Origin of the sequence: Pseudomonas extremorientalis (genome assembly GCF_001870465.1) — a bacterium.
Classification (GTDB): Bacteria; Pseudomonadota; Gammaproteobacteria; order Pseudomonadales; family Pseudomonadaceae; genus Aquipseudomonas; species Aquipseudomonas extremorientalis.
The window spans coordinates 1-57,671 of the sequence record NZ_MDGK01000015.1; the positions used below are offsets into that span (position 1 = coordinate 1).

Sequence of the window (57,671 nt, forward strand, 5' to 3'; positions counted from 1 at the left end):
CCCTCCCACATTTGATCTATATCACCTGGGAGAGATCAGTTCGCCAGGCGCGCACCGCTGAGGCTGCCACTCAGTTCATACGCCACCAGTTCCGCCTGGTGCGCCGCCAGAATCTCCGGCAGCGAGCCGCGCAGGTATTCCACCCAGGTCTTGATTTTCGCATCCAGGTATTGGCGCGAAGGATAGATGGCGTACAGGTTCAACTCCTGGGAACGGTAGTTGGGCATGACCCGCACCAGGGTGCCGTTGCGCAGGCCCTCGATGGCCGCGTACACCGGCAACAGACCAATGCCCATGCCGCTAGTGATCGCGGTTTTCATCGCGTCGGCCGAGTTCACCAGGAACGGCGAGGTATTGATTGCCACGCTTTCCTGGCCTTCGGGGCCGTTGAAGGTCCACTTGTCGAGCTGGATCACCGGGCTGACCAGGCGCAGGCAGGCATGGTTGAGCAGGTCATTGGGGCGATGGGCGCAGCCCTTGGCCTTGACGTAATCCGGCGAGGCACAGGCGATGCTGTAGGTGATACCCAGGCGCTGGGACACGAAGCCCGAGTCCGGCAGTTCGCTGGCCAGCACGATGGACACGTCATAGCCTTCGTCGAGCAGGTCCGGCACACGGTTGGCCAGGGTCAGGTCGAAGGTCACGTCCGGATGGGTGCGGCGATAGCGAGCGATGGCGTCGATGACGAAATGCTGGCCGATGCCGGTCATGGTGTGCACTTTCAATTGCCCGGCGGGGCGCGCATGGGCGTCACTGGCCTCGGCTTCGGCTTCTTCGACATAGGCCAGGATCTGTTCGCAGCGCAACAGGTAACGTTTACCCGCCTCGGTCAGTGCAATGCGCCGAGTGGTGCGGTTCAACAAGCGGGTTTGCAGATGGGCCTCAAGGTTGGAGACCGCGCGCGACACATTGGCAGTGGTGGTATCCAGTTGCACGGCGGCGGCGGTGAAGCTGCCGGCTTCGGCCACGCAACTGAAGGCGCGCATGTTTTGCAAAGTGTCCATGGAGTGTTCTCAAGGGAGATGCCAAATTGTGACATGAAGTTGCGCGCAGGTGTGTATCCGCTGGGCGCTGTCCCCTCCCGACATGGGTGGCGAAGAGTCAGGACAACGTCCAGGCCTCACTGACTTTCGCCCTATAGTGCGGCATGTATTCCTGTAGCAAGTGATTGAATGCCGCCTGTGCGCGGGCGCGGTTTTCACCGGTAGGCACGTCGAGGGCGGCGTGGGCGCGCTGTATCAGGGTTTCGGCGGCCCGGGCGAGTACCGGGCTGATGCGTTTGAGTGCGTCAATCTCCGCGGTCAGCGACGTACCGTGGGCCTGCCGGCCCAGGGTGTCGAGCAATGCATGAAAGTCATCGGCGTGCCGCTCTACGTAATCGTCCCAGCCCGGCTGCTCATCGGGGTTTTCCAGGTAGCGGAGGGCGATTGGCAGCAGATGATCCAGTGAGTCGCTGCCTAACCGGTCTTTGTGCAAGGTTTGCCGGGTGCGCAACGACTGCGCCTCGATGCCGCTGAACTGTTCAACCTGTTGCGGCAGTACCAGATTGCGGTCTTTGTCCTCCGTATGACGGGTATAGAGCACCACCGGTTGGCCGTGCTTTATCTTTACCAGCACTTGGGTGGACCACGGTCTGGCGGGATCAGGCAGCGATTCGCTGATCGAGCGGACCAGGTGTCCCCAGCCGAATGTCTGCTCGCCAATGGTATCAAGTGCTTGGTCCAGCATTTCCTTGACGACTTGCCGGGATTCTGAAGGGGCAATATCGATTGTCAGGTAATCACCGCTCAGGTGCGGGTCATCGAGCTTGCGTTGGCTGACTTCAATGGTCACGCCTTTGCCCGCCCCGCCCTGTGACGAGGCCGCTACCCCGGCAGAGAAACTCTGTATCTGGGCGATGGCGGTCAGCTTGTAGACTTTCAGCGCATCGGGGCGCAGCTGAGCAGGGTGACACTGGATCAGCGTGTACATTTCATTCTCCAGCGGCCTATCGATGCGCGACTGTGCCTTGAGCAGCACATAGCGCTCCAGCAATGATTGGGCCTGTTTGTTGCTGGCGTGGCGGGTGGCGTTCAGCTCGGACGCTGGCACGGGTGTGCAGACCTGCCGGGTGAATTGTTTGCTGGTGGCGTCTATGTGGTTTTTCATGTCGGCCAACAGTGCCAGAGGGTCGTCGTTGTAGTGCTTGTGCGAGGCCAGGCGACGATGCGCCAACTCCGGCGCTGTTTCATACAGGCTCAGGATATCCAGGGTGATGTGTCGGTGAGTGCGTTGCAGGGTTGGCTTTATCGTGGTTTTCACCTGCAGAGCACTGAAGACATTCACCGTCGACTTGTTATGGGCCGTCAACGCGAAGCCGCGTTCGGTGATCACCGGTTGGGACGTGTTTCTCACGCTGGGCAGCTCAACATCGGTCAGGCCTGCGTCGGCCAATGCCGCCCTGACATAGGGTTGGCTCAGCGCTGAGTAGGCCAGGTGTTTCTGCAGGTTGTAGCTATCACGCAACAAGCTGGGCAGGTTCTTCGCAGTGCGACGGATACTCTCGCTTAGCGAGGTGCGAACGGAATGGCTGCGCGCATCGGCGTACTGTTCCAGGTTTTCGTATTCGCGAGCCGAAACATAGCCGATACCGAGTTGGCTGTGGGTCTGGAACTGCTTCTCGATCGATGACTTCAACTGTGCCTGCAGGCTGATGGTGCGCGTGCTTCTGATGCGCTGGTCGGCACAGACCTTCAGGCGGGAGTCGGCTGCCAGCTGCGGCCCGGCACGCGTCTGTTGCGTTGGTTCCAATGCAACGTTGTAGCCGATATGACGGTGGTTGCTGCGTTCGCCGCCATTGCGGACATAGGCGAGTGCCGGTAATAACTTTTGCGTCAGGCGCAGATGTTTGCCAGCACTGACGGCTGCCCGGAACTGCCATTTGAGGGCACGACACAGTGCATAGTCGGCCTCGATGTCCGGGTCCCTGGAGGTGCGGTGTCGGCGAAGCAGGTGTTCGGCCTTTTTGAAAAACGCGTAAAAGTCCGGTAATGCCTCTACCGACACCTCAAGGCTCGGCTCTCGGCTGGGCAGCTTGTGGTGAAGCGCCTCTATTGACGCTCGATCGCGATGATAGTCTGCGAGCGGGACCAGCTTTTCCAGGACTCTGTCCGCAATCCAGCACACATCACGCTCCAGGGGGCGCATACCGGGTTGCAGTGGTGCTGGCGAGAGGTGTAGCTGCCTGCGCAGAACGTCAGCGGTCTGTTGTGCAGGGGCGGATATGGCTGCTTCGAAAGGGCGTGCGTTGAGGACTGAAAACATTCGGGCACTCCAGAGGGTGGAATGCTCGTTAGTGTGCTTGCTGGCAGCGCACCGCGCTGTAGGGAGAATGTCCCTGTGCCGGTATAAATAGCCCTACATCCTTGGCGCCAGCTCGGATTATCGCCTGAACGGTAACAAAGATTCACAGGAATGCCAGCTTATCGTCCGCCAAGCCGCCGCCTAGAATTGCGCCACCTCTCCCCGCAACACCCTCTCAGGAATTCACAGCAGTGCCGCGTCGCATCAGCAGAGAGCTCAAGACTCTCAGTGTTTGGGCTTTATCGTTCGCAATCAGCGGCTGCATCGGAACCGGAGGAGTAGCCCCTCAAGGCCAGTCCCTCAACGCCAATAACCTGGCTACCGACGACGCCATCCAGAGCGCCGCTCAAGACGCCCACTGGCCCACCGCACACTGGTGGCAAGCCTACGGCGATCCCCAACTGAACCGCTGGGTCGCCCTCGCTACCGAAAACAGCCCAAGCATGGCCATGGCCGCTGCACGGGTGCGTGAAGCACGGGCGATGGCCGGGGTTGCCGAGTCGGCCGAGTCGTTGCAGATCAATAGCGACACGACCCTCAAGCGTCACAACTGGCCGAAGGATCAGTTCTATGGTCCCGGTGAGCTGAGCGGTGCCAACACCTGGGACAACAATGCGTCCCTGGGCCTGAGCTACGCCCTCGACCTGTGGGGCCGTGAAAGCAATGCCAGCGAACGTGCCGTCGACTTGGCCCACATGAGCGCCGCCGAGGCGCGCCAGGCTCAGCTCGAATTGCAGAACAACGTGGTGCGCGCCTATATCCAGCTGTCGTTGCAGTACGCCAACCGCGATATCGTCGCGGCCACGCTGGCACAACAGCAGCAGATTCTCGACCTGGCCAACAAACGCCTGGACGCGGGGATCGGCACCCACTTCGACGTCAGCCAGGCCGAAACCCCGCTTCCTGAAACCCATCGTCAACTGGATGCCCTGGACGAAGACATCGCCCTGAGCCGCAACCAGCTGGCGGCTCTGGCAGGCAAAGGTCCAGGGGCGGGTGCGCAACTGCAGCGCCCGAGCCTGTCCCTCGCCGCACCCTTGAAGTTGCCATCGAGCCTGCCGGCGCAGTTGCTCGGCCAGCGTCCGGATGTGGTCGCCAGTCGTTGGCAGGTCGCGGCCCAGGCCCGTGGCATCGACGTGGCCCACGCCGGTTTTTATCCCAACGTGGACCTGGTCGGCAGCCTCGGCTACATGGCCACCGGTGGCGGCATGCTGGAGTTCCTGGCGGGCAAGAAATTCAACTACAACGTCGGTCCGGCGATCACCTTGCCAATCTTCGACGGCGGGCGCCTGCGTGCGCAATTGGGTGAAGCCAGCGCCGGTTATGACATCGCGGTCGCCAAGTACAACCAGACGCTGGTCAACGCGCTCAAAGGCATCAGCGACCAGTTGATCCGTCGCGAGTCCATGGACAAACAAGCGTCCTTCGCCGCGCAGTCGGTGGCCTCGGCGCAGAAAACCTACGACATCGCGATGATCGCCTACCAGCGCGGCCTCACCGACTACCTCAATGTGCTGAATGCGCAGACGTTGCTGTTCCGCCAGCAACAGGTGCAGCAACAGGTGCAGGCCGCCCGCCTGAGTGCCCACGCCGAACTGGTCACCGCCCTGGGCGGCGGCCTCGGTGCTGGCAGCGACGTACCGCAAGACGCCAAGACCCTCCCGAGCAAGACCCCGACGGCACTGGCCGTGTTCGATCACTGAGTAGGATTTGATGACTCCCTTGCCTGCACCGCTGCGCTGGCTGCATGCCCTTGAGTGGCGCCGTGGTTTTTTCGACTGGGTACGCAGCGACGGCGTGACCTGGGTGTATATCTTCAAGGTGCTGGCCGCCGCGTTCCTCACGCTGTGGTTGGCCATGCGCCTGGAGTTGCCGCAACCGCGCACGGCGATGATCACCGTGTTTATCGTGATGCAACCGCAAAGCGGCCAGGTGTTCGCCAAGAGCTTCTATCGCTTCCTCGGCACTCTGGCGGGGTCGGCGGTGATGGTGCTGCTGATCGCCTTGTTTGCGCAGAACACCGAGTTGTTCCTTGGTGCCTTGGCGATCTGGGTGGGCATGTGCACCGCTGGTGCCACGCGCAATCGTAACTTTCGCGCCTATGGTTTCGTACTGGCCGGCTACACGGCGGCGATGGTCGGCCTGCCTGCGCTGGCGCATCCGGACGGTGCTTTCATGGCAGCGGTGTGGCGGGTGCTGGAAATCTCCCTGGGGATTCTGTGCGCCACGCTGGTCAGCGCCGCGATCCTGCCGCAAACCTCCAGCGCCGCCATGCGCAATGCCTTGTACCAGCGCTTTGGGGTGTTCGCGCTGTTCGTCACCGATGGCCTGCGCGGGCGCAGCCAGCGTGAAGGGTTCGAGGCCAGCAACGTGCGCTTCATCGCCGAAGCCGTGGGCCTGGAAGGGCTGCGCAGTGTCACGGTGTTTGAAGACCCGCACATGCGCCGGCGCAATGGTCGGCTCAGTCGCCTCAACGGCGAGTTCATGAGCCTTACCACGCGCTTCAATGCCTTGCACCAGTTGCTCGAGCGCCTGCGCAGCGATGCCGCCGACCATGTTGTCGCGGCCATCAAACCCGGCCTGCAAGACCTGGCCGAAGTGCTCGATGGTTTTTCTGGCCGTGCGCTCACCAGCCCCGACGCGTCGCGCCTGGTCAATCAACTGAGCGCCTACAAGGACGGCTTGCCCGCCAAGGTCCGTAGCCTGCGCACCGCCTTCCAGAAAGGCGACCCCGCCGAAGCCGAACAATTGGATTTCCACACCGCCTACGAGCTGCTCTACCGCTTCGTCGACGACCTGCACAACTACGCGCAAACCCACGCGTCCCTGGCCGATCACAGCCATGCGCGCGAGCAGTGGGACGAAACCTTTATCCCGAAGACCAACTGGTTGGCTTGCGCCGCCTCGGGGATTCGCGCGTCGTTTATCTTGGTTGTACTCGGCAGTTACTGGGTCGCCACCGCCTGGCCCAGCGGTGCGACCATGACCCTGATTGCCGCCGCCACCGTGGGCCTGTCCGCCGCCACGCCGAACCCGAAGCGCATGGCGTTCCAGATGGCCTGCGGCACGTTGCTCGGTGCGGTGGTGGGCTTTGTCGAAATGTTCTTCGTGTTCCCCTGGATCGACGGTTTCCCGCTGCTGTGCGTGATGCTTGCGCCGGTGATCATCTTCGGCGCGTTTCTCGCTTCACGTCCGCAATACGCGGGTGTCGGGGTAGGCCTGTTGATCTTCTTCAGCACCGGTTCGGTGCCGGATAACCTCACGGTCTACAACCCCTACACCTTTATCAACGACTACATCGCCATGGTCATCGGCATGCTGGTGTGCGCGGCGGCGGGGGCGATCATCCTGCCGCCCAACAGCCGCTGGTTGTGGCGCCGCCTGGAGCAGGACCTGCGCGAACAGGTGGTGTATGCGATCAGCGGCAAGCTCAAGGGCCTGGCCTCGAGTTTTGAAAGCCGCACCCGCGACCTGCTGCACCAGGCCTACGGCCTCGCCGTCGGCCAGCCGCAAGTGCAGCGCGACCTGCTGCGCTGGATGTTCGTGGTGCTGGAAGTCGGTCACGCGATCATTGAGCTGCGCAAGGAACAGGCGATTCTGCCGGTGCACCCGGCATACGCCGAGTCCCAGCCGTGGCGCCAGGCGATCCGCGTGATGGGCCGCTCGCTGGTGCGGCTGTTCCTGCAACCCAGCGCGAGCAACCTGGAGCGCGGCCTCATCGCCGTCGACCATGCGATCAGCCGCGTACAGGCTACCGACGAACCCTTCGCCCCGCACTTCGACACGTCGGCCCTGCGCCGGGTGAAAAGCTACCTGCACTTTATCCGCACTTCATTGCTCGACCCGCAATCGCCACTCGCTGCCTTTAAAGGAACTGCGCATGCCCCGTGAAATCGCCTTCCACGGCATCTATATGCCGACCATGACCCTGATGTTCCTGATCGCGGCGGGGCTGGCCTGGGGTGTGGATCGCTTCCTGGCCGGGTTCGACCTGTACCGTTTTTTCTGGCACCCGGCGTTGCTGCGCCTGAGCCTGTTCGTCTGCCTGTTCGGCGCCCTGGCGCTGAGCGTCTACCGTTGAGAATGCCCCGATGAAAAAGTTTTTCAGCCTGCTCGCGACCTTGCTGGTACTGGCCTTGGCCATCTGGATTGGCCGCACGTTGTGGGTGCATTACATGGAAACCCCGTGGACCCGCGACGGCCGTGTGCGCGCCGACATCATCAACGTGGCGGCCGACGTCACCGGCGAAGTGGTCGACGTGCCGGTGCGTGACAACCAACTGGTGAAAAAGGGCGACCTGTTGATGCAGATCGATCCCGAGCACTACCGCATTGCGGTCAAGCAGGCGCAATCGCTGGTCGCGTCGCGCAAAGCCACTTGGGAAATGCGCAAGGTCAACGCCCATCGCCGGGCGGACCTGGATGCGCTGGTGATTTCGAAAGAAAACCGTGACGACGCCAGCAACATCGCCGACTCCGCCTTGGCCGATTACCAGCATGCGTTGGCGCAACTGGAAGCCGCCGAACTCAACCTGAAACGCACCCGGGTGCTGGCGGCGGTGGACGGCTATGTCACCAACCTCAACGTGCACCGAGGCGACTACGCACGCATCGGCGAAGCCAAGATGGCGGTGGTGGATATGAATTCGTTCTGGGTCTACGGCTTCTTCGAAGAAACCAAACTGCCCCATGTGAAGGTCGGTGACAAAGCCGATATGCAGTTGATGAGCGGTGAGACCCTCAAGGGCCACGTAGAAAGTATCTCCCGCGGCATCTACGACCGCGACAACCCCGAGAGCCGCGAGCTGATTGCCGATGTGAACCCGACCTTCAACTGGGTGCGCCTGGCCCAGCGGGTGCCGGTGCGGATTCATATCGATGAAGTGCCGCAGGGGGTGTTGTTGGCGGCGGGGATTACGTGCACGGTGATTGTGCGGGAGTTGTCGGGAGGTTGAGGTCGCTATTGGCGGCGTGCGTTGGCCCGCACTTCGCGTCGCCGTCTGACCCGCATTATGCTGACGTATCGGCGGTGATTTCGTGTATTGAGCATCAGCAGGCAGACCAGAGATTGAAACAAGGGAAACAGTGCAAACATAGAAACCGGGTGGCTCCCCAGGTAGTCTGCCGCAAGCAATGCATTCAGGGCTGCGGTGCACACAAGTAGTGGCGGCCCTGAGCGTAACCCTCGTACCACCAGGGCTAATCCCATGCACATTACCAGCACCAATATCAGGCTCGCTGCTATCGCGTATTCGCTGGGGAGATAGTTGATTCGGGTGTAATACGACAGGCTGTGTGACAGGTTGCCTGAACTGCTGACCAAGTTCATGGACACTGCAGTTCCCACCGTGAAAGCGAAACGCTTGGTGTCATTGCACCATGTTCGCGGTGTTGGCGCAGGGGCTTTCTTAATGCTCATGGCTGTCGAACTCCTCGTAGAGCGCGATAACGAGATGGTTGATGTTTCCGGACAGGACACTGCCGGCTATTGCAAAAGCGGCACCCACTTGGTCTGCCAGTTGAATGAGAATGTTGCGGCGTAATTGGGCGTTGGTGAAGCGCTTGGGGAGTTTTCCGGCCAACTGCTTCAGCCGAATCAGTTCGCGAGGATGACGAGGGTTTTGCAGGCGCAGAACTTCGTTTGTCAGCTTTGCGCGTTCTTGGCGGCTCATGCGCCTCAATATGTCGGACAGGTCACGACCCGTCGTGTTCTTTATTGTCATAACGGTCTTGACCGTGACAAACGAAGTACTTCCCGCGCCGACCAGCGAAATACCATCCAGTGCTAACGTCATTGCCTGATACCAACTCAGGCTGTCGTAGTAATCGTTCTGTTCCGGGTTGGCTAGCTCTCTGTATGTTCGCCACACGCCGTTGATACATTGCAAACCACTGGCTGCCGCAGCGGTATAAGCAATGTAACTGACTGCAAGGCTGGAACCTGCACTAAGGGGCGCCGTCGCGATGCCTGCCTTGGCAACGATGATTCCGATCACAGCGCCGCCGCATGACAGAGCCATCCCCGATGCTTCTTTCCACACCTGCGACTCACGCGGCGAACTTGCCGCCAGCTGCGCATATTCTTCTGCCGCCCTGATCGGCCCCGCCATTTCCCGCAACATCACGCGCTTGGGCCTGATACTGCACAGCGGCACAAACTCACGCAGTACCGTCACCTGATAATCACTGCCGATATGCACCACTGCGGCCCCGACGATGGCCGGGTCGGCGTCTATGGTTCGATAGAGCTTGGGCAGGTCCAGCAGACTGGTCAGCCGCTGGCGAGTAGTGGTATGCGCTTGCGGCACACCGCTTTGCAGAAAATCCCTGGGCATCCTTTCACCTGTGAGTCGACAGAGGTGAAGGAGGCTGGGGAATGTTTACTTGTAATGATGTCAGGCCGTTCGCTGTTTTTTGTAGGACGCGGCCTGAGTAGCTATGTCATTGCGCGATAAACGTTTCATGCAAATGGCGCCACAACAGTGCACCACTGGCCTGCTTCTCGAACACCACGGTTGCGCGGCGATCCGTCTGCGTGCCGCTGGCGTCCACCTGATGCTCGCGGTAAGTCACCGTCGCGCCACGTGCATGGCGATCGATACCGGCCATCTCGCTCAAGGTGATTTTCAATCCCGGGCGCATGCCGCCCAAGCGAGTGAACAGGGCATTGACCCCGGCCGCATTCACCCGTGCGCCGGTCGCCGGGGCAACCATGCTGAATTCCGGGGAGAAGCGCGCGAGCAGGTTCTGCAAGGTGCCTTCGGGCGCAACGCCGGCAAACCATTGTTCGATCTCGACATGGGTCTGGATCACTTCGTCAAAAAAATCGCTGTAATCGATCATCGGTGAGGCTCGCTGGCAGGGTGAAGCAATGCGCGTATTCGGGACGTATCCAGACGCAGCACCGCAAAAAGAGGCAGCAGGGTCAGGGCTGCCGCCATCGTGAAGGTTATGGCGAAGGAATCCAAGGCCGACAACAGTGCGCCGAGTATGGCTGCGCCCAGGCAGAAGCTGACTTGCCGATTGATGTTCCACAAGGCGCTGGCGTGGCCCATGCGTTCAGCGGGAATATCGAGAAAGGCCAGGGTCTGCGCGGTGCTGCTGCACAGGCTGCCTCCCAACCCCATCAACAAATAGGCTGGAATGATCAGTGCAGGGCCATTCAGCAACAGGATGCCCAGGCATTGCAGCAGCATGCCCGCCAACAACAACGGCTTCGGACCACAACGGTTGAACAGTTTTTTGCTGAGCAAAATCGCCAGTGCCGACGCCAGTGCCCACGGCAGCATCAAGGCGCCGGTCTGTGTGGCGTCGTACCCGAGGCCGCGAAGATAGAGTATGGCGATGAGGCTGGTACCGATAAACACACCGGGGATGCACAGGTAGATCAGCATCGCGGTGCGCAGCATTGGGCTGCGCAGCTGTTGGAAAATACTGCCCACGTCCAGTGGCACACGACGGCTCGACGGCCTGTCAGGTTTTATCCATAGAACGGTCAGCAGCAGGGTCATCAACGCCAGTGGCAGATTGGCGTAGAAGATCCAGCGCCACGACACGTTGTCGACAATCAAACCACCCAGAGCCGGAGACAGCGCCGGCACCAGCAATGCCACCGACATCACTCGCGCTGTCAGTTGGCTGCGTTCAGCCGCCGGGAAATGCCGGTAAGCCATGGCCTGCCCGACGGGAATCAGCAAGCCACCGCCCAGCCCTTGCAGGGCACGCCAGCCGATCAGTGTTTCAATCGAACTCGCCTGGCCCACCATCACTGACGCCCCGGCGAACAGCAACAGGCTTGCCGCGATCAGCGTTCGCTCCCCCATCACCGCAGCCAACCAGACACTGAGCGGAATGATCACGGTCAGGCCGATCAGATAGGCGTTGCTGATCCATGCCAGTTGTGTGACCGAGGCATGCAGTTCGTGGGCGATATCCGGGTAGGCGACCGTGGCGACAAACATGTTCACCAGGTCCAGGGCAAAACCCAATAAAAAGATCCAGGCGACTTTCGAGCGGTAGGTCATGGGTGTGATCCAGCGAGTGAAGCGGGCAGGGTAGGCGGGTCATGCTGGTTGGGATACGTCGATTTGCCTGTTACTTTGTCAAAAATATTTTGACAAAGGAGGGCGCCGCCGATGGTCAGCCTAGACCGATTCGACACCTTCAAGGCCGTGGTCGAGGCCGGTTCTCTCACCGCTGCCGCTGACCTGTTGGGCCAGACTCGCGCCGTGGTCAGCTTCAACCTCAAGCGTCTGGAAGCAGAACTGGGCGTCACTCTGCTGACCCGCAACACCCGCCAACTGGCGGTGACCGATGCCGGCGAGCGCTTCTACCTGCGCTGCACACGCATGCTCGAAGAGGCGCGACTGGCGGTGGAGGAGGCGCGCTCGGAGCATGCCCAACTCAAAGGCACGTTGCGCATCACCACCACCGTCGAATACGCATTGGCCGTGGTTGCCCCGGCGGTCGAAGCCTTCCGCCGCCTGCACCCGGACCTGGACATACACTTATCCACATCCTCCACTCACGCGGACCTGATCTCCGAGCGTTTCGACGTGGCGATTCGGTTGGGACGCTTGCTGGACTCCAATCACCGCGCGGTGCAGTTGTCCACCTTCGAGGTGTTTGTCGTGGCGGCACCGGAGTTCGCCGGGGTTGACACGCTGGAGGCATTGGAACCGTTGCCCAAATTGGCACATGGCCGTCTGACTGAGTTAAGCCTGACCGACCCCGAAGGTGGCCAACATCAGTACCGTCCCGGCAATGCCTCTCTGGTGGCCGATAGCGCGGCGGTCCTGCAAGCCTTTGCCGTGCGCGGGCATGGCGTGGCAGTGTTGCCGCAGTGGTTGGTGCAGGACGATCTGAGCAGCGGGAGGTTGGTGCGCCTGTTGCCGGACCATCGCTTCGCTCCGCAAGGGGTCTATGCGATGTATCCGGACACTCGGCATTTGCCGCTTAAGGTGCGGGCATTTATTGATTTCATGAAGGGCTAGAGTGAGCCCGCCAGACCAAAACGCTTCTTCAACACCCTCTCCAACAACCCCTTGGGCAACAGCGCCGCCATCAATGGCAACGCGCGGCTGCCGTTGCCCGAACGCAGCAGGCGCGGCGGTTGCGACTGTTGCACGGCCTTGAGCACATCCGCCGCAAACTCATTGGCGGGTGTCGGCTTGTCCTGCGACGCCTGGCTGCGGGCGCGGATGCCGTCGCGCAATGGCCACCATGGCGATTGCTCGTTGATCAACAATTCAGCCTGGACGCCGGCGTTTTTTGCGAAGCTTGTATTGATAGCGCCGGGCTGCACTTCCATGACCCGCACGCCAAACGGCGCTAACTCCATGCGCAGGGCATCGCTCAAGGCATGTACGGCCGCTTTGGATGCGCAGTAGGCACCCGCAAACGGTGTCACCAGCACACCGGACACACTGCCGATATTCACCACCAGGCCTTTGCGTTTGCGCAACGCCGGGAACAGCGCTTGGGTCACGCCGATGATGGAAAACACATTGGTTTCGAATTGGCGTTGCATCGCCTCGGTGCCGCCGTCGAGCAAGGGGCCCATGGCACCGTAGCCGGCATTATTGATCAGCACGTCCAGCTCGCCCCATTGCTCGGCCAGGTGTTTCAAGGCGGCATTGTCGTTGACATCCAGTTGCACAGCATTGAAACCGGCCGCGCCGAGGGTTGCGACATCTTCTTCACGACGGGCGCTGGCCCACACGTCATAGCCTGCTGATTTGAATGCATTTGCCAGGGCGCGGCCGATGCCGCTGGAGCAGCCGGTGATGAGTACGTTGGGCATTGCTCAGTCCTTGGGCGATCTCAGAGTGGATAGGCACCCTACTGTAGCAGTCGTGCAAACAAAAATAGCCAGGACCTGGCTGTGCACGCCGACGGAAGAGGGCGCCAACCTGTCAGCTTTCACAGGTTCGTGATGGCGTAAAGACGCTTAGAGTTATCTCAGGATCCTCGGTCAATGCGGGTGAGCTGAAAATGAAATCCAAAGACAAAAAAACGACTGCGTCCAAACCGCCAGCTACTGTGAAAGCAAATGCTAAACCCAAGGCCGCGGCAAAAGCACGGCAGATCGAGGCGTCCTCCAAGGCGGCTGTCAACCCGGTTTTCAACGCTCGTTTGATACAGGGCTTGGTGACTGACGCATCGTCGAAAGAGGCCAGGAAAGGCAAAGTCAGTTTTGTCGAGGCCATGACCAAGATGGGGATGACTTCGGTGTTCGATATTATCCGCGAGCCCGAGTCGGTATTTGTCGAGCGCTTAGGCAAAGTGTGTGATGCCGATGGGACTCTGGCTTATAGAAATGCGCTGTGCTACGCCGGGCAGATTGGTAGTCTCTACCGCGAACATCGGGTCTCCAGCGGCAAGTCTCAGCCGCTCAGCCAATCGAGTGGTGTGCGCAGCCTGGTCAATATCGGTCCCAGCTACACCAACCTGTTCAATGAAAACTGGCACGAGTTCTGCAAAGTCGGTGCCCTCGCGGCGATGGACTCCCCTGTCGCGTATCTGCGGTCGATCTACCGTTTAGCCACGAAAACACTGGAGCCAGGTGGGCAAGGCACCTCGACCAAGATTTTATTGGACACTCGCCGCCCCGACCTTAAGAGTCTGCTTATCGACCACCACAGCACATTCACTCCACGGCCCATGCTGGAACTGGTCAACGGCGTGCTGGAGGCCGGGATCAAACAGTATTTGCAAGGCACGCCCGACGCCGACAAGCCCATCTATGACGTGTTGGCCGAGCGCAAACATCCCTTTATCTTTCCGTACAACTTCGCGCACCATCAATGCATGTTGGGGCTGGGGGGTAAGAAACCTGCATTGGGCGAACTGAATTATCGGATCAGTTTGAAGTTGCCGCTCGGTCGATGGTCAAGAAATGCTTATGGTGCGGTGCAAAACTCGCGGTTTGAGGCTCAACGGTTATTGTCGGGTTTAAGCGCGGAACAGCAAAAAATATTGACGGAGCCTTCGTTGTTTACGACGTTCTATGTGAGCGAATCGTCGATGACACCGTTTTGGCAGGGGCCTGGTACTGCTTATTTATCGCCTTACAAGCCACTGGACGTGGGGTATTTGGTTTTGCCGGGTCAACCTGCGGTTAAGGTGGTCGTTCAACCTGCTCAGGTACTTGTAAACACTCATACCACAACCAATAGGGCAACGCTTGTATTTTCTAAACAGAGCGCGCCATCGCTAGAAGCAGACGTTGTTCTCCGAAGCAGCACCCCAGAAAGTACGAATACATGGGCGCTGAATTTTCGTCATATAGCCACCGCCGACACGATCGGTCCACGAATAAATCCGCCCTCTGCACTTTCAGAAAATAGGGAAGGTTATTACACGACTTTCAATCTGACCCTGGCGACTGGCGAATACGCGAATCCCACGTATCTTTCCACGTTAAGCTTCACACTCGTACTTGGCGACTTCAATAATATGACAGGTGAGTCGAATGCATTCTTCCTTGAGTATTTTGGTGTTGAAGTTAGCGAGCGACTGGTGTCGCTCACAACCTTTCTACAACAGACTGAACTCAATGCTACTCAGGTAGAGGCGCTGTTGTCGCAGCGCACTCATTATCCTCGATTATCGCCTAACTGCTTGGCGACTAACGTGCAAATGCTCAAAGGTGGCATGGCCGCTTATTATGGTTCCTGCTACGTCAATGGTCATGGTTCTGACCGCTATGACACTCTGCAACCACCCACTGCCGCGTCAATCGTGGCTGATAAATATGACAACGCCATGGGTCTCAAGGAAGTCCAGGAGTCTAGGGGACCTGCCTGGTATTTGACCAAAACCTCCTTGAATCGCTTTGACCGTTTGCAGCGAATGATTCGTTTACAGCGCTGGACTGGCATCGCCTACGCCGAATTAGATACGCTGGTGATATCCGCTATGCGCAGTGAAAAAAACCTGACGCTGGATCCCAACCTTAATACGCTGCGCGCCTTGGGAGTGTTTCGCCATCTACATCAGCATTATTCCATCGAGTCTGAAGAGTTTGCGGCGCTCATGCATGACATCACACCGTTTACGACGGGTAAGGGGATACCGCTTTTTGATCGAATCTTTAACTTTCCGGTGTTATTCGGCAGACCCTTTATATTGGATCAAGGGTCGTTCACCGTTGATAACCCCGATGAGGGTTCAAAAACTACGTTGGCGCAACTGGCGGCAGGCTTGGGCTTAGAAGTCTCCGATGTTTCTTTGCTGTGTTTGGTCCGGCAAACGAAGCAGTATGTTTCTTCTACGTTACGGCGAGACTTAACCACGGTTTCGTCCATTTATCGACAAGCGCGTGTTGCTCAATTATTTGGCTGGTCCGTATGGGAGTGTTCGGGAGTACTTAGGTTATTGGGGGATGTAGAGTATGTACGAGTATTGTGTAGAGGCCATTTGCTTTTGCCACCTCCGACACCTGTCGATTTGATTGAGCTTGTTGCTTACGATCCTAACACATCCCCGAAAATGCAAATTAACTTGCTACTTGCCGCTGATAGTCAGCAATCAGGCGACCTGCTGACGTTGTCGCCGGGGTCGCGGTTAGAGGTGCTGCAGGGCAATCAATTCAATACCGATCAGACGCCGCGAATCTTTAGTTTTAGACGACAACCTAATGCTCCGGATCTTGAAAAGTTTCTGAAAAATTCCGACGGTACTGATTTGACACTCGATCCCGTTTCCGCCGGCAACATCCTGGAGTTGGGAGGCAAAACCATCACTAGAGATGCGTGGGTTGAAATTTCAAAAATGGATCCAGCTAGACTCGGATATTTTTACGTCAAGTCTGGTAACAGTGCAGGGGTCGAGTTGGCAATAGCTCGTATATCCTTGATTACTGGCGAAAGCCCCCCACCCGATATCCTCGATGTACTCATGCACTTGGACTGGTTCCATAACTACCTCAAAGACTCTCGGCAAAACGTTTCCGATGTGCTGCGCCTACTGGGGCTGGAGGAGGCCGAATATGTACCCGCACAGGACTTGAATGACCGCTTGGCCAAGCTGACTACGGATATTCGCGCGACACTGATCACCCCTCAGGACATTCTCAATCTCAACTTGCCTACCCATGAGCAACTGCCCAAGGGGCGCAAGCGCCGCGCGCCTGGAGACACGATCAATTGGCCCCAGGTGTTATCGCCCTTGCTCGATAACAAAGGGTTGGTGAAAGCCTTACCGCTTGAATTGATCGAGAACGTTCAAGGTCAATTGGAAGTGGCCTTGGGCGTAGAGCTTGCCAAACTCAGCCTTTCAGCCCAAGACCGCGCCAGCAGCCTGGAAAAACTCAGCGGGCTTTTATTGAACGGCCATGACCGGCAGTTGCGGCTTATCGAAGGGTTGGCCCAAGAATGGGTGAACTTGCCAATGGATCGCACTCAAGTCGTGGTTCGATGGGCGAAAGATTCGGTCTATCAGTTGCTGTCAACCGTGCTGGTTTCTTCAACCGCGCCCACCTTGATCGACAGACTGAAAACAGTGTTACGCCACGCCAAGGCAGCTTTGCATTTGCAACTGAGTACGGGATCACTGCGTCTGTTCTTGACTCGGCCGGAATGCCTGGGGACTGAGGGTGGTGTTGGTTTGACTCTGGAGAGCTTTTATTTACTTGAGCGCTACAGCCATTGGTTTCGCGGCCAGGACCACTCCGAAGAAGCGTTGCTGGGGTATTTCCTGACGGTAAACCCGGCGAAGGAGCGGTTGCGTACACGAGCCATGCGCAATGCCATCAATGAAGATGCGAGCGCAGTGCTGGCCAATTTATTGAACTGGGATCCCCAATCCATCCGCCAGCTTTTTCAACTGTTGCCAGATGGGCGCGCCACCTCAATGGCACAGGTGGATTGGGTGCGGCGTTGTCAGCAGGCCTGTTTCGATAGTGGTCTGACGGCAGACGAGTTGCTGAACGCCACGCGGTTGCATGCCGAAAGCACCAAGGAAACTTGGGCCGTCGTGGGGCAAGCCGCAGTGGCCGCCGGCCAGCGCGGCGTAGCACGTATTTGAGGACACGATCTTGACGACGTCCATCGAAAGCCAACTCAACGAGGCCCTGCGTGATGCCCTCGTGGCCTACACGTTAAACGAAGTGGTGCCGAACGCTGCGCAATTTGTGAGTGCCGGGTTGAGCGGCCAAATCAAAACCCCCAACGACCTGTACCAGTACTTGTTGATCGATAACCAGGTCAATAACGTGGTGAAAAGCAGCCCGGTCGCTTCGGCCATTGCCAGCGTGCAGCAGTACATCAATGCCGCACTGATGAGCATGGAACCTGGGTATGAAATCAAGGTGATGGAGCAACACCTGATTACTCAGTGGCGCGATATCCAGAGCCAGTACCCGATCTGGGCCGCTGACCAGCAGTTGCGTTATTACCCGGAGATCTACATTCACCCGCAGTTGCGGATGAACAAATCGACGTACTTCCGGCAACTGGAAACCGACCTTAACCAGAACAAAATCACCCGCGACACGGCTCAGGAGGCCGTCAAGAATTACCTGGCCAACTTCGAAGAAGTGGCCAATTTGTCGATCATCAATGGCTATATCACCACCGATGACTTCAAGAACGGTAGGTACTACTTCATCGGTAAGTCCCGCGGCGAAAACCAATATTACTGGCGCTCGGTGGACATGTCCCAACGCTCACTGAAGAACATCAATCAACCCGACGGGCCCAAGGTCGACTTCCCACAATCGGGAGCCTGGTCGGATTGGCACAAGGCAAGTCTGCCGATTTCCGCCAGCGCCATCGAGCACACGATTCGTCCGGTGTATTTCAATAACCGGTTGTTTGTATTTTGGGTCGAGTTGATTGACCGCCACCCTGAAGCCTTGACGGTTGAAACCAGTAAACCGCCGGAGCCGGGTACATCTGTGACGACAGTCAACGTCAAACCCATGTTGCACATGAACATGGTGTACGAGAAATACGATGGCAGCTGGAGTGTGCCGCACACGGTGATTGAGGCGTGGAGTGAGGCGGCGTTGTTCAAGGCACCGGGTGTGATGGCGTTGATTGACAGTATTGCGGTGCAGGACAGTTCGAGTTCACCGGACTCGATGTTTGTGGCGATGTATGCGGGGTATGAAGCGGGCGCGGCACTTAATGGTTCACAGGACAAATATGCATTTTTAGCGACGGCGTTTATTGATAGAAATCTTATACCTGTGCGCTCGTTCCCCAGCGTCGGTTATGTGCCTGGGATGGAAACGATCCCGGACCTGAAAAAGCCCATAGTGTTGAGTCTGGGTCGGCTGTTTGCCGAGCAGAACAAAGACCGCTTACAGTTCAGGTCGCCCAGGCCAAAAATCGGCGTTAAATCTGTTGAAACGGAGTCGCCGAATCCGAACCACAATGACTGGAACTATGGGGGCTGGCAGTCAACGAAAATTGTTGATCCGCTAAAAGGTGTGGATGTAAAAGTTGATATTGAAACACAGAGCCTGGTTTTTGAGTCAACAATAAAGCAGGGCTTTTCGATCGCCGGTCCCGGTGTTGCAACTGAAAAGGTTATAAGTTTGACGACTTATGGCACTTCTTATCAGTGGGCGTTGGTGTTGAAAATCTCTAATGCTTCACCTGTTTCACGGGAAGTTCTTCTGGAAGGATCAAGGATTGAAATGTACTCTAACAGCCCTATTCTAAGGGCGGGTCTGTATGGGTTTAATTTGGATTTAAATGGCGGAAGCCCATTTTATGGTTTTTTAATGAGACCCGACCCCTATGGAATGATTTCATTTCCAGAGTTGCCTTATGGTACTTTCCCTCTTCACGGTAACTACGTTTCAAGATCTGCATTCGAAGCGATAGGGCTAGATTGGACTGTTGGTGTAAGAGAGATAAGTACGGGGTTTTTGAACAGTTATAGAGTTTTTGCGATGACGTCGAACGCAGTAATAGTGCATCGCTTTCGCCATCATATTATGCGGCCGTCAGATTTAAATGCTGTGACGGGCTCTAGAGTTTATTTAAAAACGTCGTCTTGGTCGTTTGATAGAAGTCCTCCGGATAGGCAGCGCGTGTCGATACCTATCGATGTGCAAACACTATTACCTGACTGGGGGATTAACTGGCCAGCTAACTCAAAGAGAATACCCTTCATTCATGGTGTCGAAGTAAACAGAACTGACTGGACCACCGTCGGCAATGTGCTCAAGGTCACTTACGTCGAGCTCGAAATCCTCCCTAACGTCGCTCCCCTTTTTATAGCCCCCCGCCTCAACACCCGCCCCAGCCCCACCCTGGGCGTCGCCGAGTTCATCGATTTTCGCGGATCGGGCATCGAGAAAACCGACGGTAGCAGCACCGTCAATCGCCAACCCATCCGTATGAACACCCTGTTCGCCCGCGAGTTGATCAACAAAGCCAATATCACCCTGGAAAACCTGCTGGACTGGCGCACCCAATTGCTGGAGGAACCACCCCTCGATCCGCCGGCCGCCCATAACCTCATGGATTTTCGCGGTGCCAATGGCAAGTACTTCTGGGAGCTGTTTCTGCACCTGCCGTTTTTGGTCAGCCAGCGCATGTACCTGGAGCAACAGTTCGATGAGGCCGAGCGCTGGTTGGGGTTTATCTTTGACCCGGCACGCAAGTCAGACTCATGGGGCCGCCCGGACTACTGGAACGTACGGTCCCTGATAGAAGACCCGGACCTGGACGCGGTGAGCCGTGCCCCCGCCGACGCGGATGGCATCGCCGAAAGCAATCCGGTGCGTTACCGCAAGGCCGTTTACCTGCACTACCTGAAAAACCTGCTGGGCCGTGGCGATGCCGCCTACCGGCAACTGACTCCCGACAGCCTCGGCGAAGCCAAGTTGTGGTACGTGCGTATCCTGGACCTGTTGGGCCCGCGTCCGGACGTGAAACTGGTGGACCACTGGACCCCTATCACCTTGCAAACCTTGGCGAACAGCAGCAGCCGAGAATTGCGCGACTTCGAGCAACGGCTGATCGAGCAGGACCAACTGCGCGATGACAACTCCCCCGAAGCGCCGTATTACTTTGCCGAGCCCGCGCTGCGCCTGCGCACCTTTACCCCCGACCTGACCCTCGGTGATCTGGACAGCGGTCACCTGCGCTTGGCGTTCAACCAGGAACTGGTGCATACCTGGGACCTTGTCGAGTCACGCCTGAACAACCTGCGCAACAACCGCACCCTGGACGGTAAGGCCTTGTCGCTGCCGTTGTTCGCCGCACCACTGAACCCCCGTGACCTGCTGGCGGCCTTTGGCCAAGGCGCTGCCGCGGGAGGCGCCGGGCGTTTGCTGACGCAAGGGGTGCCGCCGTATCGCTTCAATGTGATGCATGCCGCGGCCAGCAACGCGGTGGATACCCTGATTCAATTCGGCCAGACCCTGTTGTCGCTGATCGAGCGTAAAGAGCAAGCGCAGTTCCAGGAGCTGCAACAGCAACAGCTGTGGGAGTTCGCTCGCTTTGGCATCGAGTTGCAAACTCAAGCGCTGAAGGTCGATGAGGAACAGCGCAAAGCGCTGGAGGCCAGTAAAGCGATCGTGCAAGGGCGCCTGGAGTTTTATCGCAAACTGGCGGATGAGGGGGTGAACTCCGGCGAACAAGCGGCGGCGGGGCTGCACCTGGCGGGTCGGATCGCCGACGGTGTGGCAGCGGTGGCAAATGTGCTGGGCGCGGGGCTGAAACTGCCGCCCAACGCGGCCGGTGGCGGTGGCGGTGGGGTGGGGGGCCTTTGCCCGGGCATACCACCGACTCCAAGCGCGGGTGCTTTTGCTTATGCCTCCGTAGGCGGTTGGCGGCTGGAGGGAGTACCGCAAATGGTCGAGGCCGCCGCGTACGGCGTGGCAACGCTGAGCCATGCCACCGCTGAATCCCTTGACCGCACCGAGCAATTTCGTCGACGCCATCAGGATTGGATACAGGCCCGTGACCAGGCCGACCTGGAGATCGCGCAGATCGACGCTCAGCTGGCGGTGCTGAATGAACAATCTGCGGCGAATCGCATACAGCTGCATCAGGCCGAGTTCGCTCAGGAGCAGGCGAAGCTCACGTATGAATTTCTCGGCAGGCGTTTTAGCAATGCGCAGTTGTATCAATGGCTCAATGGCCAGTTTGCGACGTTTTACTACCAGGCCTATGACGCCACGTTGGCGCTGTGCCTGTCGGCGCAGGCGTGTTGGCAATTTGAGATCGCCGACTTTACCAGCCGGTTTATCCAGACCGGCGGCTGGAACGACAGCCAGCGTGGGTTGGGTGCGGGAGAGACGTTGAAGCTGCAACTGTTGAAAATGCGCTCTGCCTACCTGGTACGTAACGAGCGACTCCTGGAGATCACCAAGACCGTGTCACTCAGACAGTTGAAGGCCATGGATGACGATCCTGCGTTGATCAATCAAGACTGGGAAACAATGCACAAAGCCTTGAAAAACGGGTATGCGATCAATTTCGAACTGAGCGCGAAGATGTTTGAAGATGACTACCCCGGTACCTCCCAGCGACGAATCCAGCGCATGGGTGTGTCTTTGCCGTTGGCTCTGGGCCTGTACGAGAACATCAGTGCGATCCTGACTCAAAGCTACAACGCAGTGGAAATGGGCGGCAGTAAACTGGAGAACCTGCGCCCCGGCCAGCAAATTGTCTTATCTCACGGGGATAACGACGACGGCCAATTCACCGGCGACGACGAGCGCTATCTCCCCTTCGAAGGCACTGGCTCGATCTCCCGGTGGCACCTGGCATTTACCGAGCAAAACCCGCAGATACGTGAGCGGCACATCGAATCGCTGCAAGACATCATCCTGCACCTGAGTTACACCGCTAAACCCGGCCAGGAGTAGCCCTCATGAACCATGACGACTCACTGAACATCATTCCACCCAGCCTGCCGAAGGGCGGTGGCGCGATTCGAAGTCTTGGGGATGGCTTGGGTGCCGTAGGCGCGAGGGGAACGGCGTCATACGCGTTGCCCTTGCCTATTTCCCCTGGGCGCGGCTTTGCGCCGGACCTTGCGTTGAGCTATAGCAGCGATGCGGGCAACAGCGACTTCGGTATGGGCTGGAGCAAGACGGTTAATGCCATCAGTCGGCGCACATCCCCGGGCGTGCCTACCTACACCGATGAGGACTCGTTTCTCGGCCCCGACGGCGAAGTGTTGATGCCGGAACGGGATGACCGCGAGGGACAACTAGTCCAGAGGACCGAAACCCACTACCGCGGGCTAGACGTCGGCAGTCACCAGGTGACACGTTACTGGCCCCGCATCGAAGGCGCATTTGCCTTGATTGAGCGCTGGACCTCAAACGCCGATCAAACCATGTTCTGGCTGGTGCATACGGCAGACGGCGGCCTTCACATGTACGGTAAGACCGCGGAGTCACGGTTGGCTTGTCCTGACGATGAGACACACGTAGCCGCTTGGTTGATTCATGAAACAGTTGACCCCCATGGCCAGCACCTGGCCTATGAATATAAACGTGATACCGACCCGCCAGGCCCCGACCAGCCCCGTGATGGCCGTGCCCAGCGTTACTTGAGCACGGTGTATTACGGTAACGCCCAGGGGCATAGGCACCTTTATGCCTGGAAAGTTGCTGGCTGGGCCAATGTGCCGTGGCACTTTCATCTGGTGTTTGACTACGGGGAGCGGTCCTGTGGGATCGAGGCGGTCCCAGCCTATGCTGGAACAGAACATTGGACTGCACGAACGGATGCCTACTCCGACTACCGCTATGGCTTTGAACTGCGGACGCAACGCTTGTGCCACCAAGTCCTGATGTTTCACAACTTTGCGCAGCTCGGACCTGAGCCGGTCCTGGTGCAACGTTTGTTATTCGAGTACCGCCCCACCGCTCTGGGCTACAGCCACTTGAGCGCAGCCCATTCCCAGGCGTGTGACGGTAATGGCGTGCTTCATAGCCGTCCCCCTATTGAGTTTACTTATCAGGCGTTCTCCCCGGTTGAAGATGTGGCGGGGTACCAACCTTTCGATGCGATGCCTGGCTTGAACGATGGTGATCGCTACCATCTGTTCGATCTGCGGGGCGAAGGCATGGCAGGCATTCTCTATTGCAGCGACAAAAGCTGGTATTACCGCGCGCCCAAACGGGCCGAGGTCCCGACCCATCTCGATGAGGTGATTTATGACGAGTGGCGCGAGCTCGAACGCATTCCCGTCGCCGATAGCACAAAACCTGTGCAGCAATTCCTGGCGGACCTTACGGGTGATGGCACTCCGGATTGGATCATCGCCAACCCGGGATGGAGCGGCTTTTTCACCTACCAGCCGGATGGCCGCTGGCATCAGTTCATCTCGCTGAAGGCACTGCCCAATGAGTTCTTTCACCCTCAGGCGCAACTGGCGGACCTGATGGGCGCAGGGCTGCAGGACCTGGCAATGATCGGTCCACGCAGTGTGCGCTTTTATGCGAGCGGTCGCGCAGAAGGATATCGAGCCGCCCAGGAAGTGGCGCACAGTATCGACGAGGACCGCCTGCCGCTATTCAGTCGTGCGAATGACCGACTGGTGGCGTTCTGTGACGTGCTGGGTTCCGGCCAGCAGCATCTTATTGAAGTGCGCCATGATCAGCTCAAATGCTGGCCTAACCTGGGGCGTGGGCGTTTCGGCAAGGGTTTTGTGTGGTGCAAGTTACCTTTCACCTACGATGAGTTCGACGCGTCACGGGTGCTGCTCGCCGATTTCGACGGCTCTGGTGCTGTCGACCTGGTGTTTTTGCGGCCGGACTGTGCGCTGATCTATATGAACCGTGGTGGCAACGGTTTTGATGAAGTCCCCCTGCGCCTGCCTTGGCCACCCGGTGTGAACTATGACCGATTTTGCCAAGTCAGCGCCGCGGACCTGCAAGGGCAGGGGTATTCGAGCCTGGTGCTGACCGTGCCCCATATGAGCCCTCGGCACTGGCGCTATGACCTGGTTCACGCCAAGCCGTACCTGTTGTGTGGCACCAACAATAACCTCGGTGCTGCCGCAACTGTCGTGTACCGCAGTTCGGCCCAGGAGTGGTTGGATGAAAAAAAATACCTGCAGGCCCGCGACCAACCAGCGGTGTGCCACCTGCCATTTGCGCTGCCCTTGGTCAGCGTCCAAATACAGCATGATGAAATCACCGGCAACCAATTGACCCAGCGGTTCAGCTATCGAAAGGCCTTCTACGATGGCGTCGAGCGTGAGTTTCGTGGGTTCGCCTTGCAGCTGTCGAGCGACTGCGAGGAGCAGGCACATGGGCAGCGTGAGGAGGGTTACAGCGCGCCGGTGTTGCGCAAAACCTGGTTTCACGTCGGTCGCGTCTTGAACCCACCCACCCAGGACTACTTCGACGGGGATAGTAACGCTATCGATTTGAAGGGCACGCTCTACAGCTATTATCACGAGGCGGACGACTGCGATCAGCTGGTCATCCCCGATGCCAAGGAACAGGCACAACTGTGCAATGCACTGGTGGGGCAGGTGCTGCGCAGTGAACTCTTTGACTTTGGTGACGAGGACGGCACGCCGTATTCGGTCGAGCAGCATCGCTACCTGCTGCGCAGGCTGCAGCGTCCCACCGGTGGAAAACATGCCCCCTATCATGTGCTGCACGTATTGCCGGTTGAAATCATCACCTACCGCTACGAGCGCGAAAGCACCGACCCTGTGTGCCAGAAGACCTTGAATTTGCAGTGGGATGCTTTCGGCAACCCGACCAACAGCGTTACCGTCCACTACGCTCGGCGTCTCACCGCCCTGAGTGATCCGGCTTGCCAATCGGACCCTCACATGCTTGCGCCGCAAAAACGCTGGTGGTGCGACGCCCATGATGACGCACAGCAGCGTTACTACCTGACGCAGACCCGCGCGCAATTTATCCACCTGACCCAGCCTGACGCCTGGCGCCTTGGCCTGCCGTATGTGCAACGCACCGATGCGATGGTGCTGGTCAAGGGCGCCGGCCCCAAAGGCCTGATGCCGCAAGACATTACCTACGAATACTTTACGTCCGACAGCGCAGACAACCCGCTCAATGACAGCATCCAGCGCCAGTTGGTCGGGCAATCCCTGCAGCGTTATCGCAAACTTCCCGGTAATACGCCATGGCCCGACGGCCAGGCCGGTTTCGAGGCTTTGCCGGACTATGTGGAGACGGCTGAGCTCGATCAATCCGCGCTCCGGGCGTATGACCTGCTCAAGAATGAACACGGCGATATGCCATTTGACCTGGAGGCGCGCCTGACCGAGATCGGCTACCGCCGCATGCCCTGGCTGCTCGGCCCGCAGTTGGAACCTGAGCTGCTTTGGTCGATCAGGCGGGGCTTCTACACCTACGCCCCATTGTCCGGCTTTCATCAGGTCTTGACGGTGCGGCAGACCCAGGCCCACGGCGTGACGTTACTGGGCTATGACCCTCACCAATGCCTGAATACGTCGGTGACCTTGCCTGATGGCTGTAAGACTCAGGTCGAGAAAATTGATTACCGCTTGATGCAACCCGCCCGCATCCTCGACCCCAATCAAAATAGCCAGGAAGTCCTCCATGACGCTTTCGGAGAGGTGCTGGCTACCAGCTTTTACGGTGTGGAGCGCGGTGAGGCCGTGGGATTCGACCCCGTTGACGATTATCAACGGCCACAGGACGACAGCCCCGCCCACGCGATCGAGGCGCCGGAGCAAGCACTGCAAGGTGCCGCCACCGCTTATTTCGAAAACCGGTTCAGTTGGATGGGCCGCATACCCGAAGTTGACCGGTTGGACTTGGTCTGGTTTAACGAGTGCGTTAAGCAAGGCGACCTGTTGCCCAGTGGCCACATACGCGCTGGCGCACATGCGTTTTTACCGACGCAAGACTTGACGCCTGCACGCCAGCGCCTGCGTGCGCTCCTGGTGAACGTGCGGCGCGAACCGGTGCATGGTGTGCTCCTCCAGGCGGATAATTATCCGACTGCCCCTGACCGGCAGATTCGCATGACGATCCGCTATTGGGATGGATTCGGCCGTCCATTGCAGACCAAGCATAAGGTGGACGATGGCTATGCCTATCAAGTGCAGTCGGACGGCACCCTGGCGCTGGACTCCGAGAGCAAGCCGATTACGCTGCCGGATGTGCCGCGCTGGCGCGTCAGCGAGCGGGTTGAGTACAACAACAAGGGGCTCACGGTGAGGGTTTATCGGCCGTACTTTGCCTCGGATTGGCATTGCATCAACGACGCCAGCTTCAGCCAGCACGGCGACTACGACACACAGCGCTACGACCCGTTGGGGCGGCTGACGAATACTATTCTTGCCAAGGAAGGCTATCTGCGGCGCCAGACTTACCATTGCTGGCACACCACCCATGAGGATGAAAACGACACCTATGAAGAAGTCCGAGCCGCCAGGGCGCAAGCGGGTGTCACGCCGTCATTCAATCCCAAGGTGCACACCCAAACGCCTGACCTGACGGTGATTGAACCGCGCGGCCTGGCCTGTCGCGCAGTTGCCTATTGCCGCAGCGATCCGCAGGGGGCGGCGGACCTGAGAGTCACACGCACGCTTTACAACAAGGCAGGCTTGGCAGTCGCCCAATGGGACCCCCGCTTGCATTTACTGCATGAAGGCGACCCTACGGTGCCGGCAAACCTGGCAACCGCTTACTCCTTGGGCGGCCAGGTTCTGAGTACCCAAAGCGTCGACGCTGGGTGGCGTGTCCACGTTTTTGGTGAAGCTGGGCAAAACGTGTATTCGCAGGATGGGCGGGGTACGCAGCGTGAGGTCGAATTTGATGAGTTGATACGACTGTTGGCAGTGTTTGAGCAAGGCTTGTGCACGGAGCGCTTTACCTATGCGCGTGCAGAGCCAGTCCATGCCGACAGTAACCTATGCGGGCAGGTCATCCGGCAGGATGACACTGCGGGCACTCGTCATTTCAATGAGTACGCGATGGGCGGTACCGTATTGGATCATGTACAGCATTTCCTGAAGACCCTGGATATGCCGGACTGGCCGGAACCCCTGCATCTGCGCGATGCCCTGTTGGAGCCCGGTGAGGGGTTGCGCACTCAGGTTTACCTCGATGCACTCGGTGGGGTGCTGCAACAGATCGATGTGGCAGGTAATCACCAGGGCTCCCGCTACACGGTCGACGGCCAATTGCGTGAGGCGTGGCTCAGGCTCAAAGGGGCGTCAGCGCAAACGACTCTGGTGAGTGCCATTGTCTACGATGCGCACGGCAAGATAGAACGCAAAACCCTGGGCAATGGTGTGGTCAGGCAGTTTGATTACTGTCCTCTAGACGGTCGATTACGCCAGTTGTCCAGTTATCGCGGCAGTGGCGCGCTCTTGCAGGACCTTCATTACGAGTATGAACCGGGGGGGAACATCGTCAGTATTGAGGACACGACGCTGGCGGTGCGTTTTTTTAACAATCAGCGTGTCGATCCGATCAGTTGCTACCACCACGACAGCATCGGTCAATTGGTCAGGGCAACTGGCTTTGAAGCGGGCAGTCTTCGCCAAGGGCCGAATCACGTGGCCGACCCCCTCGCAATAGCCAACTACTGTCAGACGTACCGCTATGACAGGGGCGGCAATTTGCTGGAGTTGATCCACCAAGGGCCACAAAGCCATGGGCGGATTTTGAAGGCGGCTCCCTTCAGCAATCGCTGCTTGCCTGAAAGTCAGGGTGTGTCGCTGACCCAAGCTGATTTCGACGACGAGTTTGATTCCAATGGCAATCTGCTCAGGCTGGAGGGACGACCGCTGAATTGGGATCAACGTAACCAATTGCTCCGCGTAGAGCCGGTGGTGCGCGAATCCACCGACAACGACAGTGAGCGTTACGCCTACGACGCAAACGGTATGCGTCGACGCAAGGTGCGCATTGCCCATACTCGCGCTCGTGCTGTCACCACTGAAACACGCTATTTACCGGGGTTGGAGATCCGTAATGTGCACGGCAATGTGTTGCATGTGATCACTGTGGGTGAAGTGCAGGTGCTGCACTGGGAAACGGCGCGACCCAAGCGAGTGGCAAATGATCAGTACCGCTACAACCTGGATAGTCATTTGGGATCATGGCTGGTGGAGTTGGATGCTATGGCAAAGGTTGTCAGTCATGAAAGTTATCACCCGTATGGCACTACAGCTCTTCGGAAACGGGGTGATTCAAGTGAGAAGAGCTATCGCACGTTGGGTTACTCGGGTAAGGAGAAGGACGCGACGGGGCTTTATTACTATGGATTCAGATATTACATGCCAGCACTACAACGTTGGATCAACCCGGACCCTGCTCAAGCGATCGATGGTTTGAATCTGTACAGGATGGTCAGAAATAATCCGATATTGCTCAGAGACAATGACGGCCTTGCACCAACGAACAAAGCCGATGAAGAGCTCGCCCCGTCAGGGCCAGCGCCATCGCTATTAAAAAGGTTGCTGCCGGCCTGGTGGAAAAACACCGCAACCTCAAGCAGTCCACCTGAAGAAAGCACTGGCGATACTTCTAATGTTTACTTGCACGTCCCGGAAAACGGAGGTGTGCCAACGGTTAACGTCCTTGTCAACAGAAGAACTTTCGAAGATGGCTCTCACAGAATCACGTACGTGGGGGCTAACCCTGACGGTAGTGAGGAGCAAGAGTCTGCTGTCAATGGATATTTAGATTATGTAGTACGTGGCGGCCTTGGCGAGCGTGTTGTAGATATTCATACGTTTGTTGCGAAGCCAGAAGGGAAGGGCTACGGGTCCTTGTTACTTTTAGAGTTGGCGGATGACGCTGAAAAGCAATCCATTCAACGGATAGCGGCCAGCAGCGTAGCGAAGAATGCTACAGGTTTCTATCTGCTGGCAGGGTTTCATCCCAGCCGTGGGGGGCACGATATATTAGAAGAAGTTATTCCAGGGCCGATAGATTTTGGAGTGAACGCTTTTTCAGATGTTTCTGGTGAAGATGGTCTGACGCCGTTGGAGCGCTTCGGGCATAAATGGCAAATGGCGCGAAATAGCTCTGCCAACTGGGAAGGGGAAGCGGCGTTTATAAAAGAGCAGGCCAAGCTGTCAACGATGAAGCGGAGATACTTCAAGAGGCTTTGAATGCAGCAATTGGCGTTGGCTAGAGGTTACCTTACAGCCGTAGTTCGCAAGTTATCGGGATGGATACAACCAAGCGCTTGAGCGTCATTCTGAAACGCTTGCAGATACGCCTGTATGAGGTTGTCAGTCCGAGAAACTGCCTTGCAGGTGCTCGGCACGAAATTCCAGGGTTTGCGGGCGGTAGCCGGGGCGAAGCGGCGGTGTGGGCAGGCAGTCATCCCATGTCGCCCCGGCCTGCAACTCGCCGGGGCCGCGATAGCGGGGGGCGGCGTAGACGTTGTCGGCCAGGTTGACCGAGTCGCCCGGTGCATAGGCGGCGACGCGCCAGCGCAGTTCGGTCAGCGGTACATCGTTGCTGTTGTTGAGGGTCAACTTGAGCGGGCGGTCGGCCGGGCACTCTTGCGGGGCGTAGCTGATGCGCAGTTCCAGGCGCGCCAGTTGCGAGGCTTCGCGGTTGTCCAGCCATACCACCCAGATCGCCACGAATCCCAGGCCCACGGCGGCGGCCAGCGACACCGGCAAGGCTCTGGCCGGGTAGCGCAGTAGCAGGACCAGCCAAGTGATGATCAGTAGAACGCCAAAGAACATGATGACAGTCTCATATGCGGATAAAACATCCTACTCGCGGGCGGGTGTGGATGCCTAACGCAGGATCAGTTTTCCTGTGCAAGGAACCGGCCCACACATTTTGTCCACAGAGCTATAACAGGGAAGTACGGATTGTCCAGGATGTACCCATCGCAGTCTGATCAAGTGAGATAAACGATGACTATTGCAGCCCTTCTTACTCCTGAGGTTACCTCTTCCCTAGCGTCGGTGGCGACCGCGCTTATGACATCTTCAAAAGCGGCTGAGCAGCCCTTCCCTGCATCGCTCACGCAAACGATTGACGCGGCAGGAGCACGCCCGTTTTCGCGTAGGCAGCCTCAGAAGCTGACAAACCTGGGGCAAGTCCTGCTGCAATCGCGTAACTGCGGCATGAGCGCCAAGGGTGTGGGTATTGCCGTGGGCGGCATGGCCGTGCAGGAGGCTGGGCAAAAGTTAGCTTCCAGCGGTTGCCCTCTCTCCAAAGCCTTGGGTCTAGTGATGATTGTGGGAGGCAAGGTTGCCCAAGCACATGGCGCCGAAAAATTCGATCTTGCAGGACGTCCGACGATCGCCCTCGGGAGCTCGCCCGAGTGGGACTGCCGACGCCGCTGAACCCTACCACTCCAGGTGTTTATTGGCTTCGAGACACGTACCAGTGTGGAGTCTTTTTACAAAAAGCCGGGCACGCAAACGCTCTGTCAGCCCTTCAGTAACCCAACTGTCATCTTACGAAGTGAGATCCACCATGACCATTCCAAACATCCTCGCTCCTGCGCAGATTTCTCCTGTAGTACCTGCATCTGTATCAGCGCCTGTCGTGCTGGGAGCAATCGATCAAGCCCCCAGGGAGGAGGTCAGCTCGCGTCAATTCACTCGTATGCAAAACATGGGGCTTACAAACCTGCGACAAACGGTTCTGCAAGGCGTCAACGAAAAACTGAATGCGTACTTCTTCCCACCGCTCTACAACAATAACAAGGACAAAGCCCAGGGGGCCGCTCTGACCGTTGTCGGGGGAATGGCCAAGGTGCTCGGAAAGACGGTGTCCAACTCCGGGGGATTTGCCTCCAAAGCCGCGGGTGGGGCGCTTATGTGGGGAGGGAAGGCCACTGAAAAAATTGGCAAAGATCAATTCAAAAATGCGGGGAAAGATCACTCCAGCGGCAGTTACAACGCCTTTTCCCCAAGAAATTGGGGCGTCAACTCGATGGGACACAATGGGGCCGTCCGCTGATAGGTGTAGAGAACCCGTGAACGAGAAAAGCCCCCACCCAACCCACTGCGGATAGGGGACGCAGTCGGCTGGGCGAGGGCTTCTTGTACGACTGTTTTACTGCGCGATAGTTTTCACTGAAACGCCACGTTCAACCGGCGTCGAGCGACCGTAGATATCTTCAAAGCGCTCGATATCGTCTTCACCCAGGTAGCTGCCCGATTGCACTTCGATGATCTCCAACGGGATCTTGCCCGGGTTGCGCAGGCGGTGCACCGAGGCGATCGGGATGTAGGTGGACTGGTTCTCGGTGAGCAGGAACACGTTCTCGTCACAGGTGACTTCGGCCGTGCCACTGACCACGATCCAGTGTTCGGCGCGATGGTGGTGCATCTGCAGCGACAGGCACGCGCCCGGCTTGACCGAGATGTGCTTGACCTGGAAGCGGCCGCCCATGTCCACCGAATCGTAGGAGCCCCACGGACGGTACACTTCACAGTGGTTCTGGGTTTCGCTGCGGCCCTGGTCGTTGAGGGTGTTGACCATCTGCTTCACGCCCTGGACCTTGTCCTTGTGGGCAATCATCATCGCGTCCTTGGTTTCCACCACCACGATGTTGTCCAGGCCGATCACCGACACCAGCTTGCCGTTGCCGTGGATCATGCAGTTGCGGCTGTCCTGGATCACCACGTCGCCTTTGCTGACGTTACCGTGGACGTCTTTGTCGTTGACCGCCCACAGCGAGGCCCAGCAGCCCACGTCGCTCCAACCGGCACTCAGTGGCACCACACAGGCGCGCTGGGTTTTTTCCATCACGGCGTAGTCGATGGAATTGTCCGGGCAGCAGGCGAAGGTGGCTTCGTCGAACGACACGGTATCGGCGGTCTGTTCGCTGCGTTCCAGGGTCAGCAGGCAGGTGTCGTAGATGTCCGGGTCGTGCTTTTTCAGCTCTTCAAGGAAGCGGCTGGCGCGGAACAGAAACATGCCGCTGTTCCAGAAGTAACCGCCGCTTTTGACGAACTCGACCGCGCGTTTTTCATTGGGTTTTTCCACGAACTGCTCGACGCGGCTCACGCCTTCGGGCAGCAGCGAATCGTTGGTGGACTTGATGTAGCCATAACCGGTTTCCGGGCGGGTGGCCGGCACGCCAAACAGCACCATCTCGCCACGCTCTGCGGCCACGGTGGCCAGGGCCAGGGCGCGTTGCAGGGCTTTCTGGTCGTCGATCACGTGGTCGGCGGGCAGCACCAGCATCAGCTCGTCACGGCCTTCGTTGACCAGCATCATCGCGGTGAGGGCCACGGCCGGGGCGGTGTTGCGGCCGAACGGCTCCATCAGGATGCGTTGGCTTTCCAACTTACGGGCGGCCAGTTGTTCGTTGACGATAAAGCGGTGGTCCTTGTTGCAGACCACGATCGGGGTGTCCATGCCTTCGAACACCAGGCGCTCCAGGGTCTGCTGGAACAGCGTGTGTTCACCGGTCAGGGCCAGGAACTGTTTAGGGAACTGTTTACGGGAAAGCGGCCAAAGACGTGAGCCGCTACCACCGGAAAGGATGACTGGAATCATGGGGGTTTCTCCTTGAATCGATATGGGTCAGAGCTACGAAGGTTTGTCGTTTCACTCTTGTTTTTGTCTCGGTCCGGGTTGGTCTCAACCAACCCGGAAAAATGCTTTAGCGGGTCGACACTGGGCGTTTGACCCAGACTGGCGAGAGGCTCGAACCGGAGCCCGTCACATACAGCACCGCCGCTTCACCGCGTTCCAAGGCAACCGGCTTCACATCGCCGACTTTCTTGTCACCGTCATACAACGCCAGGCTTACTTTCACCGGGTTGATCTCACGCTCGCCACGGCCCTTGGCTGCCACTGACTTGACCACATCGGTCTTGCCATCGGCGGTTTTCAGGGTCAGGGCCTTGTCGCTGAGGTTCTGCACGCGCACCAGGGATTTCTGCTTGTTCTTGAACGGCGGTTCTTCGATCAGTTGTGGCTGGCCGCTACCGCTGTTGACCAGGGTGTAGTAGTGGTCCGGAGCGAGCTTGACCGGTACGGTCTGGCTGCCGACCTTGGCGCTGTAGTCACCGCCGGGCATGAAGCTGAAGTCGCTGCTGGCCAGTGGGGCCACGTCGCTCAGGTTGGTGGCGCCGACGGTAGCGCTGACTTCCTGGTTGCTGGCGTTGTAGATGCGCACGAAGCTCGAGCCTTTTGGCGCGGTAGGGCCGTACAGGGCGGCGTCGCCACCGGCGAAGGCGGACATCGATACGAAGCTCAAACCGGCTGCGATGGCCAGGGTTTTAGCGAGACGACGAGGAGTTGTAGTGAAAGTCATGTGAGTTACCTCTCTTTCAGTTTTGCGCCCGGTCGGGCGTCTCGGATTTAGTGTTGATGGCCATGTTCTGTTGGCGCGAACCGGCTTGTTTAAGCTGCGCAACCCACGCGGGGTCGGCATCACCGATTTCGTTGTTCACGGGCAGATAACGTTCAGGAAACTCCCAGATCAGCACCTGGGGCGGGCTGTTCTTGAAGTCATCGCTTTTCAGGTAGCTGAGCATCGGCAGGATCGGGCCGTGGCCGTCTTCGGCGTAGCTGACCACGTCGCTGCCCAGGGCTTGCTTGAGGGCGCCGACGAAATTCCAGTTGGGGTTGGCGCTGTAGCTGGTGCCCACCAGCGCCACCGGGGTTTCGCTGTCGCTGAACAGCGCGTCGTCGCCTTTGGTTTCGGCCAGGTGCGTGACGCGTTTTTGCAGCGGCTCTTGCGGCGGCATCAGGTTTTCGAACAGCGGGTCTAGCGGCAGGAACAGACGCAGGTCGCCTTTGTGCGGTGTGGTGCTCTCGGCCTCGGTGACAAAACGCTGGGGCTCGCCGCTCAGTGGGGTCTTGGCGGCAATGGTCTTGGCCAATTGCTTGGCCGCGATTTCAGCGCCGTCCGGGGTCCAGTGGGTGTCGGTGCGCAGGAACACCTGCTTGCCGCCGAGCTTGGCCTGTTGCAGCGGGCCGAGCAGGTCCGGGGCGATGATCTTGTCGGCGGCGACACGGGCGTGGAAGTCCTGGTACAGGTTGGCGTGGATGCTCGCCGGCTTCACTTCACCCAGGTGTTCCGGGTACAGGCGTACCTTGGCCGGCACGATCGCCATCACCAGTTGGATGCCCTGGGCCTTGAGCTTCTGGCGTACGCCTTCGACCAGCGCGTAGTTACCTTCCAGGTTCTGGTCTTCGTTGACGGCGGGGTTGAACTCCTCGTCGCTGTACAACCAGTGATCGCGGCCCAGCACCACGCCGGGACGGCCTTCATTGAACAGCTTGTAGTCCAGCGCCGCCCACAGGTTGGTGCCCAGGCGCTTGATCGGGAACTGGTCGTCGTAGTGGGTCTCGACCGCCTTGGTCCAGCGACCGTTGAGCACGGTGGCGTCGGCATTGGTGCTGAAGCCGAAGAAGCTGCGCAGCGACCAGGCGCCCAGGGCGAGCAACACCACCAGGAACAGGCCGATATAGAGGACGCGTAATGAACGGGTCATGGTCGGCTCCCTCAGAATTGGAAGTAAAGGAACGGCGAGAAACTCTGCGCCGACAGTTTGAGAATCGACGCCACGAACAGCAGCAGCACCGCAGCGCGCATGGCGTAGCGTGGCCAGTCAGCGGTCCAGTAGGCCGGTTGCACAGCGGCATCCTGGCCCACGGTGAAGCCGGGCTCGTGGATGCTGCCGGGGTTGTCGCCCGGCACGGCCTTGATCAGGCTCGGGTCGGCCGGCTTGGTCTTCTCGGCAGGGCGATTGGTGTAGAAATCGCGCAGGCCGAAGAACGCCAGGGTTGCGTAGGCCACCACCAGGGTTGCCACTTGCAGGCCGGTGAGGTTGGCGCGGTTGAGTTCCGACAGCGACCACTCGCCAAAGCTGAACATCGCACCGTACATACGGCCGGCGACGTGCAGGTTTTCGGCGCGGAAGATCACCCAGCCCATCACCACCAGCAGGAAGGTGAAGGCCCAGCGCACGACGTTGAAGCTGCGTGGCGCGGTGTTGAGGCCGATGGCTTTTTCAATCGCCAGCCACATGCCGTGCCACGCGCCCCATACGATGTAGGTGATGTTCGCACCGTGCCACAGGCCACCGAGCAGCATGGTCAGGAACAGGTTGCGGTAGGTGGTCAGCGTGCCTTTACGGTTGCCGCCCAGGGTGATGTACAGGTAGTCACGCAGCCAGGTGGACAGGCTGATGTGCCAGCGCCGCCAGAACTCGGTGATCGACTGGCTGATGTAGGGCTGCTTGAAGTTTTCCATGAAGCGGAAGCCCATCATCAAGCCCAGGCCGATGGCCATGTCGCTGTAGCCGGAGAAGTCGAAGTACAGCTGTGCGGTGTAGGCCAGCGCGCCGAGCCAGGCATCGCCGGTGGTGGGGTTCTGCAGGGCGAAGCAGTGGTCGGCGACGACTGCCAGGGTGTCGGCAATGAACACCTTCTTGATGAAGCCCTGCATGAACCGCGTGCAGCCCTCGGAGAATTTGTCGAGGGTGTGGGTGCGGTTGTTGAACTGGTCGGCCAGGTCGCGAAAGCGCAGTACCGGGCCGGCAATCAGGTGCGGGAAGATCGCCACGAACGCCGCAAAGTCGATCAGGTTGCGGGTCGCCGGGGTATCGCCACGGTACACGTCGATGATGTAGCTGATCGACTCGAAGATGTAGAACGAGATACCGATCGGCAGCAGCACGTGGGTCAGGATGAACGGCTCAAGGCCCGCCGACTTCATCATCACGTTGATGCTGTCGACGCCGAAGTTGGCGTACTTGAAGTAGCCGAGGATGCACAGGTCGACCGCCACGCCGAGCAGCAGCCAGCGCTGGGCCGGCTTGGTGCGCACACCGGCGGCACCGACTTTCAGGCCGATCCAGTAGTTCCACAGCGTCACGGCGGCGAACAGCGCCAGGAAGTCCACTCGCCACCAGGCGTAGAACACGTAGCTGGCAATCAGCAGCAGCAGGTTGCGATAGCGTTGCCCGCTCAAGTAGTACAAGCCGAGAAAGATCGGCAAGAACAGAAACAGGAACACATTGGACGAGAAAACCATCCCGATCTCTCCATGTTTAACCAACAGTCAAGGGCCAGAGCCCCCCCAAACCCCCCCACGAAAAATCGGGGGCGGGCCGTACAACATTCCAACTGACGAAACCGACTCGAACTGTGGGAGGGGGCTTGCCCCGATGGCGGTGTAACAGTCGCCATCTGTGTTGAATGACACCCTGCTATCGGGGGCAAGCCCCCTCCCACATTTTTTACCGCGTTTCGTCAGGAACCTTTGTTGCCTTTCTCATGCGTCGGGTCATAGACCTTGGTCAGGTCGCCCCCGAGGCGGAAGGTCTTGAACGGCTGCATCCCATGCTTGCGCTCGAGCACATCCGGCGCGCAGGTGTAGAGGGTGCAGAAGGGTTCGAGCCAGGCGAATTTCATGTCCTGCTTCAAATCCTTCATGTCCTGTTCCTTGCCGTTCTTCTGTTCGAAGATCTCGGGATCCTTGACCCCTGCGAGCACTTTGTCGCCCAGGCGCTTGAGCGCGCCGTTGTTTTCCTGGCGCAGGTCCACGCCATTGACCAGGGCAAAGCTGGCGATCATCGACAGCGGCGGCAGAGCGTAGTTGTGGTACGACAGGGCGCGTTGCTGACGCTTCAATTCGTTCGGCAGGAAGCCCTGGTCGTCGACCTGGTTCACGCCGACCTTGTATTCCTTCACCGCCCAATCAAACAGATCGCGACGGTTGGTGGCGACGGACGTTGCCATCACCGACCAGGCGGCCCAGTAGGAGTGGTTGTTGGTTTTTTCCAGGGGCAGGTTGTCCCAGTCGCTGACCACTTGATCGGCGAGCTTGTTGAACCAGGCTTCGATCAGTTGCGATTCCTGCTGGTGATTGGCCAACGGGTGCGAGTCGGAGAACTTCAGGCGTACATAGGCCGAGGCCATGCTGCCCAGCGCCCACTTGCGCATGGACTTGCCGGTATGGTTGAAGTCCTTGGACATCAATGCATCGGCCTTGGCCCACGACACCAGCCAGTTCAGGGTGCATTCGAGCTGCTCGGGGCGGCCGTCACGCATGAACTGCATCACGCGTTTGCTGGTGTCTTTTTCCAGCTTGGTGATGTCGGCGGTGCTGTCGCGAAAGGCTTTTTCCGACTGCACGTTCAGGGTTGAACGCGCCTTGTCCGAGCCTTCGTACTTGCTGCGAAACTGCAGCGGACCGGTGTAGGGCGCCGGCATGGTGTCGCAGTTTTCCTTGAAGTCGCCGGTCTTGAACGCTTCAATCGGTGCGAAATAGCCTTGTGGCGGACGCAGCGGTGCGGCGGCGTTGACGGAGCCTGCGAACATCGCCAGGCCCAGCAGCGTAGGGATCAGTAACTTCTGCATAGGTAACCTCATTTCCCAGTTGAAGCGGTCTGTTGACCACCGGCCGGGAATACGTTGCGTGTGCAAATTTTCGCTTCGACCTTCTGCGCAGCAGCGCCCGCTTCGGGACCCTGCACTTCCACGGCCAGCAGGTTCTGCGAGGCCCAGTCTTCATCGGTACGCAGTTCAAAGGCGAAACGCCCGTCTGTATCGGATGTCTCGGGTTTCTCGATCTTGATGTCCTCGTGGCGCCCGTTCATGTACCAGAGGGTGGCTTGCAGGGTTTTCACCGACGGATCGGCGAAGCGGATATCGACCTGGTGATTGGCATTACGCAGGTCTTTGTTCGAACTGTTCACCAGCAATTCGTTCTTGCCGGGTTTCAAGGTGGTGCTCGCGGTCATCTGCGCGGTCTTGCCTTCGCAGCCGTTGTCGAGCAGGGCCATCATCTGGCGGTAGATGGTCTCCTGGTCCAGGCGATACAGCGGCGAGAACTCCCAGATGAGGATTTTCGGCGGGCTCTTCTGGAATTCATCGCTGCCCAGGTACTGGATCATCGAACCTTCCAGACCGCCGCCGGGGAAGGCGACGTTGAGGATGTCGGCACCGATTTCCTGTTCCAGGAAGCCGGCGAAGTTGTAGTTCTTGCCGCTGTGGCTGGTGCCCACCAGGGTGATCTGCGGGTTGCCCGAATCGCCGAACAGGTCGCCGTCGCCCGCTTCGCCCTTGGGCTCGGTGGTGAACTGGTCCATGTACTGGATCGCGTAGCTGGTGCCGCACAGTTGCCCGGCCATGTTGTGCAGGGTGCCGGTCTTGCCCATGCGCCCGGAGCGCTTGGTTTCGAACTCACGCTTGGGAATATCCGCGAACTCGGGCATCGCACGTACTTTGGCTCCGACGATTTTCGCAGTGCGCTGGGCGCCGTACGGGGTCCAGTGCTGGTCACCACGGAAGTAGAAATCGTGGGCCGGCAGCTCATCCGGCAGTTGCTCGTTGGTCAGCGGCGACAGGTCCGGCACCACGTAGCCCATCTTGGCGAAACGGCCGAGCATGGTCTTGTAGTTGCCCAGGGCCTTGTCGAAGTCGAACTTGGCTTTCTCTTCCGGGTTGAGCTTGTTGCGGTTCACCAGCCCACGGGTCGGCTGGTAGACCACCACCAGTTCCACGCCCTTGGCCTTGAACGCGTCGTGCAGCTGTTGCATGCGCTTGTAGCCGGACGGGGTGGTGTCGAATTCGGTACGCAGGTCTTCCTGGGTGCGGAACAACCAGTCGCCCTGGGCTTGCACCAGGGTGGTGAAGTTCTGCTGATAGCGCGTGGTGTAGTTGCGCGCATCATGGGCGGCCGGGCACAGGCTGCAGCATGGCTCGGCGGTGAAGGTCGGCGCCTTGACGTCGTCGGCGCGTACGCCCTGGCTGGCCGCGAGCAGGCCGAGGGTCAGACCCGAGAGGCTCAGCAGTTTGATCATGTGTGGGTGCATAAGGGTCATCCTCAGTCCTGCATTTCGGTCTGGCGTTCGACAGGGTCGATCAGCACGGCTTTCTGCTGGCGCACCAGCAGGTCGAGAATCTCTTCCTGGCGATCGCCAAGCACGCCGGAGAAGCTGATGCCGCTGGATTTGGTCGGTGCCAGCATCGATACGCGGTACAGCTCGATACTCAACGGCGAGTCGATGGACAGCGGCCCGCTGCCGTTACCCGCCAGTTCACCGCCCACCACGATCAGCGAGACTTTGGCGTCGAACGGGTCGAGGGCGATGTCGCGGTCGGTGTCGGTCAAATCCTTGATGTGGCCGTACACACCGGTCAGGCCGTTGGCCATCGCGGTGTTTTCGTAGAGCTTGATGTTCACGCTGTTGCGCACGCGGATGCCGTGGCGGCGGTTGCTGATCACCTTGTTGCCCCACAGCAGGTTGTCGCCGCTCTCATAGAGGGTGATGCCGTCGGTGTGGTTGCGGTAGATCTCGTTGTCGGCGATCAGGTTGTTCACGCTGTTACGGTCGATTACCAGGCCCGAGAGCTTGTTGTCGTAGCTGCGGTTGTTGAAGATGAAGCTGTCGTTCACTTCACGGGAAATGATGATGCCGTGCTTCTTCTTGGTGCCGTAGACGGTGTTGTCCGCGATGATCAGGCCGTGGGAACGGTCGTGTGGGTCAATGCCGTAGACGATGTTGTCTTTGTAGGTATTACCCTTGATCACAAAGCCCGTGGTCTCGTAGCAGTAGAAGCCGTACCACATGTCCGAGAACTCGGAATCGATGATCCAGCCGGTCGGCTCGGGACGCTTGAGCACCTTGGCCATGTTCGGCGTGTACTGGGAAATACTCACCCCGTACGACTTACTGTTGGCGTAGCCGAAACTGGCCATCTTGGTGTTGGAAATGTAGGTTTCGGTACCGCCCCAGGCCAGCAGGAACGGGCGGAATTCCTTGGGCGACTTGAACAGCGCCGGGCCGTTGGCCTTTTCGCTCCAGCCGGTGACCTTGGTGTCATGCACAAACAGCTGGCCGTCGTTGATCAGGAACGAACCGCCTTCCTGGGACAGGCGCAGCTCCTGGGTCTTCTTGTCGATTTCCAGGATGCCCTTGCGCCCGACCACGATCGGCAACTTGGCCAGGAACACACCCGGCGAGGTCTCGCTCAGGTACTGCTTGGGCACCTTGCCCAGCAGGTCCTTGAGGTTCATGTAGCCGTCGTCGACAAAGATCGCCTGGGGAATACCGTGCTGGCGCACCACCCATTCGGCCATCTTGTTGTCACCGCCGATGAAGTCCTTGAGCGCGTCTTCCTGCATCATGCGGCGGATGCTGATCTTGCCCGGTTTGGTCCTTACGATCTTTTTTTCCATCGCCGCGGCGGTGTAGCCCGACAGGTCCGGCAGGGCCGGCTTGGCCATTTCCAGCGGCGCGGTAGGCGGGCTGGAGATGGTGTAGGTCTTGGCCTGCTGTAGTTCCTTGGCGATGGTCGGCGCCTTGGCCGCCGTATCGGCAAACGCTGTGGCGCTGGCCAACAGCATTGCCGCGACGAGTAGGCTTTGAGCATTCATTGGGCGGGCTCCCATCAGAATTTCCAGATCACGTCGACAAACGCGCGATGCATGTACGAGTCGACGTTGCTGCCATAGGCATCGCCCGGTTTGAATACGCCGGCACGGAAACGCACCAGCGCTGACGGCTCGTCGATCGACTGGCTGAGCGCAGCCGGCAACAGGCCGGTCTTGAAGTACTTGGTGACCACCAGGTCCATCTCCTGGCCCAGGTCTTTCTTGCCATCTTCAAGGGGCAGGGAAGTACTGGACAGGATCGCGCCGGTGACGTCGTCGGTGTTGTTCTGCACCGCATCGATACCGTTGCTGCCCACCGGCTTGTTGCCGTCGACACGCCAGAACTTGTGGTACACCAGGCTGGCGTCGTAGTCCTCGCGCAGCTGCCAGGAACCGAACAGACTCATGGCCTGCATGTTGTTCATTTCGCCACGGAAGGCTTCACCGAAGCGGTGCACGCGGGACTGGGTGCCGGTCCAGTTCGAACGGTTGCTTTGCAGGCCGTTCTGCTCGTACTCGGCGCTGGCGCGGGAGTAGGCCGCGCCCACTTGCCACTGCGGGTCAAGGCGCAGGCGGATACCCAGGTCGGTGGCCCAGCCATTCACGTCATCGCTGCGCTTGGCCTGGTCGGGACGGCTGCCGTCGGCTTTCAACGCGTTGACGGTGTCGCGGTCGCCCTGCATGCCGGTGATGCTGGCCCAGTAGTTGACGGTGTTGGTATTGCGCCAGTTGTAGGCGTCGCTGTTGGCTTCGATGCCGAGCCAGGTCAGGTCGCCGTTTTCGCGCTTGTCCAACGAGTCGGTGGGTACGCCCGGTTCCGGGTAGTCCAGCTTGCCGTTGTCATGGGTGTGGTGACCGCGCAGGCCGATCCACTGACCGGGCGTCCACTGGTAGGCGGCGTCGGCGTAGAGGTGCTGACGGTCCTTGTCCTTGGGCGACAGTTCCTTGAGGTCGGTGCGGTATTCGCTGAAACGTTCGGCGACGCCGACATTGGCCTTGAGCAGGGTCGTGTCGAAAGTCCAGTTCAGCGCTTCGATGTTGGTGTCGCGCCATTGGCCGTCGTCATTGCGCAGGCGTTGGCGACCCAGCTTGAGGATCTCGCCAGGGTAGGGCGTGAAGCCGCTGTAGCCGACCCAGAACTCGCGCATGGCCAGGTAGTTTTTCTTGGCCTTGCGGTCGTTGTTGGTGGTTTGCTGGTTCGCGTCATCGGCCGACTGTTGCAGCGTGTCGGTCTCGATGATGTCGCTGGACGCCACCGCCTGGCCCATGGCATAGGCGCTCCACGCGCCGCTTTCGCCGTAGATCCACGGGCGCAGGTCAAGGCCGATACCGTTGACGTCGCCGCCTTTTTGCGTGCCGAGGTCGCGGTCATCTTCGGACTGCGCGGTGGCTTTGACTTCCAGGCCGAAGTTCTTGGCTTCGGTCAGCGCGGCCAGGGTCGGGCACGACCACAGCAGGGCGAAGGTCAGGCCGATGCCGGCCTTGACGAATGGGTTGAGCTTCATAGGGATTCCTCGCCGTCGTCTTCTTCATCCAGGGCGTGCAGTTGCAACGTGCTCTGGGCCAGGGTGCCGCGGGCGGCCAGTTCCTGTTGCACCAGGCGTTGGCCCTGGGCGCGTTGTTCAGGCGTCAAGGGCGCTTCAAGCTGGGCCGCCAGGTCATTGGCTTCCGGGGTGTCCTGGGCTTTGGCCAACTGGCTGAAGACATAGGCGTTCAATGGGTCGGGCTTGGTGCCCTTGCCTTGGGAAAACAACTGGGCGATGGCGAAGTCGGCGCTGTTCTGGCCGTTGCGCGCAGCGGTCAGCAAGTGGTCGAGGGCTTTTTGCGGGTAGACCTTGCCCAGGTAGCCACGGCGATAGATCTGGCCGAGGTAGTAATCGGCGGCCACTTCCTTGCCCACGGCTTTTTCGAAGTGCGCTTCGGCTGCCTTGGCATCCGCCGGCACCCACTTGCCTTCGTAGTAGAGCTTGCCCAGCAACAGTTCGGCGCGCGGCTGGTCGGCGGCGCGGCCGTTGTCCAGGTACTTCATCATCTGGTCGACGTCACCGAGTTCCGGGAAGTCATAGAGCAGTTGCGCCAGGCTGACCCAGGAAGCCGGGTAGCCAGGGGCGATTTTTTCCAGCAGGGCCTGGGCGGTTTTTTCGTCCGGCTGGCCGAGGGTGGCGTCACCCAGCACACGCGCCACGCTGTCGACACGCTGTGCGGTAACGGTGCCACGGCTGTAACCGGCTTCCATTTGCTTGAGCAGTTCGGCCTGTTTTTCCGGCTCGGCTTTTTTCTGGTAGACCGTGGCCAGTTCGACGTAGCAAATGTCGGTGGTGTTCAGCGCGGCTTTGCAGATGCGCTCCACGTCATCCAAGTGCTGGTCGTAGGTGTCCTGGGTGCGATACAGCAGCACCTGGGCCAGGCCGGCTTCCGGGTAACCGGCGGCCTGCCATTGGCTGATCTGCCGCTGGGCATTCACGTTCGGGAAGCTGTGCGGGTATTGCAGGTACAGCATCGCCAGCGGAATCAGGGTGTTGCCTTCGCCATTGGCAAAGGCTTTTTTCAGCAGGCCTTCGGCTTCATGGTGTTCGGCCTCGGTGCTGCCGGGCTTGGCCACCAGCAGGCGACCCAATCGCGCCTGGGCGCGGGGCGAGGTGTCCGCTGCCGCACGGTAGGTGGCTTCGGCCTGTTTGATTTGCGCCGGATCGCGAGTGCCTACCTGGATGTCAGCCAGGCCCACCTGGGCCTCGCTGTAGCCCAGGTCCGCCAGTTGCTGGTAATTCTGCTGCGCGGTGACGGTGTCGCCACGCTTGAGCGCTTCATTGGCCAGGCGTTGGTCGGGCAGGCCGGCGCAACCGGCGAGGGCGATGGCCAGCGCCAAGGGCACCGGCAGGTTTCGAAGGGCGCTCATGATTAAAGACCCGCAGCCATGGCTTTATCGATCAGCCAGTTCAGCGATGGGCCACGGTCGCTGGTGACTTCCACCGGGCGACCGGCGTAGGTGCTGTCCAGCGGTGCGTCCGGCTTGATCTGCACGCGGATGTCGGAGGACAGGTCGGCGCTGTTCAGGCTGGTGCTGCTGACGATGGTGCCGGTGCGGATCTGCTCCTCGTCGGCCACCTGGAAGCTCACCGGGGTACCTGGGCGCACATCGGCGAACTGGCGATAGGTGAAGCGTGCTTCCACGTTGGCCTGGCTGCCGCGTGGGACCAGTTGGAAGATCACGTCGCCCTTGCTGGCGTACTGACCGTCAGCCACCAGTTGCTGCGCCACCACGCAATCGCACGGCGAAGTCAGGGTGCCGGTCATTTGCTTGCCGAACAGCTCTTCAACCTTGGCCGGTTGCAGTTGGTCTTCGTCCAGGTGGCCCTTGAGCACGTCGAGCATGCTGGTGCTGAAGGTTGCCAGTGGCGCGCCTTTGGCGGCGACCGCGTCACCCTTGAGCAGGCTCTGCACGGTGCCGTCGCGTGGCATGGTCACGTTCATGCCGGGCACGCTCACCAGGCCGGCCTGGGCGTGGCTGACGAAGTACATGCCGTACACCGACTTGAAGACGAAACCGAAAGCCGCCAGGCCGACGATGAAGATACCCGCGCTGAACACCACGGCGCGCAGGCGGCCGGCGGCGCTCATGTTGCTGCCGCTGTCCTTGACCTTGCGTGCCTTGGTGAAGTTGTCACGTTGCAGGGTCGCCAGCACGTCGCCCATGGTCACGATGTCACCGGACAGGTGCGAGGTGATCAGGTGGCGCAGGGTGGAAATATCCTGGGCGTCGAGGTTCTGGAACTGGCAACCGGTGCGGCCGGTCTGGCGGTCGTAGGAGCGGATCTGCAGTTCCACGTCCATGGCCAGGCCGAGGTTATCGATGACGAATTGCAGGCGGCCCTTGTGCACTTCGCCGACGGTCAACGGCTGGGTGGCGGTGAATGCCAGGCCGCCGGCGGACAGGTCGATCACCCGTGCTTCGGTCTGGGTGCGGTCGGTGTTGAAGAAGCGCAGCTTGGCCGGGATTTTTACGCGGGCATGTTGGCGCTGGGCTTCGGATTCGTGGACAACATTGGCATTTACTTGGCTGTTCATCAGGGCAATTTCCTAGAGTTAATTCAGGCTTGGCAGGGTCAGACCATCATCAGCAACACGGCAACGAAGATGCTGCCGGCGGAGAAGGTCATGGTCCGAGACGACCAGGTGTTGAACCAACGTTGAAAGCTGGCCAAATCGCGGGTCAGTTTGGTGTCCTGGCGGGTCCAGGACTGTTGATCGAGGCGGAAGAACACGTAGATCTTCACCAGCGCGCCCATGATCTGGTTGTAATAGAGAATCACCGGGTACGCGGGGCCGATCTTGTGGCCGGAGCACGACAGCAGCAGGGTGAGAATCAGGCGAGTGATGCCGATCCACAGCAGGTACGCGAGGATGAAGGCGCCGCCGTATTTGAAGGTGGCGATGATCGCCACGGTCAGGCCGAGCAGGGACGTCCACATCGACACGCGCTGGTCGAACAGCACGATGCTGGTGAACAGGCCCAGCCGACGCACACCCAGGCCCAGGGCACGGGAATTCTGGCGCAGGTTATTGCCGTACCAGCGGAACATCAGCTTGCGGCTGGCCTTGATGAAGCTCTTTTCCGGCGGGTGTTCCACGGTGTTGATTGCGGCGTCCGGCACGTAGAAGGTGTCGTAGCCCAGGCGCATCAGGCTGAACCAGCTGGACTTGTCGTCGCCGGTGAGGAACTTGAAGCGGCCCAGGCGCCAGTGTTGCAGCGAGTCGCTTTCCACGTCGGCGATAAAGCCCGGGTCGGTGACCACGCTGGCACGGAACACTGACATGCGGCCGGTCATGGTCAGCACGCGCTTGGACAGGGCCATGGAGCACATGTTGATGTGACGCTGGGCGAAACGCAGCTTGTGCCACTCGCTCATGATGTAGCCGCCGCGCACTTCGCAGAACTCGTTGGTGGTCAGGCCGCCGACGTTGCCGAACAGTTGGAACCACGGCACGGTCTTGCGAACCACGCCTTCGGCGAGCACGGTGTCGCCATCGATCACGGCAACCACGGCACGGTCGTCCGGCAGGTGGCGGGAGATGGCGCGGAAACCGAAAGCCAGGCCGTCGCGTTTGCCGGTGCCGGCGATGCGCACGAAGTCGAGCTTCACGTGTTCCGGTGGATTCATGCGTTCCCACAGGCTCTTCACCAGCAGCTCATCGGACATTTCCACCAGCGAGCAGACCACGGTGGTGGGGAAGCCACATTCGATGGCTTCACGGATCACCGAGCTGTAGACCTGCGCAGTGGTCAGCGCGTCGATACGGAAACTGGTGACCATCAGGAACACATGGGACGGGTCGGCGGCCTTGCCCAGCTTGCGCACTTTGCGGCGCAGGTGCGGGTAGACCACGTACAGGAACAGCATGCCGCGAAAGAAATGCGTAGCACCCATCGAGTAGCGCCAGATGCCGACGGCGCCAATCAGGAAAATAAAATTCTTCGACTCGGAGTCGAACGTACTCGCCGGCAAGAGCAGGGCGAGTCCCATCAGCAGGCTCAAAAAGAACAGCCAGCCGGCGGATTGGAGCAGTACGTGTTTTAACTTGGACATAAGCGTCATCCGAAGGTGAAGAAGGCTCCCGGCTGCAAGCGCTGGGGATAGGTACGCTTGCAGCCCGGAACTTGCCGTTGCTGTTACCAGCAAATGCCTTCGGTACGGCCTGTGGCACAGGTGGCCTTGGACATGAAGCCCACCAGGTCGATCACTTGCTTGCCGTGTGGTGCGTTCTGCGCCAGGGCACGGAACTTCTCATCACGGTTGCCCAGGATGATCACGTCGGAGTTGTTGATCACATCGTCGAAGTCCGAGTTGAGCAGGGACGACACGTGCGGGATCTTGCCTTCGATGTAGTCCTTGTTTGCACCGTGGACACGGGCGTACTCGACGTTGCTGTCGTAGATGCTCAGGTCGAAGCCCTTGCCGATCAGCATTTCGGCCAGTTCAACCAGCGGGCTTTCGCGCAGGTCGTCGGTGCCGGCCTTGAAGCTCAGGCCCAGCAGGGCGACTTTGCGTTTGTCGTGGCTGGAGACGATGTCGAAGGCGTTCTGTACCTGGGACTCGTTGCTGCGCATCAGCGAGTTGAGCAGCGGCGCTTCCACGTCCAGGGAGCTGGCGCGGTAGGTCAGGGCACGCACGTCTTTGGGCAGGCACGAACCACCGAAGGCGAAGCCTGGGCGCATGTAGTACTGGGACAGGTTGAGGGTCTTGTCCTGGCATACCACTTCCATCACTTCGCGACCGTCGACGCCGACGGCCTTGGCGATGTTGCCGATTTCGTTGGCGAACGTCACTTTGGTGGCGTGCCATACGTTGCAGGTGTACTTGATCATTTCGGCAACGGCGATGTCCTTGCGGATGATCGGTGCGTCGAGTTCTTCGTACAGCGACTGCAGGACATCGCCGGAGGCTTTGTCGAACTCGCCGATGACCGTCATCGGTGGCTGGTCGTAGTCGGCGATGGCGGTGGATTCACGCAGGAATTCCGGGTTGACCGCGACACCGAAGTCGACGCCGGCTTTTTTGCCGGAGCAGTCTTCGAGGATCGGGATCACCACGTTGGCCACGGTGCCCGGCAGTACGGTGCTGCGCACGACCACGGTGTGGCGGGTGGTTTTGTCACGCAGGACAAAACCGATCTCGCGGCACACGGCTTCGATGTAATCGAGCTCCAGGTCGCCGTTTTTCTTGCTCGGCGTGCCGACGCAAATCATCGACAGGTCGGTATCGCGGATGGCGTCGGCGAAGTTGGTCGTGCCGCGCAGTCGGCCGGTTTCGATACCCTGGCTCAACAGCTCGCCCAGACCGGGCTCAACGATGGGCGATTTGCCTGCATTGATCAGGTCAATCTTATCCTTGGAGATGTCTACGCCGACCACTTCGTGGCCACGGGCAGACAGGCAACCGGCACAGACTGCGCCAACGTAACCGAGACCAAATATGCTGATGCGCATCGCATTTACCTCTTTGTCTTCAAGACTGTGTTAATCATGCCAATTAATGGCGGAGTTCATGTTTGCAAGCGTCACTGATGCCGCGAAAGTTAGGCGAATAGACGCCAACTTACCGCGTACAGGCATGTTAATTAGCGAGTGACTAACAATTGCACTCAAGTTGTGCGCAACTTGGCCTTGTTATTGGGGCTTGCCCTGAAATGCAGCCGGCCTTTCTGGGGAAAGGTGCCGACGCCAGTGCCACAAGATCCTGATGGGGGCTTTAAGCCCTTATTTATCAACATCTTGGGTGTCATCACTGACACATTTGGGTAAGCGCTGCCTTGGCCTATAGGGGATAGCAATTAATCCTTATCGCCGCCCTCAACTCATATCAGTTGATGATATGACCCGTGAGTCAAAGTTGATGGGGCAACTTTGCTACTTCCTTGGGTCGTCATGTAAGTCATCTCTTACAGAAGCAGAGAATTTCGTTACCGGTGGTATGAGCCGTGCGTTTAGACGAAGTTCCGGGCCGCTCATCCTGTTTCCTGAAATTTCTTGAAATATTAGGAAAGATGGCACTGGTAGTATATTGATAGCACTTGCTATTTGAGCCAGTAGTTATAGGGAGTTGGCGCGCTGGGATAGTTTTGTGCCACTAGTGTTTGAAAAAAGTGGTGCCACTACGAAAAAAATCGACGAATGTCGAGTGAAAGAATTGTTAGAGATGCGTCGGGATATTTTTTGACGTCAAAAAAATGACGATTCGCGAATTAAAATGCGGTTAAAAATGTGGGAGGGGACTTGCCCCCGAAGACGGTGGGTCAGCTAAAGATAAGCTGGCTGATCCATCGTCTTCGGGGGCAAGCCCCCTCCCACATTTGTTCATCAGTGTTCTCGGGAGCTTTATTCTGGTGCGTGATCGCGCAAAAACACCAGGTTATCCGGCTTGGACTGCTCGGCGTTGAAGCGATAGCCCTGCACATCAAACTGCTTGAGCTTCGCCGGGTCGTTGATGCGTTCCTCGATCACAAAGCGGCTCATCATCCCCCGGGCTTTTTTGGCGTAGAAGCTGATGATCTTGTACTGGCCGTTCTTCAGGTCCTTGAACTCGGTGTTGATGATCCGCGCCTTCAAGGCCGTACGCTTGACCGCCGAGAAGTATTCGTTGGAGGCCAGGTTTAGCAGCACGTCGTCGCCTTGTTCGGCCAGCGCTTGGTTGAGCCACTCACTGATACGCGTGCCCCAGAAGGCGTACAGGTCCTTGCCACGGGCATTGGGCAGCTTGGTGCCCATTTCCAGGCGGTACGGCATCATCAGGTCCAGGGGGCGCAGCAGGCCATACAGGCCCGAGAGCATGCGCAGGTGGTCCTGGGCGTAGCTGAAGTCGGCATCGCTGAAGGTCTCGGCGTTCAGGCCGGTGTACACATCGCCCTTGAAGGCCAGTAGCGCCTGCTTGGCATTGTCCTGAGTGAATGCCGGGGTCCAGCTGCCGAAGCGGGCGGCATTGAGGCCGCCGATCTTGTCGGATACGTGCATCAATTCGCTGATTTGCGCCGGGCTGAGGGTGCGCAGTTGCTCGATCAGCTCCTGGGAGTGGTCCAGGTACTGCGGCTGGGTAAAGCGCTGGGTCGCCGGCGCGGTCTCGAAATCGAGGGTCTTGGCGGGGGAAATCACCATCAGCATGAAGTCGTCTCCTTTAAACGTGAGGCGATTCTAGGGGCTGGGGCGTTTTGACTCCACCTATGATGGCGATAGGCGTGATCCGCTATGATGGCCGGTGACTCTGGAGAGGGAGACCCTGTGTGCGAATAGCGCTTTTATTGTCGGCATGCCTGCTATGCCTGAATGCCCAGGCGGCGCCCGTGGATGTGGCCAGCCTGGACCGTGGCTCCTGGCCCGAAAAACTCGGCAGCCCGGCGCTGTTCGACGTGGCTTCACGCGCCGAAATCCTGATGTTCGCCCACAGCCTCCTGGCCAGCGAGAACCAGGACGAAACCGCGCTCAAGCAGCGCCTGGGCCTGAAGATCATCAACCTGGCCGCCATCGACGACCTGCGCCGCCAGCTCTGGCAGCGCCTGCTGGAGAACTACACCTTCGCCCAGCAGAGCTGCGAGGAAGACGCCTCGTTCTGCTATCTGGTGGAGAACATGGACGACCTGCGCGAGCAGGCCGGCAAGTTCGAGGTGAGCGAAGACTCCTTCTATATAGGCTGGGCCGCTCCGAGCCATACCTTCCATGAGCGCTACCTGGATGAATTGCTGCGCAAGGCCGCGCTGTTTCCGCAGATCAGCAGCGAAGTCGCACGTTTCGGCGACCATGAGCGCAATGGCGACGAGTTCAACGACCGCCTGTTCCTGCTGACGTTCGACGGCGGCCCTGCGCCGGTCAGCGGCAATACCGACTGGCTCGCCGACTATTTGCGCAAGCAGAAGATGAGCGCGACCTTCTTCACCCTTGGCAGCAGCCTGCAGGCCCGTGTCGAGCGCAGTTCGGTTGCCGATGTGCAGGCGCTGTACCAGGGCCAGTGCGTCGGCACCCAGGGCTGGCAGTACCGTTCCCACAGCCATTGGGTGGACTGGCAGAGCTCGATTACCCGCAGCGCTTCGCTGGCACAAAACCTGATGCCGGAAAACTACGTGCCGCTGTTCCGTCCGCCCTATGGCCAGCGCCGCGCGGACAGCCAGGGGTTCTTTCAAGCCCAGGGCTTGCAGGTGGCGTTGTGGGACATCGATTCCCAGGATGAACCGGGCAAGCTCAAGGCCGATGAGTCGGCGCAACGGGTGCTGACCTTGATGCTGTTGTGGCGCAAAGGCGTGATTGTGTTCCACGACACCCAGGACAAGGCACGGGTCGCTTTGCCCATGCTGTTGCAGGCGACGGCGCAGAGTGGTCTGGGTTGGCAGGACTGCCGGGAGGCGTTTCGCTGAAGTGCCCGGAACTGTTGGGTTTTGGGCGATTTCGGGGTAATTTTGTGCGACATTTCGATGCAGGCGGACTTCCGACTTTAGCGGGGTAAGTGGCACTCGGCTAGTGCTATTCGTCATCCTGAAAAATAAACTTCAAAAAAGCGTCAAAGTGCTTTTTCCTGTCACACGTTTTGCGGTATTACGAAGTCAGATCGCCGAAACCTGCAACACAGGTGGCGTCTTCCAAGACTCCTCATGTGGGCACTGCGCTTGACGTCACTCAGGTGCAGTCGGTGGTCGAATCGAGGCGCAGCACCGCCCAGGTATTGCGTCGACTGGCTCCCACAAAGGTGACCGAGTATGGATGATCATGGACGTAACCCTTCTTCCGACCAGCCAATCCTTTATGTGCTTGATACCAACGTATTGATCCACGATCCAAACGCACTGCTCAACTTCGAAGAACACCACGTCGCCATCCCGATGATCGTGCTTGAGGAGCTCGATAAACTCAAAAGCGGGCACCACAGCGTGGCCGCCGAATGCCGCCAGGCCATCCGCCTGATCGACAAGACATTGGGCGAAGCTTCGCCAGAAGATGTCGAAGTCGGCGTGCCGATCCAGCGTGGCAAAAGCGGACCCAAGGGCTTGCTGTCGATTCTGATGAGCAAGCGCAGCGAGCCCAACAGCCTGCTGCCGGAAAACCTGAACGACAACAAAATCATCAACCAATTGATCGACCTGCATGCCCGTGACAAGGACCTGCGCGTAGTGCTGGTGACCAAAGACATCAATATGCGCCTCAAGGCCCGAGCGTGTGGGATCGCGGCCGAGGACTACAGTACCGACCAACTGGTCGACGACGTGTCGATGCTGTCCCGTGGTTATCACATGATTACCGGCTCGTTCTGGGACCGCGTCAGCAAGGTCGAAACCCGTCAGGACCATGGCCGTACCTGGCACCAGGTGCAGCTGATCGAAAACCTGCCGGCCGTACATATCAATGAGTTCATCGTCGACGAACAGGGCTTCGTGGGCTGGATCAAAGAGATCCAGGTCGACAAGTTGCTGATCCTCGACCTGCATCAGGAACCCCTGTTGCACCAGGAGGCCTGGGGCCTGAAACCGCGTGATATCTACCAGAGCCTGGCGCTGTACGCGCTGCTCGATCCTGACATCCACCTGGTCAACCTGACCGGCGCCGCAGGCTCGGGGAAAACCATCCTCGCCCTGGCTGCCGCCATCGAACAGACCATGGTGACCAAACGCTATCGCCGCATCATCGCCACCCGCAGCGTGCAGGGCCTGGACCAGGAAATCGGTTTCCTGCCCGGTACCGAAGCGGAAAAAATGGAGCCGTGGCTGGGGGCGATCACCGACAACCTCGAGGCCTTGCACATGGATGATGAAAACACCCATGGCAGTGTCGACTACATCCTCAGCAAAGTGCCGTTGCAGTTCAAATCCCTCAACTACATCCGAGGTCGCAGCTTCCAGCAGAGCCTGATCCTGATCGATGAATGCCAGAACCTCACGCCGCACCAGATGAAAACCATCATCACCCGTGCCGGCGCTGGTTCCAAAGTGGTGTGCCTGGGCAACCTGGCACAGATCGACACTCCTTACCTGTCCGCGACCAGCTCCGGGCTGACGTACCTGACTGAACGCTTCAAAGACTTCCCGAACGGCGTGCACATTGCGCTGCAGGGTGTTCCACGTTCGATCCTGGCCGAATACGCCGAATCCCATCTCTGACCGTCAGCACCTACCAAAACGGGCGTCCCATGGGACGCCCGTTTTTTGTGTTCAGGCCGATTGCTCGACCTGTGCCCAATCGATCGCCGGTTTATGTGCCCTGGACAGCAGGGTGTATACCGACGGCAGTACAAACAAGGTAAACAGCGTGCCCACCAGCATGCCGATCACGATCACCAGCCCCAACCCGAAGCGGCTGCCGGCGCCGGCACCTGACGAGAACAGCATCGGCACCAGGCCCACCACCATGGCCGCCGTGGTCATCAGGATCGGCCGCAGCCGAATGCGTGCCGCGCGCATGATCGCCTGGGCCGGCGTGCAGCGGTACAGCACCTGCAACTCGTTGGCGAACTCGACCATCAGGATCCCGTGCTTGCTGATCAGACCGATCAGGGTGACGAGGCCGATCTGCGTGTAGATATTGATGGTCGCCAGCCCCAGCGCCAGGGGAATCAACGCGCCGCAGATCGACAGCGGCACTGTGATCAGGATGATCAGCGGGTCGGTCAGGCTTTCATACTGCGCGGCCAGCACCATGTAGATCACGATCAGCGCAAACAGGAAGGTCAGCATCAGCGCATTGCCCTCGTGAATGAACTGCCGCGAATCGGCCTGCCAGTCATGGCTGAAACTGGCGGGCAACTGGCGGCTGTGTTCCTGCAAGAAGGCCACTGCCTGGCCAAGGCTGACGCCGGGTGCCGGAATACCCTGGAAGGTCGCGCTGTTCTGCTGGTTGAACTGCTTGAGCTTGTTCGGCTCGATCACGTTGTGCAGGCTCACCACGGTGGACAGCGGCACCTGCTGGCCGGTGTCGGTGTCGACGTAGAAGCCATTCAGGTCCTGGGGCGTGAGGCGTCGCGAGGCCTGGCTCTGGGGGATCACATCGTAGGAGCGGCCTTGCAGGGCGAACCGGTTGGTGTAGTTCTCACCGATCAACACCGCCAGCGTGCTGCCGATGTCTTGCATGCGAATCCCCAGGCTGTTGGCCTTGCTGCGGTCGATGCGCACTTGGGTCACCGGGTTATTGAACGCCAGGTCACTGTCGACCACCGCAAACAGCCCGCTGGCCCGCGCCTGGGTTTTCAGCGTTTCCATGGCCTGGTACAGCGAGCGGTAGTCTTCTGTGCTGCGCATCACCATTTGCACCGGCAAGCCACCGGTGGAGGCGGGCAGTGGCGGCAACTGGAACACGAAGATCGAGTTGCCTTCGACGGCATCGACGCTTTGTTGCAGCTCGGCCTGGATTGTCGCTGCGCTGCGCTGACGCTGCGACCATTCGGAGAAGTTCACCCCGGCAAAACTCGCGGCGACGCCGTCATTGCCGTTGATGATCCAGGTGCTCACGGTCTCCGGCAAGTGGCCGAGAATCCCGCTCAACTGGTAGGCGTAGCGCTCTACATAATCCAGGTTGGCGTGCTGCGGTGACTTGATCGCCAGCAGCAGGTTGCCCTGGTCTTCGTTGGGCGCCAATTCCTTGCTGGCATGGCCATACAGCCAGGGCAGGCTGAGCAGCACCACGGCGCCGAACAACAGGATCAGCCCGCGCTTGCGCAGCGAGCCCAGCAACGCACGCTGATACAGGCGTGCCAGGCGGTGGAAGAAGCGCTCGGCCAAGCGGCTCATGGTGCCTTCATGCTCCTGGCCCGGTAGCAGCTTGGCGCACATGACCGGGGTCAGGGTCAGGGCGATCACCCCGGAGACCAGCACGGCGCCGGCCAGGGTCAGGGCGAATTCCTTGAACAGCGCGCCTGTCAGGCCGTTCATCAGGCCGATGGGCATGTACACCGCCGCCAGGGTAATGGTCATGGCGATCACTGGCGAAGCGATCTCGCGCGCGCCGAACAAGGCAGCCTGCAGCGCGCTGCGGCCTTCCTTGACATGCCGGTGGATGTTCTCCATCACCACAATCGCGTCATCCACCACCAGGCCGATCGCCAACACCATTGCGAGCAGCGTCAGCAGGTTGATGCTGAAGCCGAACAACGTCATCAAGCCCAGGGCGCCGAGCATCGACAATGGAATACTGACGATGGGGATGATCACGCTGCGCACCGAGCCCAGGCACAGGTAGATGATCACCACCACGATCAGGATGGCCTCGATCAGCGTTTCGATCACTTCGATAATCGAGGCTTCGATAAAGTGCGCGGTCTCGAACGCCAGCGCCACCTTGACCCCAGGCGGCAGGGTTTTCTCGATGTTCGGCAGCAGGCGCTTGATGTCGGCGACGATCAACAGCGGGTTGCCCTTGGGTGTCGCATAGAGGCCCAGGTGCACTGCGGGCCTGGCGTCCATCAACGCACTGGTCTCGTACGCAGCCGAACCCAGCTCAACGGTCGCGATATCGCGCAGGCGCAGCAGGTGGTCGCCGTTGTTGCGGATGACCATGTTGCGAAACTCATCGAGGCTGCTCAGGTCGGTGTTGACCTGGATCGAGGAGATCACATAGTGGCCTTTGATCTGCCCCGGTGCTGCCTGGAAGTTGTTGTCGCGGATCGCCTGTTCCACCTGGGCGGCACTGATGCCGTGGCCTGCCATGCGTTGCGGGTCGAGCCACAGGCGCATGGCCAGGCGCTGGCCGCCGAAGGTCTCGACCTTGGCCACACCGTCGATCGTGGAAAACAACGGCTGCACCACGCGACTCAGGTAATCGCTCAAGGCCGAGGCCGACAGCGAGTCACTGGAAAACCCCACGTACGCCACCGCTGTCGCGTCGCCGGCGGAACGTTCGATCACCGGATCATAGGCCTGTTCAGGCAGGCGGTATTTGACCTGGTTGACCTTGGCAATCACATCGCTCAACGCCTTGGCCGAGTCCTGGTTGAGTGCCATGCGCAGGGTGATCTGGCTGCGGCCCTGCACCGATGAGGAACTGACATAGTCCACGCCTTCCACCGAGGCCAGGGACTGGTTGATCGGTTGGGTTACGAAGCCTTGCATCAGCTCGGCGGGGGCGCCGGGGTAGTCGGTGGTCACGCTGATCACCGAGCTTTCCAACAGCGGGTATTGGCGCACAGGCAGGTCGAGGTAGGCCTTGAGCCCGGCCAGTACGATCAGCAGGCTGACCACCAGGGCCAGTACCGGGCGACGTACGAACAGGTCGGTGAATTTCACGGGTTTTCTCCGGCCATGGTCATCCCCGAGGACGGGTCGGCATCGTTCAACACCGTACGTTCGAGGGGCTCGATAGCGGCACCGTCACTGAGCTTGATCTGCCCGGAAATCACCACGCGGTCACCCGGATTCAGGCCCGCATCGATCACCACGCGGCCATTGCGCCGCTCGCTGGTCTTGACCAATACGCGGCGGACGACGGGTGGGGTATTGGCATCGGTCGATGGCTGCACCACGAAGACATCTTCGCCGTAGGCGTTATAGGTGATGGCGGTTTCCGGCACGCTCAAGGTGTTGCCGGGCAGTGACTGCGGCAGGCGCACTTTGGCGAACATGCGCGGCAGGGCGCCGTCGGTGGGGGCCTGCAGTAGCGCCTGGACGCTCAGGGTGCGCGAGCGGTCGAGGAACGGGTCGATACTGCTGATACGTGCGCTGAAGCGTTGCCCCGGCAGGGCGTCGAGTTGCACATCCAGGGTATTGCCGACCTTCAGTTGGGCCAGGGCTTGCTCCGGCACGCTGAAGTTCACGTACAGGCCCTTGTCGCCGACCAGGTTGATCAGGCTGTCGCCGGGGTTCACAAATTGGCCCAGGTGAACCTTGCGGATCCCGAGGGTGCCGGCGAACGGTGCACGTATGGTCAATTGGTCGATCTGCGCCTTCAGTTCCTGCAGGGCGCCTTGAGCGGTGGTGTATTCGGTCTGGGCATTGTCGAAGGCTTCGCGGGACGTGGCGTTCACCTTGACCAGGGTGCGCGAGCGTTCCAGTTTGACCTTGGCATTTTCCAATTCGCCCTGCAGGCGCATCAGGTTGCCGCGTTGGGGCGCATCGTTGAGCCTGACCAGCACTTGGTCGCGCTCGACGCGCTGGCCGGATTCCACTGGCAACTGCACCACACGTCCGCCGACTTCGGCGGGTACGCTTACCTGCTGCACGGCTTCCAGCTCACCGATGGCTTCCAGGTAGCGGGTGAAGGGGGCGTCGCTGACCGGCGCTACCGCGACTTTGATCGGCGCAGGCGCGTAGGCCGCGGCAGCCGGATGGCTCCAACGCCACAATGCCCACGCCAACGCAATGAGGACAACCACGGCGATCAACAGCGCCACGCTGGTTCGTGAGACGGCACGTCCGGATCGACTGACGTGTGACATAAGCTTCATTCCTTGAGCGGCAATCAGTAAATGGGCCAGCAGCCCGGCGTCAGTAGTTCGACGAGGTTCTCATCCGGATCGCGGAAATAGATGCTCGATCCACCTTTGGGCCAGTGGGTGCGCCCCTCGATGGCAATGTTCGCGTTGTCCAGGCGCGCCTCCCAGGTCGGCAGGTCGTCGGCGTCGATGGCAAAGCAGATATGAATGCGCCCGTTGGCGTCATGGGGAGGGATCTCGCCGCCGCTCAAGTATTTGGTTTGAAGAGAGGCGCCCCGTTTGAATAGCAAGAGAGTATTCTGCTGACCGACATTTAACGCGACGAGTACGTTGCTCTCGACCATCGTCTCAAGCTCCAGGTGCCGGGCGTAAAACGCTTTGGCGCGGTCGAGGTCGTCTACGTACAGCGCGGTCTCAATGATTCGTTTGAGTTGAGGCATGGTTTTGCTCCTTGTTGAAGGTTGCTCCCTGAGATGGAATTCACAGCATGGTCACGGTCCTACTGCGCAATATCGATTTGAATCTGTTGGTGGTGCTCGATGCACTGCTGACTGAAAAACACGTCACTCGCACCGGTGCGCGACTGCATTTGAGCCAGCCGGCCATCAGTCACTCCTTGAGTAAGTTGCGGGTGCTGCTCGACGATCCGATCCTGATCCGCGAGGGTAACGAAGTGGTGCTCAGCGCGCTGGCGCAGAATATCCAGGTGCCGTTGCGCGACATCCTCAGCCAGATCGAAACACTGTTCGGCAAGTCCATCGACTTCGACGCGGCCAGTTCCCAACGCACCTTTCAATTGGCGATGTCGGACTACGGCGCCGCGATTATCCTGCCCAAGTTGCTGGTGCGACTGCGCAGCGAGGCGCCGAACACCACGCTGGTGGTGACCCAGGGCAGCCGGCATGCGATGTTCGAGCAAGTGGCGCAGGGCAAGATCGACCTGGCCCTGGGGGTGTTCCCCAGCTTGACGCCCGATGTGTCGATGGAAGTGTTGTTCGAGGAAACGTTTTCCTGCCTGCTCGACCGGCGGACCCTGTCCAAGGACGGCATGCTGGATCTGGAGAGCTACCTGGAGCGCCCGCATATCCAGGTGTCCATGGACGGAGGTGCCAATGGTGAAGTCGATAGCCTGTTGCGTGCCGAAGGATTGCGCCGTCGCATCGCCGTCAGC

At 59.4% G+C, this 57,671-nt stretch carries 36 protein-coding genes (1 of these 36 running past the window's edge); 12 read left to right on the forward strand and 24 right to left on the reverse strand.

Features of this window, described 5'->3' with window-relative positions:
* Positions 1–35: 35 nt before the first annotated feature.
* Both BFN10_RS03875 and BFN10_RS03880 read right to left on the reverse strand, forming a co-directional pair.
* Positions 36–1,004, reverse strand: a complete 969-nt coding sequence (locus tag BFN10_RS03875) for a LysR family transcriptional regulator (RefSeq protein ID WP_058422937.1) — start codon at positions 1,002–1,004, stop codon at positions 36–38.
* A 97-nt stretch (positions 1,005–1,101) separates the two neighbouring features.
* Entirely contained in the window at positions 1,102–3,045 is a 1,944-nt protein-coding gene (locus BFN10_RS03880; RefSeq protein WP_071488547.1) for a hypothetical protein, read from the reverse strand.
* Positions 3,046–3,533: 488 nt separating this feature from the next.
* On the opposite strand from BFN10_RS03880, the gene BFN10_RS03885 reads away from it, so the two are divergent.
* Genes BFN10_RS03885 through BFN10_RS03900 form a run of 4 tightly spaced genes read left to right on the forward strand, consistent with a single transcriptional unit; the run spans position 3,534 to position 8,297 of the window.
* Positions 3,534–5,045 carry an efflux transporter outer membrane subunit gene (locus BFN10_RS03885; protein WP_071488548.1) on the forward strand — a complete coding sequence of 504 codons (1,512 nt, stop codon included), beginning with the start codon at positions 3,534–3,536 and terminating at the stop codon, positions 5,043–5,045.
* 10 nt (positions 5,046–5,055) lie between these two features.
* On the forward strand, positions 5,056–7,233 hold the full coding sequence (locus tag BFN10_RS03890; protein WP_071488549.1) for an FUSC family protein: 2,178 nt from the start codon (positions 5,056–5,058) through the stop codon (positions 7,231–7,233).
* Positions 7,223–7,423, forward strand: coding sequence for a DUF1656 domain-containing protein (locus BFN10_RS03895; RefSeq protein ID WP_071488550.1), 201 nt, complete (start codon positions 7,223–7,225; stop codon positions 7,421–7,423). Before BFN10_RS03890 ends, BFN10_RS03895 begins: the two co-directional genes overlap by 11 nt.
* Before the next feature lie 10 nt (positions 7,424–7,433).
* Entirely contained in the window at positions 7,434–8,297 is an 864-nt protein-coding gene (locus BFN10_RS03900; RefSeq protein WP_071488551.1) for an efflux RND transporter periplasmic adaptor subunit, read from the forward strand.
* 5 nt (positions 8,298–8,302) lie between these two features.
* Here the strand turns inward: BFN10_RS03900 and BFN10_RS28635 are convergent, their stop codons facing one another.
* From BFN10_RS28635 to BFN10_RS03915, 4 genes are all read right to left on the reverse strand, one after another.
* A complete protein-coding gene (locus BFN10_RS28635) occupies positions 8,303–8,761 on the reverse strand; it encodes a hypothetical protein (protein ID WP_231999481.1) in 459 nt (152 codons plus the stop codon).
* Complete coding sequence (gene ssp4 / locus BFN10_RS03905; RefSeq protein WP_071488552.1) at positions 8,751–9,677, reverse strand: Ssp4 family T6SS effector; 927 nt, start codon at positions 9,675–9,677, stop codon at positions 8,751–8,753. The genes BFN10_RS28635 and ssp4 overlap by 11 nt, the downstream gene beginning before the upstream one ends.
* 106 nt (positions 9,678–9,783) lie before the next feature.
* Positions 9,784–10,185, reverse strand: a complete 402-nt coding sequence (locus BFN10_RS03910; protein ID WP_071488553.1) for a DUF4440 domain-containing protein — start codon at positions 10,183–10,185, stop codon at positions 9,784–9,786.
* The gene (locus BFN10_RS03915) at positions 10,182–11,366 is read right to left on the reverse strand and encodes an MFS transporter (protein WP_071488554.1); all 1,185 of its coding nucleotides are present in this window, start codon (positions 11,364–11,366) and stop codon (positions 10,182–10,184) included. The genes BFN10_RS03910 and BFN10_RS03915 overlap by 4 nt, the downstream gene beginning before the upstream one ends.
* A 111-nt stretch (positions 11,367–11,477) precedes the next feature.
* Here BFN10_RS03915 and BFN10_RS03920 point away from each other — a divergent pair, with 111 nt between their 5' ends.
* Entirely contained in the window at positions 11,478–12,335 is an 858-nt protein-coding gene (locus BFN10_RS03920) for a LysR family transcriptional regulator (RefSeq protein WP_071488555.1), read from the forward strand.
* Here the strand turns inward: BFN10_RS03920 and BFN10_RS03925 are convergent.
* Entirely contained in the window at positions 12,332–13,144 is an 813-nt protein-coding gene (locus BFN10_RS03925; protein ID WP_071488556.1) for an SDR family oxidoreductase, read from the reverse strand. The two genes, BFN10_RS03920 and BFN10_RS03925, sit on opposite strands and share 4 nt — an antisense overlap.
* A gap of 191 nt (positions 13,145–13,335) precedes the next feature.
* Here BFN10_RS03925 and BFN10_RS03930 point away from each other — a divergent pair, with 191 nt between their 5' ends.
* Genes BFN10_RS03930 through BFN10_RS29925 form a run of 3 tightly spaced genes read left to right on the forward strand, consistent with a single transcriptional unit; the run spans position 13,336 to position 29,400 of the window.
* Positions 13,336–17,370 (forward strand): Tc toxin subunit A, encoded by a 4,035-nt coding sequence (locus BFN10_RS03930; RefSeq protein WP_071488557.1) that lies wholly within the window; start codon positions 13,336–13,338, stop codon positions 17,368–17,370.
* Between the two features lie 10 nt (positions 17,371–17,380).
* Positions 17,381–22,177 (forward strand): Tc toxin subunit A-related protein, encoded by a 4,797-nt coding sequence (locus BFN10_RS03935; protein WP_071488558.1) that lies wholly within the window; start codon positions 17,381–17,383, stop codon positions 22,175–22,177.
* Between the two features lie 5 nt (positions 22,178–22,182).
* Positions 22,183–29,400, forward strand: a complete 7,218-nt coding sequence (locus BFN10_RS29925; protein WP_071488559.1) for a SpvB/TcaC N-terminal domain-containing protein — start codon at positions 22,183–22,185, stop codon at positions 29,398–29,400.
* A gap of 123 nt (positions 29,401–29,523) precedes the next feature.
* Here the strand turns inward: BFN10_RS29925 and BFN10_RS03945 are convergent, their stop codons facing one another.
* A complete protein-coding gene (locus BFN10_RS03945; protein ID WP_071488560.1) occupies positions 29,524–29,988 on the reverse strand; it encodes a multidrug transporter in 465 nt (154 codons plus the stop codon).
* A 745-nt stretch (positions 29,989–30,733) separates the two neighbouring features.
* Here BFN10_RS03945 and BFN10_RS03955 point away from each other — a divergent pair.
* A complete protein-coding gene (locus BFN10_RS03955) occupies positions 30,734–31,222 on the forward strand; it encodes a hypothetical protein (RefSeq protein ID WP_130898091.1) in 489 nt (162 codons plus the stop codon).
* A gap of 96 nt (positions 31,223–31,318) precedes the next feature.
* On the opposite strand, the gene BFN10_RS03960 is transcribed toward BFN10_RS03955, so the two are convergent.
* The 13 genes from BFN10_RS03960 to yaaA form a co-directional block, all read right to left on the reverse strand.
* Positions 31,319–32,770: a mannose-1-phosphate guanylyltransferase/mannose-6-phosphate isomerase gene (locus tag BFN10_RS03960; protein WP_071488563.1), complete on the reverse strand. Its 1,452-nt coding sequence runs from the start codon at positions 32,768–32,770 to the stop codon at positions 31,319–31,321.
* A gap of 106 nt (positions 32,771–32,876) precedes the next feature.
* Positions 32,877–33,533 (reverse strand): alginate O-acetyltransferase AlgF, encoded by a 657-nt coding sequence (locus BFN10_RS03965; RefSeq protein WP_058422926.1) that lies wholly within the window; start codon positions 33,531–33,533, stop codon positions 32,877–32,879.
* 16 nt (positions 33,534–33,549) lie between these two features.
* Positions 33,550–34,719 (reverse strand): alginate O-acetyltransferase, encoded by a 1,170-nt coding sequence (locus BFN10_RS03970; RefSeq protein ID WP_071488564.1) that lies wholly within the window; start codon positions 34,717–34,719, stop codon positions 33,550–33,552.
* Positions 34,720–34,730: 11 nt separating this feature from the next.
* A complete protein-coding gene (locus tag BFN10_RS03975; RefSeq protein WP_034118206.1) occupies positions 34,731–36,263 on the reverse strand; it encodes an MBOAT family O-acyltransferase in 1,533 nt (510 codons plus the stop codon).
* A gap of 218 nt (positions 36,264–36,481) precedes the next feature.
* Complete coding sequence (locus BFN10_RS03980; RefSeq protein ID WP_092240845.1) at positions 36,482–37,591, reverse strand: mannuronate-specific alginate lyase; 1,110 nt, start codon at positions 37,589–37,591, stop codon at positions 36,482–36,484.
* Between the two features lie 8 nt (positions 37,592–37,599).
* A complete protein-coding gene (locus BFN10_RS03985) occupies positions 37,600–39,048 on the reverse strand; it encodes an alginate O-acetyltransferase (protein ID WP_071489094.1) in 1,449 nt (482 codons plus the stop codon).
* A gap of 11 nt (positions 39,049–39,059) precedes the next feature.
* Positions 39,060–40,628: a mannuronan 5-epimerase AlgG gene (gene algG / locus BFN10_RS03990; RefSeq protein WP_071488566.1), complete on the reverse strand. Its 1,569-nt coding sequence runs from the start codon at positions 40,626–40,628 to the stop codon at positions 39,060–39,062.
* Positions 40,628–42,115 (reverse strand): alginate export family protein, encoded by a 1,488-nt coding sequence (locus tag BFN10_RS03995; RefSeq protein ID WP_071488567.1) that lies wholly within the window; start codon positions 42,113–42,115, stop codon positions 40,628–40,630. The genes algG and BFN10_RS03995 overlap by 1 nt, the downstream gene beginning before the upstream one ends.
* Complete coding sequence (algK, locus tag BFN10_RS04000) at positions 42,112–43,506, reverse strand: alginate biosynthesis TPR repeat lipoprotein AlgK (RefSeq protein ID WP_071488568.1); 1,395 nt, start codon at positions 43,504–43,506, stop codon at positions 42,112–42,114. The genes BFN10_RS03995 and algK overlap by 4 nt, the downstream gene beginning before the upstream one ends.
* 2 nt (positions 43,507–43,508) lie before the next feature.
* Complete coding sequence (locus tag BFN10_RS04005; RefSeq protein WP_071488569.1) at positions 43,509–44,675, reverse strand: alginate biosynthesis protein Alg44; 1,167 nt, start codon at positions 44,673–44,675, stop codon at positions 43,509–43,511.
* 38 nt (positions 44,676–44,713) lie between these two features.
* Complete coding sequence (alg8, locus tag BFN10_RS04010) at positions 44,714–46,195, reverse strand: mannuronan synthase (protein WP_162276396.1); 1,482 nt, start codon at positions 46,193–46,195, stop codon at positions 44,714–44,716.
* Positions 46,196–46,278: 83 nt separating this feature from the next.
* Positions 46,279–47,595 carry a nucleotide sugar dehydrogenase gene (locus BFN10_RS04015; protein ID WP_071488570.1) on the reverse strand — a complete coding sequence of 439 codons (1,317 nt, stop codon included), beginning with the start codon at positions 47,593–47,595 and terminating at the stop codon, positions 46,279–46,281.
* A gap of 888 nt (positions 47,596–48,483) precedes the next feature.
* A complete protein-coding gene (yaaA, locus tag BFN10_RS04020) occupies positions 48,484–49,263 on the reverse strand; it encodes a peroxide stress protein YaaA (protein ID WP_071488571.1) in 780 nt (259 codons plus the stop codon).
* A gap of 119 nt (positions 49,264–49,382) precedes the next feature.
* On the opposite strand from yaaA, the gene BFN10_RS04025 reads away from it, so the two are divergent.
* Both BFN10_RS04025 and BFN10_RS04030 read left to right on the forward strand, forming a co-directional pair.
* Positions 49,383–50,507: a polysaccharide deacetylase family protein gene (locus BFN10_RS04025; protein ID WP_071488572.1), complete on the forward strand. Its 1,125-nt coding sequence runs from the start codon at positions 49,383–49,385 to the stop codon at positions 50,505–50,507.
* A 339-nt stretch (positions 50,508–50,846) separates the two neighbouring features.
* Entirely contained in the window at positions 50,847–52,241 is a 1,395-nt protein-coding gene (locus tag BFN10_RS04030; protein ID WP_071488573.1) for a PhoH family protein, read from the forward strand.
* A 51-nt stretch (positions 52,242–52,292) separates the two neighbouring features.
* Here the strand turns inward: BFN10_RS04030 and BFN10_RS04035 are convergent, their stop codons facing one another.
* The 3 genes from BFN10_RS04035 to BFN10_RS04045 are packed head-to-tail and all read right to left on the reverse strand — an operon-like array spanning position 52,293 to position 56,940.
* Positions 52,293–55,355: a MexW/MexI family multidrug efflux RND transporter permease subunit gene (locus BFN10_RS04035; RefSeq protein ID WP_071488574.1), complete on the reverse strand. Its 3,063-nt coding sequence runs from the start codon at positions 55,353–55,355 to the stop codon at positions 52,293–52,295.
* On the reverse strand, positions 55,352–56,503 hold the full coding sequence (locus tag BFN10_RS04040) for an efflux RND transporter periplasmic adaptor subunit (protein ID WP_071488575.1): 1,152 nt from the start codon (positions 56,501–56,503) through the stop codon (positions 55,352–55,354). The genes BFN10_RS04035 and BFN10_RS04040 overlap by 4 nt, the downstream gene beginning before the upstream one ends.
* 23 nt (positions 56,504–56,526) lie before the next feature.
* Positions 56,527–56,940: a VOC family protein gene (locus BFN10_RS04045; protein WP_058422912.1), complete on the reverse strand. Its 414-nt coding sequence runs from the start codon at positions 56,938–56,940 to the stop codon at positions 56,527–56,529.
* A 47-nt stretch (positions 56,941–56,987) separates the two neighbouring features.
* Between BFN10_RS04045 and BFN10_RS04050 the strand changes: the two genes are divergently transcribed.
* Positions 56,988–57,671, forward strand: the 5' portion of a protein-coding gene (locus tag BFN10_RS04050; RefSeq protein ID WP_071488576.1) for a LysR family transcriptional regulator. Its footprint extends 243 nt past the window's final position; 684 of the gene's 927 nt are visible here — the first part of the coding sequence; its start codon is at positions 56,988–56,990; its stop codon lies off the right edge, out of view.

Coding starts and splice junctions, on each gene's coding strand:
- BFN10_RS03875 (WP_058422937.1), bottom strand. CDS start 1,004: ATGGACACTTTGCAAAACATGCGCGCCTTCAGTTGCGTGGCCGAAGCC.
- BFN10_RS03890 (WP_071488549.1), top strand. CDS start 5,056: ATGACTCCCTTGCCTGCACCGCTGCGCTGGCTGCATGCCCTTGAGTGG.
- BFN10_RS03895 (WP_071488550.1), top strand. CDS start 7,223: ATGCCCCGTGAAATCGCCTTCCACGGCATCTATATGCCGACCATGACC.
- BFN10_RS03900 (WP_071488551.1), top strand. CDS start 7,434: ATGAAAAAGTTTTTCAGCCTGCTCGCGACCTTGCTGGTACTGGCCTTG.
- BFN10_RS28635 (WP_231999481.1), bottom strand. CDS start 8,761: ATGAGCATTAAGAAAGCCCCTGCGCCAACACCGCGAACATGGTGCAAT.
- ssp4 (WP_071488552.1), bottom strand. CDS start 9,677: ATGCCCAGGGATTTTCTGCAAAGCGGTGTGCCGCAAGCGCATACCACT.
- BFN10_RS03910 (WP_071488553.1), bottom strand. CDS start 10,185: ATGATCGATTACAGCGATTTTTTTGACGAAGTGATCCAGACCCATGTC.
- BFN10_RS03915 (WP_071488554.1), bottom strand. CDS start 11,366: ATGACCTACCGCTCGAAAGTCGCCTGGATCTTTTTATTGGGTTTTGCC.
- BFN10_RS03920 (WP_071488555.1), top strand. CDS start 11,478: ATGGTCAGCCTAGACCGATTCGACACCTTCAAGGCCGTGGTCGAGGCC.
- BFN10_RS03925 (WP_071488556.1), bottom strand. CDS start 13,144: ATGCCCAACGTACTCATCACCGGCTGCTCCAGCGGCATCGGCCGCGCC.
- BFN10_RS03930 (WP_071488557.1), top strand. CDS start 13,336: ATGAAATCCAAAGACAAAAAAACGACTGCGTCCAAACCGCCAGCTACT.
- BFN10_RS29925 (WP_071488559.1), top strand. CDS start 22,183: ATGAACCATGACGACTCACTGAACATCATTCCACCCAGCCTGCCGAAG.
- BFN10_RS03945 (WP_071488560.1), bottom strand. CDS start 29,988: ATGTTCTTTGGCGTTCTACTGATCATCACTTGGCTGGTCCTGCTACTG.
- BFN10_RS03955 (WP_130898091.1), top strand. CDS start 30,734: ATGACCATTCCAAACATCCTCGCTCCTGCGCAGATTTCTCCTGTAGTA.
- BFN10_RS03960 (WP_071488563.1), bottom strand. CDS start 32,770: ATGATTCCAGTCATCCTTTCCGGTGGTAGCGGCTCACGTCTTTGGCCG.
- BFN10_RS03965 (WP_058422926.1), bottom strand. CDS start 33,533: ATGACTTTCACTACAACTCCTCGTCGTCTCGCTAAAACCCTGGCCATC.
- BFN10_RS03970 (WP_071488564.1), bottom strand. CDS start 34,719: ATGACCCGTTCATTACGCGTCCTCTATATCGGCCTGTTCCTGGTGGTG.
- BFN10_RS03975 (WP_034118206.1), bottom strand. CDS start 36,263: ATGGTTTTCTCGTCCAATGTGTTCCTGTTTCTGTTCTTGCCGATCTTT.
- BFN10_RS03980 (WP_092240845.1), bottom strand. CDS start 37,591: ATGCAGAAGTTACTGATCCCTACGCTGCTGGGCCTGGCGATGTTCGCA.
- BFN10_RS03985 (WP_071489094.1), bottom strand. CDS start 39,048: ATGCACCCACACATGATCAAACTGCTGAGCCTCTCGGGTCTGACCCTC.
- algG (WP_071488566.1), bottom strand. CDS start 40,628: ATGGGAGCCCGCCCAATGAATGCTCAAAGCCTACTCGTCGCGGCAATG.
- BFN10_RS03995 (WP_071488567.1), bottom strand. CDS start 42,115: ATGAAGCTCAACCCATTCGTCAAGGCCGGCATCGGCCTGACCTTCGCC.
- algK (WP_071488568.1), bottom strand. CDS start 43,506: ATGAGCGCCCTTCGAAACCTGCCGGTGCCCTTGGCGCTGGCCATCGCC.
- BFN10_RS04005 (WP_071488569.1), bottom strand. CDS start 44,675: ATGAACAGCCAAGTAAATGCCAATGTTGTCCACGAATCCGAAGCCCAG.
- alg8 (WP_162276396.1), bottom strand. CDS start 46,195: ATGTCCAAGTTAAAACACGTACTGCTCCAATCCGCCGGCTGGCTGTTC.
- BFN10_RS04015 (WP_071488570.1), bottom strand. CDS start 47,595: ATGCGCATCAGCATATTTGGTCTCGGTTACGTTGGCGCAGTCTGTGCC.
- yaaA (WP_071488571.1), bottom strand. CDS start 49,263: ATGCTGATGGTGATTTCCCCCGCCAAGACCCTCGATTTCGAGACCGCG.
- BFN10_RS04030 (WP_071488573.1), top strand. CDS start 50,847: ATGGATGATCATGGACGTAACCCTTCTTCCGACCAGCCAATCCTTTAT.
- BFN10_RS04040 (WP_071488575.1), bottom strand. CDS start 56,503: ATGTCACACGTCAGTCGATCCGGACGTGCCGTCTCACGAACCAGCGTG.
- BFN10_RS04045 (WP_058422912.1), bottom strand. CDS start 56,940: ATGCCTCAACTCAAACGAATCATTGAGACCGCGCTGTACGTAGACGAC.